Raw genomic sequence first — 57671 nt, forward strand, 5'->3', positions numbered from 1 at the left:
CATAACCAAATCAAACATCGCTGTCAAACTCAATCTGCCAACTCAAGGGACGAACCAGTCTGCCGCTAGCAGCGTCGCCGCCCTCGTTGTGGCGCCATATAGACCCCACTCAACAAAACTGTCAACGCATAATCCGCAAAAAGGATAACTTTTCTTTCCACAGGCAAAACAACCCATTTTTACCAAACACAAACAATTTAAAACATCCCAACTCTATACCAAATCAATATTGCACTTAACGCGACGGTGCGAGCAGCCAACCCATACGCTCAGCAACGCAGTCCGCCAATGCACGCACCCGCCCACCCATCGTCTCAAGAATCTCCGGCCGCGCCTCTGCGGCCATCATAGAAAGAGCAATCCCGGCCACAGGATGATTTGGACGATCACAGATCGCGGCACCGATACAAAACATACCTTCACGCAACTGACCGTCATCGAGCGAATAGCCCTTCTTCTTCACCACAGCCATTTCTGCTTCGAACGCCCTCAAGGATTGAACGCTTGAAGGTGTAATGGGCTTGGGCCATTCAGAAGGAAGATGACGCGTCAACTCCTGTGGGGACATCGAAGACAGCATCGCCTTTCCGGTCGCGGTAAACACAGCTGGCACACGCATCCCAATGCGGAACGTAATGCCAAGCGGCGCAGACGAGTCACGGCAAGAGAGATAAATGACTTCCGGACCTTCAAGGTGCGAAAGCGTCAATGTATAAGGATCAAGCCCTTCTGCTTCTGCCACGGCCTCATGAAACGCATCCACAATATCACTTCCGGCAAGGAAGCTATTCGCCCAGCGAACGGAATGCGGCCCCGTGGTAAAACTGCCATCACGATTAAGCTTCAGCAATTTAAGATGAACCATTGTCTGGCACAGGCCATGCACACTGCTTTTGGGCAATCCGGTCTGGCGCGCAATATCCGAGAGCTTCAGCCCTTCTCTGCCGGATTGATTTGCCTGCGCAATCTGATCCAGAATTTGCGAAGCCCGAACCACAGCCGGAACCAGCTTCAGGGAACTCTCGTCGTCGCTCACCGTTTTATCCATATGCTTAGCCGCTAACCTGACTGACCGATTGACTTTATCCGTCACGGTCTGTTTAATTCAATATATCGTAAGCCGTTCAATATACTGAACAGCTTAGTTCTTCAAGACTGGGATGGAATATCAGATATGCTCGCTTTAAAAGACCCCTCACTGCTTAAATCGCAATGTCTTGTGGATGGAAACTGGATAGACGCAGCAGACGGCAAAACTATTGACGTCACCAATCCGGTCGATGGCTCCGTCATTGGCACCGTTCCCTCCCTCTCTGTCGACACTATTAAAGAGACAATCAACGCTTCGAACAAGGCGCTGCCGGGTTGGGCTGCAAAGACCGCCAAAGAGCGCGCTGGAATCTTACGCAAATGGTTTGACCTGATCATTGCCAATGCAGATGACATTGCCCTTATCATGACATCGGAACAGGGCAAACCGCTCGCTGAGGCGCGTGGTGAAGTTCTTTATGCGGCCTCTTTCATTGAATGGTTCGCAGAAGAAGCCAAGCGCGTCTATGGCGACACCATTCCGGCCACACAGCCCGGCCAGCGCCTGACCGTGATCCGTCAGCCGGTCGGTGTGACGGCGGCAATCACGCCATGGAACTTCCCGGCGGCCATGATTACGCGAAAGGCAGCGCCCGCACTGGCAGCTGGCTGCACGATGATCGTCCGGCCTGCCGATCTCACCCCGCTGACCGCGCTTGCGCTTGGTGTTCTGGCGGAAAAGGCTGGCATCCCGGCAGGCGTTCTGCAGATCGTGACCGGCAAGGCCCGCGACATCGGCGCCGAACTCACCAGCAATGACATTGTCCGCAAGCTTTCCTTCACCGGCTCGACCGAAGTTGGTCGCCTGCTGATGGCGCAATGCGCACCGACCATCAAGCGCATCTCACTTGAGCTTGGCGGCAACGCACCTTTCATCGTGTTCGACGATGCCGACATCGATGCGGCTGTGGACGGCGCGATGCTTTCCAAATACCGCAATGCCGGGCAGACCTGTGTTTGCGCCAACCGCATCTATGTGCAGCGCGGCGTTTACGACACGTTTGCTGAAAAGCTGGCGCTTAAAGTGAAAGAATTAAAAGTCGGCAATGGCACCGAGCCGGGCGTCGTCATCGGCCCGATGATCGAAGAAAAGGCCATCACCAAAGTGAAGGCGCATATTGAAGATGCGGTTTCAAAAGGTGCAAAGCTTATTGCAGGCGGCAAGGAACTGGGTGGCCTGTTCTTTGAACCGGGCATTCTGACCGGCGTGACCTCGGATATGCTTGTTGCCAAGGAAGAAACCTTTGGCCCGCTTGCACCGCTGTTTGCCTTCGACACGGAAGAAGAAGTGATCGCGGCTGCCAACGATACGATCTTCGGTCTGGCCGCTTACTTCTATACGGAGAACTTCAGCCGCGCGATCCGCGTCAGCGAAGGCCTGGAGTATGGCATGGTTGGACACAACACCGGCCTTATCTCCAACGAAGTCGCACCATTTGGTGGTGTAAAACAGTCGGGGCTCGGTCGCGAAGGCTCGAAATATGGCATCGAGGAATATCTCGAAACCAAATATATTTGCAGCGCTTACAAACGATAAAAATCAGCAAACACGACTTTAAAAGGGTGGCGCGCATTGTTCGCGCCGCCTTTTTTTATTATAGACGGTGCAAATAATCCCTGGGTGTTTGCCCCCTTAAAAAATCCGGAAATTTTCATGCTGCGCCGACTCTATGACTGGACGATCTCGCTTGCTGCCCGAAAGTCGGCCGAATACTGGCTCGCCTTCATCGCCTTTATAGAAAGCTCGGTATTTCTGGTGCCCGCCGATGTGCTCTTTCTTCCGATGGCGCTTGCGCGCCCGGAACGGGCCTATCGTTACGCGCTCGTCGCAACCATCTTTTCCGTTCTTGGCGGCATAGCAGGCTGGTATTTGGGCTATCATGCCTATGAGCAGGTCGCAAAGCCTGTGCTTGAAATGTATGGCAAGCTCGACACCTTCGAGCAAATGCGCGGAACGACCAGCGCCGACATGATTCTGCTGATGCTCATCACATCAGGCCTCGCGCATCTGCCGCCGATCAAGGTTGTCACCATCCTCTCCGGCGCGGCAGGCATCAATATCTGGTTGTTCATTGCATCCGCGATCATTGCGCGCGGCGCACGATTCTTCTTCCTCGCATGGCTGTTGAAGCGTTATGGTGAACCGATCCGCGAATTTATCGAAAAGCGTCTCGGCCTGCTGGCTGGTCTCGTTGCTGTTTTGCTGATCGTGCTCTTCGTCGGGATTAAATATCTGAACGCCTGATTTTGCCTCAAGCCGGTCAAATTTAATTGCTTGGAGACAAAGCAGTATTTTAGGCTAAAGAAATAAGGCCAGCATGGCGCAGGAAATTTCATATGGCATTTGCACTTAACAAACCGGTTGGCAAAATTCAGTCTTGGACCGCAGGCATCATGGCAGTCGGAATGGCTGCAACAGTCGGAACGGCTTTGGGCTTCGAGCATCTGGCTGGTTTCATGCCCTGCAAACTCTGCCTTGAAGAACGCACGCCTTATTATATCGGCGTTCCGGTTCTGGCCGCAGCCTGGGTTTCTTATAGATTGAAATGGCCTCCGGTTCTCACGCGCGGTCTGATCCTGATTGGTGCACTGCTGATGACCTTTGGCCTTGCGCTTGCCATCTATCACACCGGTGTCGAACTCAAATACTGGCCGGGTCCGGCTGATTGCAGCGCAGCCACCATGAAGCTCACGCTGGATGCCGGCAATCTGCTCGGCGATCTCAACGCGACCCGCCCGCCTGCATGTGACAGCGCACCGGGCTTCTTTCTCGGCCTGTCATTTGCAGGATGGAACGTGGTCGCAAGCCTGCTTTTTGCAGCGATTGGCTACTACGGCGCTTTTGCAAAAGGTGGAAAGTAAGAGGGAATTCTGAGGAAGTTGTTCTTTCTGGGATCCGAATCAAAAAGCGGCAGGCCATGGCGAAAATGGTGGTTCTCGAATGCCGAAGCGAAATATAATTTTGGGTGCATGAGCATCGGAACGTAGACAAATTGCCATTTGCAGACCGGCATGGCGACTTTTGGAGCAGACACTAAGGCTCCAGTTCGACATCCCAATACAGAAAATCGAGCCAGCTTTCATGAAGATGGTTGGGTGGGAAAAGACGGCCATTTTTGTGCAGATCCTGCACGCTCGGCATGACCGGCTTCTGACGCGGCCACATATGTGCTTGAGCTGGCATCAACCCGCCTTTGCGCAGATTGCAAGGGGAGCACGCGGCGACCACATTTTCCCACGTCGTCTCGCCGCCATGGCAACGCGGGGTAACGTGATCAAAGGTCAGATCATGCGGAGAGCCGCAATACTGACATTCAAAACGATCACGCAGAAACAGATTGAAGCGCGTAAACGCCGGATGACGCGGCGGCTTTACATATTCTTTCAGGCAAATCACGCTCGGCAAACGCATGGAAAACGATGGCGAAGATACGACCTGATCATATTCCGCCACGATATGCACGCGTTCAAGAAAGACTGCCTTGATCGCATCCTGCCAGGACCAGAGCGACAAAGGGTAATAGCTGAGCGGCCGATAGTCCGCATTGAGAACCAGAGCAGGCAAACCACTGCTCGAAACGGTTCGGGGAGAGACGGCTACATTCAAGGGCACACCTCCTTCAGAGCAACTCCGAAAGGAAAAGTGCGAATGGCTTTCCATGCGGAACTGCGCTCTTCACCGAAGCGCCCCGCACCCGTTATGGGCGCAACCTACAACGCTCCAGCTTTGTGAAAGCGGCAGCGCGATAGGCAGGAGATCAAGTTTCTGCGAATCGAAATACCGTCATTCACCTGATGCGAATAATGTAATCCCGACGTGACAGGATTGTGAAGCGGAAACGCGTTTATCACCCCGGAAACACGCAAGATTTACAGAAGAGGGGCAGCTTCGCGTCCCTTGATTGCGGCGTAATATGCCCAGAACAAACGCGCTGCCACGCCGCGCCATGGCGCCCAGTCTTCAGCCAATACACGAAGAGCCGCCGCATCAGGCCTCGTTTCATGCGCGAAAGCGTGACCGACAGCCGTTTGCAGCGCCACATCGCCCGCCGGAAACACATCAGGATGACCAGCAGCAAACAGCAGATAGACTTCAGCCGTCCAGGGGCCGATGCCCTTAATAGCGGTCAACGCCTTGATCGCTTCTTCGGCAGGCAGATCACACAGCCCATACAGGTCGATTGCCCCTTCTGCCAAGGCTTCACTCAAGGCAAAAAGCGTTCTCTGTTTTGGTCTAGAGAGCCCAGCAAAACGCCATGCCTCTTCCCCGCCTGCGATATAAGCTTCCGGTGTCATCGGATCGATCACCTGCTTGAATCGCGCCCATATGGCACTCGCACTGGCTGTTGAAACCTGTTGTGCAACGATGATCGAGGCGAGGCTTTCAAAGCCCGGCTGAGACCTGCGCAGCGGCACGGCATGAGAACGGCCTCGGATATCGATTAGCCGTGCGTCGGCTAACACCAGCGCTTCAAGCCCGGCTTCAATATCGTCCAATGTATCGATCCGCCGCATTGTCAGGCCTTTCTTTTCACACGCGCGCAAAGTACCAATACCGTCAAATGACAATCAACTGACATCAACATGACAAAACCTGTTTTTCGCTTCGCTCCCAGCCCCAATGGTCAGTTGCACCTTGGCCACGCCTATTCTGCACTTCTCAATGCACAAATGGCACGGACAAGCGAAGGACGCTTTCTGCTTCGCATGGAAGACATCGACACCGCCCGCTGCACGCCAGTGCTCGAACAGGGCATCTATGATGATCTCCACTGGCTTGGACTTGAATGGGAACAGCCGGTACGCCGCCAGTCGGAGCATTTTAGCGAATATCGCAATGCGCTGACCAAGCTTGCAGATAAGGGCCTCGTCTACCCCGCCTTTCTGAGTCGCACCGAGGTGCGCGCGATTATCGGCGAAGCGCATGCCAAGGGCCAGGACTGGCCGTCCGATCCGGACGGCACACCGCTTTATCCGCAAGGCGAACGGGAGATGAGCGACAAGGAACAGATGCAGCGCATCGTTTCCGGTGCGCCCTATGCGTGGCGGCTCAATATGGAGAAAGCGCTCGACATGGCTGGCGAAGCGCTGTTCTGGAATGAAAGCGGCCAAGGCCCGGACGGTGAGACCGGCCACCTTATCGCCGATCCTGCACAATGGGGCGACGTGGTGATTGCCCGTAAAGACACACCTACGAGCTATCATCTTTCCGTCGTGGTGGATGATGCGTTGCAAGGCATCACGCATATTGTCCGCGGGCGCGACCTGTTTCATGCAACATCTGTGCACAGGCTTCTGCAGAAGCTTCTGGGCTTGCCGGAACCGCTTTATCATCATCACGATCTTGTGCTGGGCGATGATGGTCTGAAACTATCCAAAAGCCGCAAGGATACGGCACTCAGCAGCCTGCGCGAACAGGGCTGGACTCCTGATCAGATTAAACGCACCCTGAACTTGTAATTCATTTTCGCCGCAGCGTCACAGATGATGTGCCCGCACGCTGATTGACGAAAGCGCGCTAAAGCGGTTCAAAGACATCTTAATGGCTGGTGTTGAAAGATACTGGCAGTGTTTTTTTATTTGAAGGAGGCAGAGCCATGGTTTCTCAGAAAGCCGGTCATTACGTTGAGATAGAAGGCTTGCGCGTTGCCCCTGAACTGGTGGAGTTTCTGGAAAGCGAAGCCGCACCCGGCGCGGGCGTTGAACCAGACGCCTTCTGGAAGGGCTTCGCCGCCATCATCCGCGATCTCGCACCGAAGAATAGCGCCCTCCTCAAAAAGCGCGACGACATGCAGGCCAAGATTGATGCCTGGTACAAGAACAATCGCGACAAAGGCTATTCGCAGGCGGATTATCAGCAATTCCTGAAAGATATCGGCTACCTCCTGCCGGAAGGCGGAGAATTCAAGGTTTCGACTGCCAATGTCGACCCGGAAATCATGCATATTGCAGGGCCGCAGCTTGTCGTTCCGGTCATGAATGCACGCTATGCGCTCAACGCCGCCAATGCACGCTGGGGTTCGCTCTATGACGCGCTTTACGGCACCGATGCGATCTCCGAAGAGGACGGCGCGGAAAAAGGCAAAGGCTACAACCCGAAGCGCGGCGAAAAAGTCATTGCATGGGCCAAGAATTTTCTCGATGAAAGCGCACCGCTCAATGCGGGCAAATGGGCCGACGTCACCGGCCTTTCCGTCAAGGACGGCAAACTCGCTGTAACGCTTGCCGATGGCTCAGCCACCGCCTTGAAGGACGGCAGTCAGTTCAAAGGCTATAATGGCGATGAAAGCGCACCCACCAATGTGCTCTTGGCCAAGAACAACATGCATGTCGATATCGTCATCAATGCGGACAGCCCGATCGGCAAGACCGACCCGGCGCATATCGCAGACATGGTTCTGGAGTCGGCTATCAGCACGATTCAGGATTGCGAAGATTCGATTGCGGCCGTCGATGCGGAAGACAAGGTTGCGGTTTATCGCAACTGGCTCGGCCTGATGAATGGCAAGCTTGAAGACACGTTCGAGAAGAACGGCAAGCAGATGACGCGCCGCCTCAATGGAGACCGCAGCTATAAAACGCCTGATGGTTCCGACCTTACCCTCAAGGGCCGTTCGCTGATGCTGGTGCGCAATGTCGGCCACCTGATGACCAATCCGGCGATCATTGATGCCGACGGCCATGAAGTGCCGGAAGGCATTATGGATGCCGCTTTCACGAGCCTGATTGCACTGCATGATATTGGCCCGAACGGTCGCCACCTGAATTCGCGCGAAGGCTCGGTCTATATCGTCAAGCCAAAGATGCACGGACCGGAGGAAGTGGCATTTGCCAATGAAATCTTCACCCGCACCGAAGAGCTGCTTGGCATGAAGCCGAACACACTGAAAATCGGCATCATGGATGAAGAGCGCCGCACCACGGTTAACCTCAAGGAAGCAATCCGCGCCGCGAAAGAACGCGTCGTCTTCATCAATACCGGCTTCCTTGATCGCACCGGCGACGAAATCCACACCTCGATGGAAGCTGGCCCGATGATCCGCAAAGGCGACATGAAGCAGGCCGCCTGGATCGGCGCTTATGAACAGTGGAATGTCGATATCGGTCTTGAATGCGGCCTTTCCGGCCATGCGCAGATCGGCAAGGGCATGTGGGCCATGCCGGACTTGATGGCCGCCATGCTCGAACAGAAAATCGCCCATCCGAAGGCTGGAGCGAACACCGCATGGGTGCCATCGCCGACCGCAGCAACCCTGCACGCAACCCATTATCATCAGGTTGATGTGGCAGCAGTTCAGGAGAAACTGAAAAGTCGCCCACGTGCCAAGCTCGACGACATTCTGTCCGTGCCGGTCGCAAGCCGTCCAAACTGGACACCGGAAGACATCCAGCACGAGATCGACAACAATGCGCAAGGCATTCTCGGTTATGTCGTGCGCTGGGTTGATCAGGGCGTAGGCTGCTCGAAAGTGCCGGACATTAACAATGTTGGCCTGATGGAAGACCGTGCCACGCTGCGTATTTCGGCACAGCATATCGCCAACTGGCTCTATCATGGCGTGGTTTCAGAAGCGCAAGTCATGGAAACCCTAAAACGCATGGCAGCTGTCGTGGACAAGCAGAATGAAGGCGATCCGCTTTATCGTCCGATGGCCGTAGACTTCGATAAGTCGATTGCTTTCCAGGCAGCTTGTGATCTCGTTTTCAAGGGCCGCGAACAGCCGAATGGCTACACCGAGCCAGTCCTGCATCGCCGCCGTTTGGAGTTAAAAGCGCAAGGCTGATTTTTATCCACTTGAAAGTGATCGAAAATGGCGGGAAAAATCCCGCCGTTTTCTTATTCATTAAGGCCTCTGAAATGACCCTCACCATCCGCTTTGCCAACGAAGCTGACCTCCCTGCTCTGCTTGCAATCTATAATGATGCGGTCGAGAACACGCTTGCCATCTGGAACGAAACGCTCGTCGATCTGGAAAACCGCCGCGAATGGCTTGAAAATCGCAACCGGGACGGCTTTCCGGTTCTGGTGGCTGAACGGGAGGGACAGGTCGTTGGCTATGCAAGTTATGGCCCATTCCGTCCGTTTGAAGGTTTCCGCCACTCATCCGAACTCTCTGTTTATGTGGCAAGCGATGCACGCGGTGGCGGTATTGGACGCACACTTCTGGCAGAGCTTGTAGAAGAAGCACGCGAACGCAAAGTCCATGTCCTTGTAGCAGGCATCGAATCTGGCAATGCAGCATCAATCGCGCTGCACAAATCGCAAGGCTTTGAAGATAGTGGTACGCTGAAACAGGTGGGCCAGAAATTCGGACGCTGGCTAGACCTGACCTTCATGCAAAAGATACTCTAATCAGCACCGCTCAACAGAAAGCGCAGCGGGCCATTGCCCTGCTGCGCTTTTTTTGTTTATACAAGCGTATTCGCAAGGACCCGGTGAAAGCCCGGGTGGCTCTTCTGGCCGCCTATCCGCCAGACAACGCAACAACATCCCCATTTTTACAATCGGCCATGTTGATTCGGGCATCCCTGTCCGTTTTCTATTTGCGGAAAATTCAATGACACGTCTTGCTGCCTACCGCCGCGAGTGGTTCTCCAATATTCGCGGCGATATTCTTTCCGGTATCGTCGTAGCACTCGCTCTTATCCCGGAAGCTATCGGCTTTTCTGTTATCGCCGGCGTCGATCCCAAAGTCGGCCTTTTCGCTTCTTTCGCCATTGCCTGTGTTTCCGCATTCACCGGCGGACGCCCCGGCATGATCTCTGCTGCGACCGCTGCAACGGCTGTGGTGATGGTCTCACTCGTCAAAGAACATGGGTTGCAATATCTTTTTGCAGCCACGATCCTGATGGGCTTTTTTCAAATCATCGCAGGCTTTCTCAAAGTCGGGCGGCTGATGCGTTTCGTTTCGCGATCCGTCATCACCGGCTTCGTCAATGCCTTGGCAATCCTCATTTTCATGGCACAATTGCCCGAACTCATCCATGTCCCCGTCGAGACATATTGGATGATCGCAGGTGGCCTCGCCATCATCTATCTGTTTCCGCGCATAACCAGAGTGATCCCATCGCCACTGGTGGCAATCGCGGTTTTGACCACGCTTGCGTGGACAACCGGCATGGATCTGCGCACCGTGGGTGATCTTGGCGAATTGCCATCGGCTTTGCCGATCTTCGCGCTTCCACAAGTGCCGCTGACCCTCGAAACACTGCAAATCATCCTGCCTTATTCGATCACGCTTGCAGCCGTTGGCCTGCTCGAATCGCTGTTGACCGCCCAGATTGTCGATGACATGACGGATACAACCAGCAACAAAAGCCAGGAATGCATTGGTCAGGGCACCAGCAATATCGCATCCGCGATGATTGGTGGCATGGGTGGTTGCGCCATGATCGGACAGTCGGTGATCAATGTCACATCCGGCGGTCGCGGCAGGCTTTCAACCTTTGTTGCTGGTTCTTTCCTGCTGTTTCTTATTCTCGTTCTCGACGATCTGGTGCGGATCATTCCGATGGCAGCCCTCGTGGCGGTGATGATCATGGTGTCAATTGGCACCTTCTCATGGCGTTCGATCCTTGATCTACGCCGCAACCCGCCATCCTCCTCCATTGTCATGCTTGCAACCGTCATAACGGTGGTTTCCACCCATGATCTTGCCAAGGGCGTTCTGGTTGGCGTGCTGCTTTCCGGTGTATTTTTCGCAGGCAAGGTCGCAAAGATGTTCCGTGTAAGCGAAACCATCAATGAGGATGAAAACGAGCGCACCTACACCGTTCAGGGCCAAATCTTCTTTGCCTCCGCGCAAAGCTTCATTGCGGCTTTCGATTTTTCCACGCCTGCAAAGAAAGTGACGATTGATGTCAGTCATGCCCATCTGTGGGATATCACATCAGTCGACGCTCTTGATAAAGTTGTTTTGAAATACCGTGCCAGCGGTACGGATGTTTCGGTGATCGGCTTTAATGAAGCAAGTAGTGACATGATCGACCGCTTCGCCGTCCACGATAAGGAAATTGGCACCGCGAAACTGGCGGTACACTAAACAAAGAAAAGGGCCGCTTTCGCGGCCCTTTTTATCAGTTCACCTGTGGAACGGCAGGCAGATCATCAAGCCCGATAGCCCCTTCAACCTGATCGCTGCGGGCAATCAGGTAGAGGCCAAGCACAGAGGTCAGAGCGGCGATGAACACCAGATACCAGGCATGCGCCATCGGATTGACCGCCAGAAGCGAGGTTACGATCACCGGCGTCAGACCACCGAAAACCGCATAGGAAACATTGTAGGAAAACGACAGGCCCGAGAAGCGCACCGGCGCCGGAAATGCCCGCACCATCACATAAGGGGCCGCGCCAACCATGCCCACCGAAAGGCCCATCACTGCATAAAGCGCAAACAGAACAGGCAGAGAAACTGCCGCATAGGTGTAGAACACGAAAGTCGCAATACCGAAGAAAATACCAGCGACCGCAAAGAATCGGCCGCTGCCAATGCGATCAACGATCGCGCCGGCACTCACTGTTCCAAACATCAGAAACAACGTGCCGAAGCTCGTGGCGGCAAGCGACTGCAAAGGCGTGTAGCCATAAAGTTTTTGCAAGAAAGTTGCCGTCATCAGCGTGGTGACGACAATGCCAGCCGACAGAATCCAGGTCAGCAGCACAGAAATGATAACCCCATGCATGTGGTTGCGCAGAACGGTGCCAAGCGGCAGCTTGTCCTTGAGGAGATGACTGTTCTTCATCTCGGTGAAAATCGGGGTTTCAGCCAACCAGCGGCGCAGATAAACGGCGAATAGGCCAAAAATACCACCGATGAAGAATGGTATGCGCCAGGCGTAAGCAGCAAGTTCTTCCGGCGTGAAAATCCAGTTGATGGCGGTGGCGATCAGCGAGCCGATCATGATACCGAGTGTCAGGCCCGAGCAGAGGAAGCCGCACGCCATGCCAACACGATTGGCGGGGACATGCTCCGCCACAAAGGTCCATGCGCCGGGCACTTCGCCACCGATGGCAGCGCCCTGCAACATGCGGAAGATGATCAGCAGAATGGGCGCGCCAACGCCAAGCGTTGCATAGGTTGGCAGGCAGGCCATCGCCAAGGTCGAGATCGACATCAGAAATACCGAGAATGCAAACACGCGCTTGCGGCCAAATTTATCACCGAAATGCGCCAGCACGATGCCACCAATCGGACGCACCAGATAACCAGCAGCGAAGATGCCAAAAGTCTGGATCAGCACCAGCCAGTCAGGCATATCGGGCGGGAAAAACAAATGACCAATGACGCTCGCAAAAAACACGAAGATGATAAAATCATAAAACTCCAGCGCACCGCCCAATGCAGAAAGGCCAAGGGTGCGGAAATCCTGCCGGTTTAGCGGGCGGGGATTGGGGCTTGTATGGGAGTTTGTCGATGCCATCAATTCGTTCTCTTCTGACGGGTTTGCTGATGTGAAGCCCTCTTTATTGGGCCGGGGTTTAATGCGCCAATTGTGCCTTCGCTGCAAGGCTTGACTTTCAGCCCAAAAATCCCTTACTTAGAACTATTCTAAACTATGGATTTGAGAAATGATTAGTCGATTTTTCAGCAATGGCCGCCGCCCTTTTGAATCACTCTCCGAACAGGAGATCCTCGCCCTCGCCATTTCATCGGAGGAAGATGACGCACGCATCTATCTGGCCTACGCTGACGGCCTGCGTGATGAATTTCCGCAGTCGGCGAAAATCTTTGAACAAATGGCTGATGAAGAGCATCAGCATCGTGATGCGCTCATTGCGCGACACCGCGCCCGTTTTGGGGACAATATTCCGCTCATTCGCCGTGAACATGTCAGCGGATATTATGAGCGCAAACCCGACTGGCTTGTCCGCCCCCTGGGGATCGACAAGGTGCGTGACGCCGCAGCGCAAATGGAAGAGCAAGCCTACCGCTTTTATGTTGAAGCTGCCAAACGTGTCACCGACGCGCAGACACGCCAACTGCTGGGCGACCTTGCACTGCAGGAAAAAAAGCACGAAGCAAAAGCTGAATCGCTTGAGAATGAACTCACACCGCACACCGTGCAGGACGAAGAACGCGCACTTGAGCGGAAACAGTTCATCCTGACCTATGTGCAGCCGGGTCTGGCTGGGTTGATGGATGGCTCGGTCTCCACTCTCGCGCCGATTTTTGCGGCAGCTTTCGCCACGCAGGATACATGGCAGACATTTCTCGTCGGCCTTTCGGCCTCGGTGGGTGCGGGTATTTCGATGGGCTTTACGGAAGCCGTGCATGATGATGGCAAGCTGTCAGGCCGTGGGTCACCGATCAAGCGCGGCATTTCCTGCGGCGTGATGACGACACTCGGCGGCCTTGGCCACACCCTGCCCTATCTCATCAAAGACTTCTGGACCGCGACAAGCATCGCAGCAATTCTTGTGTTCTTCGAACTCTGGGCCATCGCTTTCATCCAGAACCGCTATATGGAAACGCCATTCTTCCGCGCAGCCCTTCAGGTGGTGTTCGGTGGCGCGCTTGTGCTGGCTGCCGGCATATTGATTGGCAGTGCCTAGACCTCGGCCTTCTCACAAGAACGCGAAGCGGGTTCCAAAAACGCATCAATCGCAATACGCCCCTGCCGGGAAACAGTAACAAAACTGTTTGCCGGCACGGCCATCCAGTTTGCAGCATCCCCATCAAGTGGCTCCGATACAACGCATATACCAGACGCGCTGCCCAGCGTGGCCGTATAAAGCGTCGGCGCAAAGGCATCGGTGGCATAACGGATTGCATAAAGCTGATTGCCATCGGAGAAAGCCGCCGTCAGCCGCAGGAATGGCGGCACACCCGCGCGCACGGCGTCTTCAACAATTGTTGAAACCATGCGCTTCATGGCCAGAACAGGATCTCGATCAAGGCCAAACTCCAGCATCAGAAGAAAGATCAGCTCCGAATCAGTCGCGCCGTGTTTTTGCGCATAGACCTCGTCGCTCAGATGGCCTTCCAGCCTGCGCCGCAAACGGTCGAAATTGCCGATCTGTCCATTATGCATAAAGCTCCAGCGATCTGAAACGAAGGGGTGACAGTTGGAGCGGCTTGTCAATCCACCGGTTGATGCGCGGACATGGGCAAGAAAAAGGCGCGACCGGATCTGCCGCGCAAGACTGTGTAAGTTCTGATCGGACCAAGCGGGCAGAATATCCCGATAAAGCCCCGGCTCACTGCGCTCGCCATACCAGGCAACACCAAAACCGTCGCCATTGGTTCGTGTTTTTGCTTCATGCGCGTCGTGGCTCTGCGCCACGAGCGAATGACAGGGAGACGATATAATGTCTTCCAGATAGGTTTCAGGTCCAAGATAAGCGGCCCAACGACACATTTTCGATCCGGCGATTACCGGCCCCGGTTATGAGTTCGCTCATACAACTGGCGAACAATTGTGCTCGCAGTCTTCTCGAACAAAAATGGCAAAATTGCATGAATGAGGGCAGCAAAAGCTGCACAAAAAAGCTTGAACGAAAAACGACCCGCAAAGGCCATATGCTCAAAATAGGTTTCATCTACGGATTCAGGATGCTCCGTAAAAAGCCGTGTAATACGTGTTGTCATTGAAAATACTCCCGTCAACGAGCAATTTGTTCCCATTTATGCGGCGCAGAAGCGCCTTTCCGGAAAATCATTTTAGCAAAAGCAAACGAGATGAAATCTCAATTTATCCTTGATAATTTACATTTTATGAGACAATCATCCCAATATGAAGCTCACACTGGATGAAATTGATCGAAAAATCTTGAATGAGTTGCAAATTGACGGAACCCTATCCGTTGATTCTCTCTCAGAGCGCGTGCATCTTTCCCGCAATGCCTGCTGGCGGCGGGTCAAACGCATGGAAGATGAAGGCGTCATCAAGGCGCGTGTCGCTTTGGTCGATGCCGAAATGGCAGGTTGCGGCCTTTCCGTCTTCATTCTGGTTCGCACATCAAGCCACGACCCCGAGTGGCTGGGGAAATTTCGCAGCGCCACGGCCCGTTTTCCGGAAATCGTTGGCGTCTATCGCATGACCGGCGATCTCGACTATGTGCTCAAAGCGCGCGTTTCAGACGTCAAGGCTTATGACCGGCTCTATCAGCGGCTGATCGCAAGCGTTCCTTTGTCGGATGTGTCGGCTTCTTTCGTCATGGAAGAGATCAAGGAAACCACGGCTGTGCCGCTTGAACGGGATTAATTCTCCCGTGAAAGGCAGCTCATGGTGTAAAAGCATGATCCTGTGCCGCACTATCATTGCAAAACTAAAAATAGGCGGTACACCTTTGATGTGTTTTCACGTATGAGCGTCGCCAATTTAACTTCACGTAGGAAAGGCCCCCTCATGACAGCACCAACGCTCGGCATCATTCGCCTTGAACATGCGGAAAGCCTTGATCTCCCCGCTTATGAGACCTCCGGCTCGGCTGGCATGGATCTCCGCGCCGCTGTAGCAGAAGATCGCCAGATCGTGCTTCTGCCGGGACGCCGCACCCTGGTACCAACCGGCCTCATCTTTGAAATCCCGGAAGGCTATGAAGTGCAGATCCGCCCTCGCTCTGGCCTCGCCTTCAAGCATGGCATCACCTGCCTCAACACGCCGGGGACCATTGATTCCGACTATCGCGGCGAAGTGAAGGTGCTTCTTGTTAATCTCGGTGACGAAGACTTCCGCATCGAACGCGGTATGCGCATTGCACAGGCTGTGTTCGCGCCGGTCGTTCAGCCAAAAATTGAAGAGCGCTCACAGGTCAGCGAAACAGCTCGCGGTGCTGGCGGTTTCGGTTCAACCGGCACAGCCTGATAAATCGGGCATATAAAGTGAGAATAAGCCGGGGATCCCCGGCTTTTCTTTTATTGTTCACCCTTGGGTTAAATGATGATTCAAGCCACCCATTTTTGGGGCTATTAGGCGCATGACAAATAATTAAGATGAATTCCTGAATATGTAGACATAGATAACCAGCAAAGACTGGTTTGATATTGATTTTCAGAGGTTACCGGGTGCTCAAATCCAACGATTCACTTTCCACAGGTTCAAAGCAAAAGCGCGTAAAGCGCAATCGAAGCCGCTTCTGGCTTCTGCTGCCGATTGCTTTGATCGTACTGGGTGGTGGCTGGTATGTGCTGAGTGGGCGGGAATCCGGCAGCCAGCAAAGCGCTTATCTGGCTGAAACCGTGCAACGTGGAAATATCGAAGATTCGATAACAGCAGTTGGCAAACTCAACGCTTTGCGCAGCATCAATGTCGGCGCGCAGGTTTCGGGGCAGTTAAAAAGCGTGAAGGTTGAAGTTGGCGATGAAGTCAAACAAGGTGACTTGATTGCCGAAATCGACCCCTCCCCTTTTGAGAAAAAAGTAGAGATTTCCAGCGCCCAGCTCGATAATCTGAAAGCGCAGCTGTTAAGCAAACAGGCACAGCTTACGCTCAAGAAAGCCAATGCTGCCCGCCAGCGCTCGCTGCTCGCCACCCGCAACGCATCACAGTCGACGATTGATCAGGCTGATGCCGACCTGTCCATGGCCGAAGCCGATGTCAAAGCCCTGAGTGCGCAAATCCGCCAGCAGGAGGCACAGCTTGCAAGCGACAAGGTCGATCTTGGCTATACAAAAATTTACAGCCCTATGACCGGCACCGTCGTTGATCAGACCACCAAAGAGGGCGAAACGCTGAATGCCGTGCAGAGTGCACCGACCGTGGTAACGGTCGCAGACCTCAAAGTCATGACCGTGGAAGCCCAGGTTTCCGAAGCTGACATCAGCAGGCTGAAGCCCGGAATGCCAGTCTATTTCACACTTCTCGGCCAGCCGGACAAGCGTTTTACCGGCACGTTACGCCAGATCAAACCAACGCCTCAGACTGACAATAATGTCGTTCTTTATTATGCGCTGTTTGACGTTCCCAATCCAACCGGCGAACTCATGATCAATATGAGTGCACAGGTCTATTTCGTGCTCAATCACGCAGACAACGTGCTCATTGTTCCCACCGCAGCGCTTCACGCCAAGCCTGATGGTGCAGGCAAACCGCAGACGAGTGTTCAGGTCGTCGATCAAAATGGTTCGGTGGCCGAACGCACCGTTGAAGTCGGCGTTCGCAACCGCGTGCAGGCTGAAATTAAGAACGGTCTTGAAGAAGGCGACAAGGTCATCGTCACCTCAGCATCTGCAACCGCAGGCTCCAATGCACGTGGCCGCAGGTCCGGCGGTATGTTCTTCTAGAGCATTTCCAGCAAAAGTGCGAAGCGGTTTTGCGTGAGACAATGCTTAAAAACAAAGAGATAGAGCGGATCCTACGAGACCGTTAAAACAGGAGCGGCTCTAATGGAATCAGCGATGAATGACATGCCCCTCATCAGATTGCAGGATATTCGCAAAACTTATCACAATGGCGACCTTGCCGTTGAAGTGCTGCATGGCATCACGCTTGATATTCGTGCCGGTGAATTCGTGGCCATCAAGGGCGCTTCCGGTTCAGGCAAGTCGACGCTGATGAACATTCTGGGCTGTCTCGACAGCCCGAGCGGTGGTGAATATTGGCTTGAAGGTGAGGATGTCTCGACGCTTGATGCGGATGAGTTGGCCGCGCTGCGCCGCCGCACATTCGGCTTCGTGTTCCAAAGCTATAATCTCATTGCCACATCAACGGCTCAGGAAAATGTCGAGGTTCCGGCCATTTATGCCGGTATGCCGGCAGCAGAGCGTCATGCGCGTGCAGCCGAACTTTTGAATTCGCTCAAGCTTGGCGACCGACTGGACCATCGCCCCAATCAGCTCTCTGGCGGTCAGCAGCAGCGTGTTTCGATTGCGCGCGCACTGATGAATGGCGGACGCATCATTCTTGCCGATGAACCGACAGGTGCGCTCGACAGCCAGAGCGGCGAAGATGTGATGGCGCTGCTGCGCGCAATGCATGAACAGGGTCATACGATCATCGTGATCACCCATGCCCGCGAAGTGGCGGAGCGCGCAGACCGGCTGATCGAGATTCGTGATGGACAAATCCTGTCCGATACGCTCATGCGTGAAATGCCTGACAGTGATGCACCGCAGAACCTGCAGCAAATAGCGGCAAACAGTGCCGCAGGCATGGCCGATATTTCAGAAGCGGTCAAAATGGCGATGCGGGCCTTGCGCGCCAACATCTTCCGCACGGTGCTCACATTGCTTGGCATCATCATTGGGGTGAGTTCGGTTGTCACAATGCTTGCAATCGGCACAGGCGCACAAAATTCTATCCTGGATCGCATCAATGCGATGGGGACCGATCTGGTGCTTATCCGGCCATCCATGCCGGGGTTTCGCGGCTCCGGCTCGGTCGCAACGCTTGTTCCCGAAGACGCTGACGCCATCCTGCAATTGCCCAATGTGAAAACGGCCGTACCGGAAGTGACCGGCAGTGTGACATTGAGACGTGGAAATATTGATTATCAGTCACAGGCCAACGGCACTGTTCCGGCTTTCTCGACCGCAAAGTCATGGAAAATCGAAAGCGGCGACTTCATCACTGAACATGACATGGAGAGTTATGCGCCGGTTGCTGTGATTGGAAAGACTGTCGAGAAAACGCTGTTCCCAGATGGTTCAAACCCGATTGGCCAGTATATTCTGATCCAGAAAATACCGTTTCAGGTCATTGGCACGCTGGAATCAAAAGGCGCAGGCTTTGGGGGATCAGATCAGGACGACGTCGTGGTCGTACCGCTGACAACGGGCAATCTACGGCTTTTCGGCCAGAAATATGTGCGCACCATCACGGTTCAGGTGAAAGATTCTGACCTCATCAACACCACACAGGACCAGATTCAGGAATTGCTGGACCAGCGCCACAAACAGCGCGATACCATGATCACCAATATGTCCTCTATTCGTGATGATGCAGCGGCGATGGGGTCGACGCTGACCATATTTCTCGGATCTGTTGCAGCAATCTCACTGCTGGTTGGCGGCATTGGCGTGATGAACATCATGCTGGTCAGCGTGACCGAACGAACGCGCGAAATTGGTGTGCGCATGGCAACGGGCGCGCGCCGCCGCGATATTCTTTTGCAATTCATCACCGAAGCTCTGACCGTCTCGGCTATCGGAGGCGCTATCGGCGTCCTTGTGGGCCTGGGCGCCGCAACGCTTGCAGGTCTGGCCGGGCTGACGATCGGCTATAGCGCAGGTCCGGTTCTGCTGGCTTTTGCCTGTGCCTTTGCCACCGGCCTCGTGTTTGGCTTTCTGCCCGCCCGCAAAGCTTCACGATTGTTGCCTGCCGTTGCGCTTTCATCTGAATAAAACATTTCCAGCAAAAGTGCGTGAGCTTTTTGCGCGGGATAATACGCAAGAAAAATGGTTAAGAAATAAGGTTAAGTTGTATTTAACTTTTCATCTTTAGTCTCGCTCTTGAAATTCAGTTGCGACGCGTTTGCGGCGTAACAGCTTGATGGGACGCATAGATGAACGGCTTTATTAAAATTTTCTGCGCAAGCCTTGCTGTGTCGTTGTCCATAATGGCCTTCGCTCCGGCAGCTGTTGCGGCAGATTTTACTGAAGAGGTTCCAGAAGTAATCGTTACCCCGCCTGCGGTTGGTGGCTGGTATCTGCGCGGCGATATCGGGTATTCGTGGAACCGCTTTAAGCACGCCGATTACGCCACGTCCCCTTGCACCAGCAATTGTGGCAGTTCCGTATTTGAGAACAACACCATTTCGGGCGACCTCAAAGGCTCGTTCCTTATTGGTGGCGGTGTTGGCTATCAGGTGACGGATTATTTCCGCACGGATCTAACCCTCGACTATATGGCACGCTCTAAGTTTGCTGGCGAGCGTGACGAAAGCCACATGTCCGGCTTGTCGCTTCTGGCAAATGCCTATGTTGATCTGGGAAATTTTGCAGGCGTGACCCCTTATCTGGGCGCTGGCATCGGCGGCACGCGCGTGAAATGGGCGGATGTGGTCGATACGCAGAACAATGATGTCTATTCTGGTGATGCGAACTGGCGTTTCACCTATGCGCTGATGGCCGGCGCTTCGGTTGATCTCACACACAATCTCAAGCTTGATGCCGGATATCGATATCGTCATATCAACGGCGGAAAGATGTTTGAGGGCAACCCGACTATCGGCAACGGCTACGACAAGGGCATGAATGTGCACGATATACGCGTTGGCCTTCGCTATATGTTTGGCGGCTGATCATACAGAGCGCATTGATTGAACCAAAGACTCGGCAAGCCGGGTCTTTTTCTTTTTATGTCCTAAATTCCCATCCAAACCATACATAAGTTAGCAACTTAGCTATTTTTCGTTTTTAAAATTTCAAATTGCGCATAAAAGGCCGCATGAAATTCATGTTGTCTCAAAAATAAAAATTAGACTGTGCGCAGTCTGAAGGGAGAGAAATGAAAGCCCTCGTCGCTTTGTCAGATTTCGTCGGACGCTCCTTTGCTGTCTGGATACTCGTCTTTGCCGTGCTTGGCTTCCTGCTGCCATCGACGTTCAGCGTGTTTGCGCCATGGATCGTTGTGTTGCTTGGCATCATCATGTTTGGCATGGGTCTTACAATTTCGACCAAGGATTTTGCGGAAGTTGCAAAGCGGCCGTTTGAAGTGCTCATTGGTGTTGGGGCTCAATTCCTGATTATGCCGCTCCTTGCGGTTTTGTTGACCCGGATTATTCCGATGGGACCTGAGGTTGCTGCCGGTGTCATTCTTGTCGGCTGCTGTCCGGGTGGCACAGCCAGCAATGTTATGACCTATCTCAGCAAAGGAGATGTTGCGCTCAGTGTTGCCTGCACCAGTGTTACGACTTTGCTTGCTCCCCTCGTTACACCGTTTCTCGTGTGGTTCTTTGCCAGTCAGTATCTTCCGGTCGATGCGATGAGTATGTTTATCAGCATCCTCAAGGTTATTCTCGTACCGCTCGCGCTGGGCTTCATTCTGCAAAAGCTGATGCCTGGTCTTGTGAAGGCTGCGGTGCCGATGCTGCCACTGGTGTCGGTTATCGGTATCGTTTTGATTGTTGCAGCTGTGGTTGCCGTCAACAAAGCCGCGATCGCCCAGTCAGGTGCAATGATTTTCGCAGTTGTCGTGCTGCATAATGGTTTCGGTTTGCTGCTGGGATATTTCGCGGCCCGCGCAGCCGGTCTTTCGCTTGCCAAACGCAAGGCCATCAGTATTGAGGTTGGTATGCAGAACAGCGGTCTGGGTGCGGCGCTTGCGAATGCGCATTTCTCGCCTTTGGCGGCCGTTCCGAGTGCTGTTTTCAGTGTGTGGCACAATGTTTCCGGTGCGCTCGTTGCAAGTATTTATAGGCGCATGCAAGATAAGCCATCCAGCAAATAACTTTTGAACAGTTGAACCCGCCGCGGCTGCCGTGGCGGGTTTTGTAAAAATATCTGCCACAGCATATTGTGAAAATCTTGCTTTCCGGTATTTTCATCAGCGGGCCACGCCTCCCCAACGAGGCGCGTGCTATCTGAGAGGATAGGAAACAAAATGACGACGATTGCGAAGCCGGCAGTTCGCCCGGCTAACCCTAATTTTTCTTCAGGTCCCTGTGCAAAACGTCCCGGCTGGTCGCTTCAAGCGCTTGCCGATGCGCCGCTTGGCCGCTCGCACCGCGCGAAAATCGGCAAGAACAAGCTCAAAGAAGCCATCGACCTTACCCGTGAAATTCTTGGCGTTCCAGCTGATTACCGCATAGGCATTGTTCCTGCATCGGATACAGGTGCGATGGAAATGGTGCTGTGGTCGATGCTTGGTGAGCGAGGCGTTGATATGGTCGCATGGGAAAGCTTCGGCGCCGGCTGGGTTACAGACGTGATCAAGCAGCTCAAGCTTGAAGACACCCGCACCTTTGTTGCACCCTATGGTGAGATTGTCGATTTTGCTGAAGTTGATTTCGACCGCGACGTGGTTTTCACATGGAATGGCACCACTTCGGGTGTGCGTGTGCCGAATGCCGATTTCATTCCGGCCAACCGCAAGGGTCTGAGCATTTGCGATGCGACCTCGGCTGCTTTTGCGCAGCGCCTTGATTTTGCAAAGCTTGATGTGGTGACATTCTCCTGGCAGAAAGTGCTGGGCGGTGAAGGCGCGCATGGTATGCTCATTCTTTCCCCACGCGCTGTTGAGCGTCTGGAGAGCTATAAGCCAGCATGGCCGTTGCCAAAGATCTTCCGCATGACGTCCGGCGGTAAGCTGATCGAAGGCATTTTCGTTGGCGAAACCATCAACACCCCTTCGATGCTCTGCGTTGAAGATTATCTTGATGCACTGAGCTGGGCGCGGTCCATCGGTGGCCTTGATGGTGTTGTCGAACGTGCGGATGCAAATTTTGCCGTGCTCAATGCCTTCGTTGAGAGAACGCCGTGGATTGCCAATCTGGCCAAAAAGCCAGAAACGCGCTCCAACACATCGATATGTCTGACAATTGTTGATCCGGAAGTAAGCGCACTTTCGGCGGATGCACAGGCAGCTTTTGCCAAGGGCATCGTCTCGTCTCTCGAAAAGGAAGGCGTTGCTTTCGATATCGGTTCTTATCGCGATGCGCCTTCTGGCCTTCGCATCTGGACGGGTGCGACGGTCGAGGCTTCTGATCTGGAAGCGCTGACGGCCTGGCTTGATTGGGCTTTTGCCACGCAGAAAGCTGCATTGAAAGCCGCTGCATAATCGCAAGCGATGCAGAGAGCTGTGGCCGGAGTTGGGACGGCCATAGCCCGCATCTTATTATCGTGCACATCCGAAATCCGAAGGAGGCCCTTATGGCACCTCGCGTACTCGTATCCGATAAATTGTCGCCGACTGCCGTTCAGATTTTCAAGGATCGCGGCGTTGAAGTTGATTACCTGCCAGAGCTTGGCAAAGACAAAGAAAAGCTGCTTGAAGTTATTGGTCAGTATGACGGCCTTGCCATTCGCTCTGCCACCAAGGCAACCGAAAAGCTGATTGCAGCAGCAAGCAAGCTCAAGGTCATTGGTCGCGCCGGTATTGGCGTGGACAATGTTGATATTCCAGCGGCCTCGCGCCGCGGTATTATTGTGATGAACACGCCTTTTGGCAATTCCATCACCACCGCCGAACATGCCATTGCATTGATGTTTGCAGTTGCGCGGCAGTTGCCAGAGGCAGACGTTTCCACCCGCGCTGGCAAGTGGGAAAAGAACCGCTTCATGGGCGTGGAAATTACCGGCAAAACGCTTGGTGTTGTGGGTTGCGGCAATATTGGCGCGGTTGTTGCTGCGCGCGCTATTGGTCTCAAGATGCATGTCGTTGCGTTCGATCCGTTTCTGTCGGAAGCACGGGCGCAGGAGCTTGGCGTCGAAAAGCTTGAGCTGGATGAACTTTTGGCACGCGCTGATTTCATCACGCTGCACACACCACTGACCGATAAAACGCGCGGCATCATCAATGCTGAGGCACTTGCGAAGACAAAGCCGGGCGTGCGCATTGTCAATTGTGCACGCGGCGGTCTGATCGTTGAAAAAGACTTAGTCGCAGCGCTGAAATCCGGTCATGTTGCCGGTGCCGGGATTGATGTCTTCGAAACCGAACCCGCCACAGAGAACGAATTGTTCAATCTGCCCAATGTGGTCTGCACACCGCATCTTGGTGCTTCCACGTCCGAAGCGCAGGAAAATGTGGCGATCCAGGTGGCCGAGCAGATGTCGGACTATCTGGTTAAAGGGGCAGTTTCCAACGCGATCAACATGCCTTCGATCACCGCAGAAGAAGCGCCGCGTCTTAGACCATTCATCAAGCTTGCAGAAGTTCTGGGGGCTTTTGTCGGTCAGGTGACGGACGAGCCTATTCAGGAAGTGGAAGTGCTTTTTGATGGCGCGACAGCCGCCATGAACACCCGTGCTCTGGTCAGTGCTGCTCTTGCTGGTCTGATCCGTCCGCAAGTGGCCGATGTGAATATGGTTTCGGCACCGATCATGGTGAAGGAACGCGGAATCATCGTTTCCGAGATCAAGCGCGACAAGTCCGGTATTTTTGACGGCTATATCAAGCTGACCGTGAAAACCACGGAACGTGAACGCTCGATTGCCGGCACCTGCTTTTCGGATGGCAAGGCCCGTTTCATCCAGATCAAGGGAATCAACCTTGATGCGGAAGTCGGTCCGCACATGCTTTATGTCACCAATGTCGACATTCCAGGCATGATCGGTCTGCTTGGAACGATCTGCGGCAAGCATAAAATCAACATCGCAAACTTCGCGCTCGGACGTGATCATCCAGGCGGCGATGCCATTGCGATGCTCTATGTCGATGACAAGATTCCACAGGCAGCACTTGACGAACTGATCGCTCAAGAGGCAATCAAGGCGGCAAGACCTTTGGAATTCAACATCGAGGAAGCTTGAGCGATATGGCAGACGGGATTGAACAGGCAGAATGGCGACGGATGCAGGCGCTGGATATTGCGGGTGTTACGTCTGTCGCCAACATTGTTCATCCCGATTTTTTCGAGGACGAGGCGGTCTTCCGGGACCGCTTCAAAATCTATCCGGCGGGTTGCTTTGTGCTGGTGCGTGGCGCTGAAATCCTCGGTTATGGCATCAGCCATCCATGGCAACTCGATTCGGTGCCTGCGCTGAATTCTGTTCTGGGCGAACTGCCCAAGGAAACCAGCACCTATTATATTCACGACATCGCCCTTTTGCCGGAGGTTCGCTCTGGTGGGCAGGCATCGCGTGTGGTCGACCTGATGGCCGCTCAGGCAGAGCGCGATGGTTTTGTCACCATGGCCTTAGTTGCAGTGAATGGTTCGCAGGGGTTCTGGGAGAAAAAAGGCTTTGTTACCCGCGACGTGCCAGCACTCGAAGAAAAGCTGAAAGGCTATTCGGATGAAGCGCTGTATATGGTCCGTGCAGGTTAGAGATCACAAATATACCCGCTCGGCTGGGTTGAGGACGCCTTTCGCACCAATATTTTCAATTTTTCCTTAGTTTCTTGCATGAAAGAGTCGCGCAAGCGGTATTCAGTCTGTATAGAGACGAGGGATCAGCACCTCGCGTTGCATATGTGAGGCTGCTTGCGATCCTTGGGTTTTTTTAAACGGCTGTATGCCGGACCGAGGAGTTTTCTCAATGGCGAATGTAGTTGTCGTCGGGTCGCAATGGGGCGACGAGGGCAAGGGAAAGATCGTGGACTGGTTGTCCGAACGCGCCGATGTCATCGTGCGCTATCAGGGCGGTCATAACGCGGGTCATACACTTGTTATCGATGGCGTCAGCTACAAGCTTTCGCTTCTTCCATCCGGCCTTGTGCGTGGCAAACTGAGCGTGATCGGTAATGGTGTTGTGGTTGACCCGCATCATTTCGTCATGGAAGTTGAAAAGCTGCGTGCGCAGGGGATCGAAATCACCCCTGACGTTCTGCGTATTGCAGAAAATGCACCGCTGATTCTGTCGGTTCACCGCGAACTCGACGCGATGCGCGAAGGGGCAACCGAAGGCCTTAAGATCGGCACCACCAAGCGTGGCATCGGCCCTGCATATGAAGACAAGGTTGGCCGTCGCGCGATCCGCGTAATCGATCTGACCGAGCCGGACACGTTAGAGCCAAAGGTTGAGCGCCTGCTTGCGCATCACAATCTGCTGCGCCGCGGCATGGGCCTTGAAGAAATTCCTGTTGCGACCATTCTTGAAGAGCTGACCTCGGTTGCGGACAAGATCCTTCCCTATATTGATCAGGTCTGGCGTGTTCTCGACGAACGCCGCAAGGCTGGCGACCGCATCCTTTTTGAAGGTGCGCAGGGCGCGCTGCTTGATAACGACCACGGCACCTATCCGTTCGTGACCTCTTCGAACACCGTTGCCGGTCAGGCCGCTGCTGGTTCGGGCCTTGGTCCAACAGCAATCGGTTATGTACTTGGCATCACCAAAGCTTACACGACCCGCGTTGGTGAAGGCCCGTTTCCGACCGAACTCAACGATGAAATCGGCGAATTCCTTGGCACCAAGGGCCATGAATTCGGCGTGGTGACGGGTCGTAAGCGTCGTTGCGGCTGGTTCGATGCGGTGATCGTTCGTCAGACGGTTCGCACTTCGGGCATTACCGGCATTGCACTGACCAAGCTCGACGTTCTCGACGGTCTTGAAGAAATCAAGATTTGCGTGGCTTACGAGCTTGATGGCAAGCGCATCGACTATCTGCCATCCTCGATGGGTGCGCAGGCGCGCGTCAAGCCGATCTATGAAACGCTGCCGGGCTGGTCGGAAACGACGGCAGGCGCACGTTCGTGGAACGATCTTCCGGCGCAGGCAGTCAAATATGTTCGTCACATTGAAGAACTGATCGGTGCTCCGGTTGCAATGCTTTCGACAAGCCCAGAACGCGAAGATACTATTCTTGTCACGGACCCGTTTCAGGACTAACTTATTTTCGTAGCAACATTATTCTGAAAAAATCCCCGGTTTGTCATCATGGCTGACCGGGGAATTTTTTAAGGTTTTTTTGCGATCATTTTGCAAGGCCTTGCTTAATCGTGCCGTAGACCTTTGCTTTCTATCGATTATTGTGATTATTGAGATATTTATTGCATTTCGTACTCGCGGAAACTGGGTAAGACGGCATGGCTGATTTTGTAGCGGTTCTGAAAAAGACAATCGATGCGCAGGCGGACAAATCGCCGGAGCTGCGCCAGCGCGTCTATGCAAAGGCACGTGCAACGATTGAACAGAAGCTTGTGACGGCTAATGCCTCGCAGTCCGTGGCTGTTCGCCAACGCAAAATTCTTGAAGATGCGATTGAAGAAGTCGAAGCTTTCTACGCGCCGCCTGCTTCGGTGCCTGCGCCCGAAGAGCCGCAGAGTGATGCACTCGAAGAGTTTCTGCACGAATCAACCCTTTCAGCCGCAACCTCTTCCTATGATGATGAGGTTCCGTTTTCGGCAGATCGCCGTGCCTCCGATAGTAATGGCGATGATGACGGTGATGCAGCGCCCGTATATGCGCGCCGTCCGGATGAATGGATTGTGGAACGTGATCGGGATGGTGAGGATGAGCCAGCCTCTTCGCGCCGCAGAGAATATGCCGATTCTGATGGTTCCGGGACAAAGCGTTCCTACACTGGTTTAATGATTGGGCTTGTCGCCCTTGTGGTGGTTGGTGCAGGCGGTTATGCGCTCTGGAGCAACAAGGACACGTTGCAGGAAATGGCCTCCAGCCTTGGCCGCAGCGATGCGCCTGCAAGCAGCGATACGACGACAGCGCCGTCAGATGCGAACACATCTCCGGCAGCCACCGAGCCGCAGCAGAATGCACAACAACCATCGTCTGAAAACCAGAAGATGACGCAGCGTCTGATGCCCGATGGCAGTGAAGTGGATAATGGCCCTTCGGGTGGTGATGCTGGCATTGGTGAGGGCAAGTCCACCGCCGCTTCAACGCCTGGTAATGAGCAGACAAACACGCAGAATCAGCCGCAGTCTCAGCAAGCCGTCGCTGTTGGCCAGCAGGCGCTTCTTTACGAAGAGCGCGGCGGAACAGAAACCGGCTCGGTCGAACGCGGAAATGTGGTCTGGTCTGAGATTGAAGAAAGCCCAAGCGAAGGCGAACCGGCAGCGCCTGCCATTCGCGCAACGGTGACGATGCCTGAAAGCAACGTCGAGCTGAAAATGACGATTCGCAAGAACACCGATCAATCCATTCCAGCCAGTCATCTGATTGAGATGGTGTTCACAGTGCCCGAGAATTTTGTTGGCGGAGCGATTGATAATGTTCAACGCATTACTTTTAAGGATACCGAGCAGGCCGCCGGCAATCCCCTGATCGCCGTACCGTCGAAGATTGCCGATAACTTCTTCATTATCTGGCTCAACGATGCAAAGACCGCGCAGGATACCAACCTTTCGCTGATGCGCCGTCTGCAATGGATCGACATTCCGATTTCTTATCGCAATGGTCGCCGCGCCTTGATCAGCCTGGAAAAAGGCGTTCCGGGCGAGAAGGTCTTCAATGACGTTCTGGGTGCCGGCTAAGACTTAAACCGGAATCAGAAAAGGCCGCTTGAAGCGGCCTTTTCTTTTACCCGATATTTCGTCCGGTTACTTCTTTTCAGAAAAAGCCTTAATCGCCTGAGCGACTTCGTTTGCAGCGGTTTCAGCATTGTCAAAACCGTTCAACTCAACGAGCTTTCGGCCTTCTGGCAGCTGCTTATAAACGCGGAAGAAGGCTTCAAGGCGCTGCTGCTCAATCTTAGGAAGGTCTGAAATTTCTTTGATGGTGTCATAGGTCGGGTCGATTTTTGAGGTCGGGACGGCCACAATCTTGTCGTCCTTTTCGCCGCCATCAATCATCTTGAGAACGCCAATTGGGCGAACCTTGATGATGGCGCCCGGAACGATCGGCTCACGGGTATAGATAAGGGCGTCGAGTGGATCGCCGTCGCCTGCCAGCGTGCTGGTGATCGAACCGTAATTGGCTGGGTAGACGACTGGCATCGACTGATAGCGATCAACCACGATGTGGCCGGTCTTGTCATCGATCTCGTATTTGGTGAAGCTACCCTGAGGGATTTCAATGGCAGTGTAGAATTCTTTTCCGTCCTGCTCTTTCTGAGGATAATCAAGATAAGAGACATATTCAGAAGCAGATACAGCGGTGGCAGCGCTCAGAGCAAACGTTGCAGCAAGCAGGAGCTTTTTCATTGGGAGACCTTCAGGCTTCGGTGAAATATGTACCGTTGCCTAAAGACATTCCATTACAGTTATTTGACAGATTTTTATTGATTGGATGACAGAAACGAAACTGCCGCAAAATGGAAAGATCCATTTGCGGCAGTAACAATCCGAATTTGTCAGGTTCAGGCGTGTGCATCCTCAACATGATTGAGTGCCTTTTGCTGTTTGAAAGCTGCAGCCTTGACTGCAGCCTGGACTTTTTCAAAAGCGCGCACTTCGATCTGACGCACGCGTTCGCGGCTGATTCCGAACTGGCCGGAAAGATCTTCCAGCGTCATTGGATCTTCCGAAAGGCGGCGTGCCTTAAAAATAAGCCGTTCGCGTTCGTTCAGTGTATCCATTGCCTGTTCAAGCAGCGAGCGGCGGCTGTCCAGCTCGTCCTGTTCGATCAGAACCTGCTCCTGGCTGCTGCTATCATCGACAAGCCAGTCCTGCCATTCACCCGATTCACCTTCGGCTGCGCGCAAAGGAGCGTTGAGCGAAGCATCGCCCGACAGACGGCGGTTCATCGAGACCACTTCGTCTTCACTGACCTGCAGTTTGGTTGCGATCTGTTTGACCTGATCCGGGTTGAGATCACCATCATCGAGCGCCTGAATCTTACTCTTCATCTTGCGCAGATTGAAAAACAGGCGCTTCTGATTGGCCGTCGTGCCCATCTTCACAAGACTCCACGAGCGCAGGATATATTCCTGGATCGAAGCCTTGATCCACCACATTGCATACGTGGCAAGACGGAAACCCCGTTCGGGTTCAAAACGCTTGACTGCCTGCATCAGGCCGACATTGCCTTCGGAAATAACTTCGCCGATTGGCAGGCCATAGCCGCGATAGCCCATGGCGATTTTTGCCACAAGACGCAGATGGCTTGTCACAAGCTTATGCGCAGCCTTGGGGTCAGCATGTTCATGATAACGCTTCGCCAGCATGTATTCTTCCTGTGGCTGAAGCATGGGAAAGCGGCGAATTTCTTCCAGATAACGGGTAAGCCCGCCGTCACCGGATGTAATACTTGGAAGACTAACCTGGGCCATAAAGCACCCTCCTTTATAATTTCAGGTTCCCGTCTGGCGAACCTGTCACGCTGGCTGCCTCCTGCACTTCCTGCGTGAACTTACATATATAGGTATGATTTTGGCGAAAACACGATCTTTAAACCCATGAAACAATGTGTCACTAGAATGTGAACGCCAGCCGAAATTCGCATGACGGCCGGCTGTTTCCGAGCCGGAATGATTGACAGGGCCCTATATAGAGTGCTGGCGGAAATTTTCCAGAAGCTGCTGCATATCTTCGGGCATGTCCGCTTCAAAACGCATCAGTTCTTCTGTTGTGGGGTGGGTGAAGGCAAGAAGCCTTGCGTGCAATGCCTGGCGTTGGAAGCCATTTACGGCATTTTTAAGCGGCTCTGGCAGCTTGTTGGCCTTGGTTTTGTAGGCGCCGCCATAATCCATATCGCCAACCAGTGGATGACCAATATGGGCCATGTGCACGCGGATCTGGTGTGTTCGGCCTGTTTCAAGACGGCATTCCACCAGCGAGGCAAGTGAGGTTGCATCCTCTTGCGGCGCAAATTTTTCAATTGTCGCATAATGGGTGACGGCATGACGGGCATCTTCACGCTCTTCATTGACGACAGCCTGCTTGGTGCGATCGCGATGCGAGCGTCCAAGATAGGCGTCGATATAGCCCTGGGGGCGCTCGGTCATGCCCCAGACAAGCGCGAGATACGCGCGTTCCAGATCGCCATTGCGGCCATGGTCGGCAAATTGCTCACTTAAATGCCGGTGGGCGTGATCGTTCTTGGCAACGACCATCACGCCGCTGGTGTCCTTATCCAGACGATGCACAATGCCCGGGCGGCGAACACCGCCGATGCCGGACAAGCTATCGCCACAATGGTATATCAAGGCATTGACCATTGTTCCCGTCCAGTTGCCATTGCCTGGGTGCACGACAAGCCCCGCGGGCTTATTGATGACAATAAGATCATCGTCCTCAAAGAGAATATCAAGTGGGATGTTCTCGCCTTGCGGATCGGCCGGTTCAGGCTCGGGCAGCACGACGGTAATCTTCATACCTTCGCGCAGCTTCTGCTTTGCGCTGCTGGCAGGAACACCATCGAGGGTCACATGGCCCTCAGCAATCAGGGACTGGACGCGACTGCGGGAGAGTTCCGGCCCCAATGCTGCGGCCAACCACTGGTCTAATCTCTTGCCCGTAGCATCCGTGTCGGCAATTAGTTCTTTCAATTGTCTCTTCCCTTCGTTATCACGCGCCACGCGGGTGCATGAACCGGAGTCATTTAATGCAGGATCCACACTATCCCAGATATCAGAATCAGCAGGATTCAGGATATCAGGACTATCAGCAGGGCTATTATCCGGACCAACAGCAACCGGAACCCCCGCTTGATCCGGCGATGGAGAAGGTCCGTCGCAAGATGATCCGTCTGCTTGCGGTTTCCATAGGTGTTATGTTGATTGGTCTTATGGCTGTGCTTGTCGCAGTTGTCTACAAGATCAATCGCGCACCGGAAACTCCGCCTGCGGCCGAGGCGCGTTCTGACATCCCTGGACAGGTTGCGGAACCTCTTAAGCCGGAGCCTCCAAAGCTGATTGAATCGCAGATTGAGCTTGCGCCGGGCACACGCTTGCTGTCGCAAAGCCTTTCCGGCGAGATGCTTTCCCTGGAAACGCTTCTGCCGGATGGCGGTACTGAACTCATTATTTATGACTATCGCGAATCACGAATTGTGGGGCGCGTTAAGCTTGGTAATGTAGAGTGAACGGGATTTCCGGGCGGCGGTTTTGCCGCCCATATCATTTCTAGATGCTGGTCTAGATACTGGCATTGCGCTTTTTCGCGGTCGAGGCTATATCAGCAACGACGATCCAAACTCCGCGCCCATCGTCTAGCGGTTAGGACGGCGCCCTCTCACGGCGCAAACAGGGGTTCGATTCCCCTTGGGCGTACCAGTCATCCCAAGTAATTGGCAGACACCAAAGCTGTTTGGAATATAAGCACGCAGGCGTTCAACAACGGGCATACGATATGCCAAAAGCAGAAAATGCCAGATAACCGGGCTAATACAATCTCGCTGCCCTTTAACGGTCGCTGCAATGCCAGCCACCCGTGGGGTCTGGGCAGCATTTAATCTGCTGCCCATCCCAATAATAATATTTACATTGTTCATCAGATGGTAAGTCAACTCCGGTCTCTGCCAAGCTGATGTTACCTGCAATTATTAGAATGGAGAAGGCCAGTAAGAATGAAGCATAATTTCCCATGACAGACCCATTTATAAATTAATTTTTATATAAACTATATTATGGAATTTATTTATTTTAATAAATATTAAACTAAGTAAACTTATTAAAAGCATATATTCCATATGGCGAAAACTGCAGTGCAATATACGGCACAATTCAAGGCATCGCGGCCATTCGCTATGCATAGCGCACTATTTTCAGGTTTTAATTGAGATAATGATTCAGCTTCCGCATATTCGGCTGATGTAATACAGATGCACCCAATTAATGCTGAAAGTATAACAAATTTACGCATTATAATTTCCTCCCATTTATTATTATTGTGCATCCATTTTCTTATTATAAATATATTATTTCAACGGCAATTTTTCATGAACAAAATATTGGGGTTGGGATAGCGGGATTATATGTCCAAGCGCAGATGCAAAGTGATTTGCTCTTGGTTCGATGTGAGATCAAACTTTATCATCGAAAAATGAGGATAGCTGGAGCAGAGCCATGAACGGACCGAAAAGGATTATCTCAGCAGTTTCGTTTGTCTTCATGGCGGCATTGCTGGCGGGTTGCATGGGCAGCCCGTACAATGATGGCTACCGGAATTACGAGCCGTCTTATGGCGGTTATTATGGTGGGTCTACAGTGGTTTATCGGTCTGGACCGAGATACAATTCAAGATATTATCGGGATGACCGGTACTATAAAGGGCGCCATTATCGTCGCGGCGACAATTATAACAGACCGCCGCAGCGTCCAGATGATAAACCGGATGAACGCCCTGTTGCGAGACCGGCGCCGCCACAAAGCGAAACGAACGTACCGCAGGAAGCTTTGCGCAGGCTTATGCGGTCGAAACAGGAATAAGTTTCGGCATTCTGGGCGTCGTCTTGCGAGGCTAAAGCATGTTGCGGAAAAGTGGGAACCACCTTCGCGTGAAAATCAGTCCACCGGACTGATTTCTATTCCCGCTAGGATTTGAGAACGCCGTGCATCTAAACAAGAAGATAGAGCGAGCGTATTGGGTGCGGTTATGCGCGACGCGCTCCAATCGCTTGCCAGTCCTGAAAATTTTGCTTTAGGTTGCAAGCTGCCATGCAGAGCGTTGACCTGATCCGTCGAATTGTTACACGCCCAGCTTCATTGGTGGTATGCTTAAAAAAGAGCACAATGACCTGAACGGATAACTGTGCAGGTCTGGAACATTCCGCTCTTAAGCAAGAAAGCTTCCATCATGGCAAAAGGCCAAGTACGCAGCAATCGTGAAGTGCGCAAACCGAAGAAAGACAAATCAGCTTCTGCTGAAAAGGCATCTGGCCCCGCAATCGGGCGCTTCGCAACCCAGATCAAGGAAGCTGAAAAGCAGAAGAAGTAGTTGACAGAGACTGCTTGCCACATCTGTCTTTCCTAGAGCATGTCGCGGAAAAATGAGAACCGCCTTTGCGGGAAAATCAGTCCGCCGGGCTGATTTCTATTCCCGCTACGATCCGAGAACGACATGCGTGAAAACAAGGTAGGCGTGGATGTGCCTGCCTATTTGTATAATCCCCATAACGGAGTTTGGTATGATTGCAGCCTATATCGGATCTGCTGCGGTGAGTGCCGGTGTGTATCTTTTGTTGAAACGCAAGGCGCGAAAGACGCGGCTTATCATCTCCTGGAGCGTGTTTCTGGTTCTGTGCGCACTGTTCACCATCTGGTTCATCAACACCGGAGGGGAGTACGGAATTATGGGTAAAAACGGTATTAATCCCGATTGGGCGAGACAATAACACGCCAGTTTATTTGCTTGGAACCAGCCGGTTCGAATTGACCCTAATCAATGCATTTCTTCAGCAGATAATCGATTATAGCAGCATCGACAGGCAATTTTCTTGAGACGTTTTTACGAGGATGGACAAAAGTCGATAGTGCGTATCTATTTGTTGAAACTATACTGGAGGGGATTATGGGGACACGGCTTCAATTGGCATCGATCATAAGTTCGATTGCGTTTATCGTTTTGATCGGCATCGGCTTTATCGTAATCCTGACAGTGCCGGAGCTTTCACAGAATCCGGCCTATCCTATGATCTGGGCAGTGGTTATCAGTGCCATCATCACGCCCATCGTTGGCTGGATAATCGCGATTAAAATACTCAAGACGCGATAAGATCAATCTGCGTGGCGCTTTCCGATCCGCGTGAAATGCTGCGTCGGCAAACAGGGTTCACATCTGCACCATAACGTCTGGAACGTTGTAAAAATGGGCAGGGAACACAGTTTGTCGATTGATCAAACATGCGGATTACAAAATGGCTTGGGGAGATATTCTCTCTTCCAGTTGCAAAAATTTGCAACTGGCGCCTTGCGGGTGCATAATCAGGCCATGAGTGAATCGCACAAAAAACCCGATTATGAGCAGGAGCTGAGGCAGGCTGGTATCCGCATTACGCGGCCACGCCGCATCATCCTCAACATATTGACTGAAACGGAAGATCATCCGGATGCGCTGGAAATTTTCAGGCGCGCTGTTGAGGTTGATAATAGTATTTCATTATCAACCGTTTACAGAACTATGAAGCTGCTGGAGGAACTTGGGGCTATCCATCGCCATGCCTTCGCTGGCGGTCCATCGCGGTTTGAGCAGGCGAATGGGGCACATCATGACCACATCATCGATATGGATTCGGGGGAAGTGGTTGAGTTCAGCTCTGAAAAAATAGAAAAATTGCAGGAAGAAATCGCCCGGGCGCTCGGATATGAAATTGTGCATCACCGGCTCGAACTTTATTGTAAAAAAATCGAATCCTGACGGAACCAAACTTTTGGATATCCGTTCATGTTTTCGAGGACCACGATAAGCCCCGCAAGCGGTCCTCATTGGCCAACAACAATGTCCCCGTTTGAAGTTGGCTGTGAGAATGTCGCGCAGACGCCCCCCGTTATGTCGCCGACGTTCCGCATCTTTAAGGAAAGCCGTTGTGGTTCAAACCATGACGGCTTTTCTTTTATGAGTGGGGAAATGTGGGAAGGTCTTTCAGGCGTCGAATTGCTCTGCCGGAACGTGCAGGGAATAGACTGCACCTGAGCCATCAACGCGGTATTCTGCATGTCCGTTCACCGCTTGCGGCACAATGCGCTGCAGGACCGCACTGCCAAAGCGCGGGTCGTGCTGAAACACGTCCGGCATGGCCGGATTGGTTTCTTTCCAATAAAAGAGCAGTTCGTCTTCGCCTGCATCGGTCTGGAGAATTTTTGCAGAAATGATGACGCGGCCATAAGGAATCGATAATCCGCCAAAGGATGTTGCATTGACGATCAGCTCGTGCAGAGCAAGGCCGATATGCAGCGCTGCACCCGGAAACAAATAAGGGTTGTCGCCTTCAATGCTCAGCCGTTCATCATTGATATCGATATATTTTTCGATTTGGGACTGCACAAGATCGACAAATAAGGCACCGTGCCAGTTGGAATCGGTCACCAGATCCTGCGAATAGGACAGAGACTGAATGCGTCCGCGAAACTTGAGAAGAAAGTCATCGACAGAATCAGTGAAGCGCGCCGTTTGGCTGGCAATGCTCTGCACAATGGCGAGCAGATTTTTCGAGCGATGGCTCACTTCGCGCAACAGGGTTTTTAAAACTTGTTCGCGGCGTTTTAGTTCACTGATTTCCAGCGCCGTTGTAACAAGGCCAACAACGTTGCCATTTGCATCAAGATCACAATCAATGTGAAAGTCGATCCAGCGAAGCTTGTCGCCATCATTAATGGCCAGCTCAATATTTTGTGCCGTTCCGGTTTCGATTGCTGTGCGCTTTGCTTGTTCGAGCCTCGACATTGACGTCGAGAAAATAAAATCACAATCCCGTCCACCCGCTTTCCATTTCTCCTGCCAATAGCTGGGAATGTTCTCCCCCCAGGCATAAAGCATATCGGGCGTCTGGTAGAGCACGCAGATATTGCTGTTTCGCACAGCGCCCAGCAATGCGCGCAATCGTGACGCATCAGACTTTGTTTCGTTGAGGGGGGATGGGGTTAACGCGGCCATGAATGCCTCAATTACCATGCGTTGTAGAGTGAAAAGGAATGGGTGAATAACAAAAGCTTGGTTGATAAAAACAAGAAGCAACAGGCAATAATTTCAATAATTTTGGATCAACACTGTGATGAATAACCGCGCCGTTGACGAAGGTCGTGCAACGGCGCAATTTTTGCTGGCTGCCTTGCAAGGCGGTGAGCCGCCTTGCAAGAGCCGACAGGATTAAGCCTTGCGGATAGCCGAGGCGATCAAAGATATGACCAGCAGGGCGAGGAATACGAAGAAAAGAATCTGCGCTATACCCGCTGATGCGCCGGCAATACCGCCAAAGCCCAAAGCGCCTGCGACCAGCGCGACGACGAGAAAGACAAGAGCATAATAAAGCATTGTGGGTCTCCTTTTCATTGATTGAAAGGGAAACGTCTGATCGTTGCTTTTGGTTCCTCGAAATAGACAATTTGAAGGTCCAGACTGCAAATAAATCGCGCTTTTTAGCACATAGTTGTCAGTTTAACGCTGACACCCCCGCAAGAAGTCATTCTTTGCAGGGGTGTCACTTTGCGTCACATTTCCAGTTCAGGCTGCAACCTGAGCGGCTTCTTCAAAGAACAAAGCCTGGCTGATAAGCGCCTTGACCATGTCTGGATTAAACGGCTTGGTCACAAGGAAGGTCGGTTCAGGGCGCTCGCCGGTCAAGAGCCGCTCAGGGAACGCGGTGATGAAGATCACGGGGATTGTGCCATCCTGCAAAATCTCATTCACAGCATCAATGCCGGAACTGCCATCAGCCAATTGAATATCCGCAAGCACCATTCTCGGCTTTTCGCGGCTATAGAGCGCAAGCGCTTCATCCTTGGTGCGTGCAATGCCGACGACTTCATGGCCAAGACTCTCGACCATCTGTTCGATGTCCATCGCAATAAGCGGTTCATCTTCGATAATCATAATTCGCGTTGCCACCTGTTTCGAAATTTCTGTCGAAGCAGATGTCAAAATACGGCCGAATTCACGCTCATCGATTTCAAGAATTTCAGCGGCTTCCCGATCATTGAACCCTTCAACAGCGACGAGCAAAAAGGCCTGTCTCGGCAAAGGGGAAATATAAGAAAGATTTCGCGCTGCCTGCTTTTCCCATGCAAATTCAGAGGCAGGCTCCGGAATTTCGACAGAGGCCGTTTTATACAGATTGCAGAACAACCGATAAAGCGCGATCCGGTCTGCTGATGCAGGCGGGAAGATGCTGATGTCTGCGATCAATGCTTCCAATGTCGCAGCAACATAGGCGTCGCCTGATGCCTGCGAGCCTGTCAGAGCACGCGAAAAACGGCGGAGATAGGGAAGATGCGGCGCAATACGCGTCGATAACGTCATGGTTTTTGGACTCCTCATTGCCGCACTTCTTGCTTTTTACACTCACCGACAGGACGCGAAAGCTCTTCGGCAATGTTATAGAGCACGGCATAATGCTACACAAACGTTGCAGTTTGAGAAAAGTTCCTCGAGATTTTAAAAAAGTGAGGGAACTTTTTCAGAGTGGGCGCATTTAGCCTCCAGAGTAATGCATTTGTGATCGTGGAACAGGGCGAGATGCCTGGAATGAATAAGTGATGACAGAAAAGAAAAACCTTCAAGCGAACGGGGCCGGGATCCGGCTCAACGGGCGCGTCCGGAAGGACATTTTAGGACCTAACTGCGAAGTCGGTCTCAAACTCAAAGCGCTTTATACCTCAATACAGGAAGAGACAATTCCGGATCGTTTCCTCGACCTTTTGGAAAAACTCGATCAGGCTGAACAGGAGAGTACGCGTGGGCAAAGCACTGGTTCCGTCGGCTGAAGAGTTGGCGCAATTCAAGCGCGAACTCCTGGCCTCGCTGCCAAGTTTGCGTGCGTTTGCGGTATCATTGATCGGCCAGCATGATCGTGCTGACGATCTGGTTCAGGACACAATTATGAAAGCCTGGGCCAAGCAAGAATCCTTTGAGTTGGGAACCAACATCAAGGCATGGCTGTTTACGATCCTGCGCAACGAGTTTTACAGCCAGATGCGTAAGCGTGGTCGTGAGGTGCAGGATACGGACGGTGTTTTCAGCGAACAACTGGCTGTGCATCCATCGCAATATGGCACGCTTGATTTGCAGGATTTCAAGGTAGCGCTCGATCAGCTGCCTGATGACCAGCGTGAGGCCATCATTCTGATTGGAGCGTCTGGCTTTGCCTATGAAGAGGCTGCTGAAATCTGTGGCTGTGCTGTTGGCACGATCAAAAGCCGTGTCAGCCGTGCGCGCACGCGCCTTCAGGAGATACTGCAAATTGAAGGCGATGCAGACTACGGGCCGGATGCCAATTCATCCCGCGCCACGCTGAGAAGCTTCGCCTGACGCCTGTGCTGATGCATGCAAATGCCGGAAACAGACCGGGAAAGCATTTCCTGTTTTGATTGAATTATTGGAAATGCTCTGCCGGTTTGTTTTCACGCAATAGGCTACGAATTTCGGTTTCGGCATACCAGGCCGTGTGGACAATTATATTCTGGTTCGTGGTATGGAGATACACGCCACGGCGGCCTTTTCTGCTGTTCAGAAACAAAACCTTCTCATGCCACGACTGAAAAATAATTGTCCACACGGCCTAGGCACTTGAAGAGTTCGCTTTACTAATATTTGCTTGTCAAACCATTATGGAAGATCCGTGCGGTCCTCCGCACTGGTTTGTAACTTTGAATTCTTGTGGATTTGCCGTTGTCATCAGCCTTTTCAAACCGCCTGTTCAAACCTTCGATGCGCCCGATTGCCTTTATCGTGTCGCTTAGTCTGGTTTTGTTATCGGCGTTGATAACCCTGTTTCTTTCCTATGGTGTGAACAAACAGGTTGTCGATATTTCAAGGAACTTTGAACTGCGCGAGCAGGTCAACAGGGTGACACGCATTGCCTATAATATTGAGATGAGCCGTCGCGGATATCTTCTGACGCTGGATGAAGATTATCTTGATCGCTACGAGCGTTCGATTGCCAATATTGACCAGACGCTGGATGATCTTGCCGTCATGACAGAAAATAATCCGCCGCAGCATGCGCGGGTTATAGAGATCAAGTCGCTGGTTAAGCAGGGTCAAAAAGATGTTCGTGAGACGATCATTCTTGCCAGGCAAGGCAAGATTGGCGAGGCCACTCAACAACTTCGCAGTAACGAGGGCAAAAATCTGCGCGATCAGCTTGCGCAAACAGTGTCGCAATTTGTCGCCACGGAGGGACAGGAACTTGCACAGCGCAATGCCTATATAGACAGGATGCGCTCCTTGCTGACGGCGACTTCGATCGTCGCGCTTACCTCAGCAGCCGTGCTGGGTTTTTTGCTTTTGTCACGTGTTCAGCGCGCGGCACGTCTGCTCTTTGAAGGGCAGTCGGCTTTGCTGTCTGAGAAAGAGCTTCTTGAGGAACGCGTGAAAGAGCGAACAGCGGAGCTCGAACGGGAGCGTGCTGTTGCTGAGCATGAGCGCAAACGGGTTGAAATCCTTTTGCAGGATTCAAACCACCGCATCGGCAATTCACTGGCCACTGTTTCTTCGTTGCTTGGCCTGCAATTGCGACAAACGCGCAGTGAAGAAGCCCGCGCGGCCCTCGTTGCGGCGCGCGATCGGGTGCAGACGGTTTCGACCGCGCATCGCAGGCTCCGGCTGGGCGAGGATATGGAATCGACGCGAATTGATGAGTTTCTGGAAACAGTTATCGAAGATATCCGCGAGGGAATTGCGGATGATCGCCAAATCACTTTCACAACGGATTTTGCGCCACTTGATCTCAAAGCGCGGGATGTTACGACAATCGGTATCATTCTGGGCGAGCTTATCACCAATGCGATCAAGCATGCTTTCAAGGGGCGGCAAGGCGGTCGAATTTCAGTTAGCTTCAAAAATGACGTTGAGAGTGGAAAGCCTGCTTTGATGGTCGAAGATGACGGTATCGGCTGGCAGGGTGGCGATACGGATAATGCGCGCGAACAGAATGGCCTTGGCACGCTGGTGGTCGAGCAACTTTGCATGCAGTTTGGCGAAAAGCCGGTTTATTCGACGTCCGAAGATGGTACGGGAACACGCGTGATCGTCCGGTTGTCCTCCCTTGTTCACGCGCGGCCAGATCAGGAGCACGAAGCTTCGTCATAAAAACGGCCCCCAACGAAACATCGCGGGGAGCCGGTCTCATCTGTTTTGCTTATCGTAAAATCAGCGCTTCGTCTTATTTGAAAGCAAGCTCACCAGCGCTATGCCTGCCAATGGCAGTGCGACAGCGAGAATTGGACGTTTCAGAATTGACGGCACGGTTGCAATTGCAGCCGTTGCCACGAGTGCTGATTTGTCTGCGGCGATACGCTCTTTGCGTTTCTTTTCTTCTGCCGCAGCCTGAACTTTGAGCACTGCAATGATAAGCAGAGCAATGATAATCGATAGCCCTGCGAGAATGAGTGCAGCAATCGGCCCGCCGTAATTTTGAGCCAGTGCAAGAAAAGCGGCGACGCAAAGAAACACAACCGCGATCAGTCCGAAGACAGCAATTGCCGCTCCAAAAATTGCAGCACGTTTAGCACGTCCGGTGAGAAGCTTTAGCTCATCACCGGCAAGCGTTGCCACGACTGGTGCCAGAAGCTTCAGCATGGCGCGGATCAGCGGCGCGAGAGAAGGGCGAGCAGATAACCGATACCAACAGCCGTCGCCAGCGATGCAATCGGTTTGGCCCGCACTGTTTCGGTCAACTGCGCTTCGACATCCTGCGCTTTGCTTTTCAGGTCATCGACAACGTCTTCACCCTGCACATATGCGCTTTTATACGTTTGCTTGGCGGTGCGTTTCGCATCGCGCACAGTCTGGGAACCAAGATTCGCCAGGGTTGCGGCGATGGCAGCAATATCTTCCTTCAGCTGCTCGACCTGAGACTGAAGGTCTTCAGTTGTCGAATCGGTCAGTGCCTCTTCGAGATTTTCCTCAATCTTACGCGTGTTGGTTGTTCCGCGCGCCATGTCAGGCCTCCTGTTTAATCACTGTTTGCAACATATGTTGTTCGACGAGTGGTCTAATTTCTAAAATTGCATCCCACGGTAACAGACGTCGAGCCAATTTAGGCATCAAGAAGACGACAAGCAACCGTATCAATTCACCACAATAACGTTGTTACGGCGCAATGGTTGCATGTTCAGGCATAAGTCAGCAACTCAAACCATGACGATCTGCAAGTCATGGTAAATATCGCTGGAATCGTTTGCGCTGACGCGTCCTGTCTTACGCAAAAAACAGATAGGCTGCGCAAGCGACAGTGATGAAAGCCAGACCGCCGTAATAGGATGGCTTTAATGATCGCGCGCGAACAGGCAATGGATCATCGTTGCCTGCCATCGCCATACGAGCAGCGTTTTCAAGTGCCTGAATGTCTTTAAGCATCATGAGCCTCTCCTCCCGAATTCCGTTCAGTCCCAGGCAATGATTGGAAATGCCCAAACTATCCCCAAACTGTCCATTGCAGCATATCACGCCTGATTTGAAGCTTTTATGCAAGTGCTATCCCGATAAGGGGATCAGCGTTCTTGGGGGCAGCAGGTTTGAGAAATTTATGTGTTCAATCCTAAAAATAGCAGCATTTTCAAAACATGACTTGCATCATCATATTAATGGGAGTTAAGAAAAGGCCTCAAGTGGCATGACAGGCGGCGGGGCAGTCTGCATGATTGATCTGTCATGTACGCTCGGACCTGAACAATCAAAAGGCGATGAAAATGACTGGTTTCTGGCGAAAAAGCTTCATGGCTGCGGCGATGGGCATGGGGCTGCTGGCATTTGCGGGTTCTGCACTTGCACAGGAGGCACAGCAGCCTGCCAACGATAGCCCCGCTGCGACCAGCCCAGCCCCCGTTCAAGCACCGGCAGCCCAGCCCGCCATTATACCATCCGCAACCCCAGCAAGTGAACCCAATGCAGCAGAGCCACTGACCGCAACCGAGGCGCCCCCTGCTTTTGTCCTGCCGCATGACCTTTCGCCATGGGGTATGTTCATGGCCGCCGACTGGGTTGTGAAAGGGGTGATGATCGGTCTTGCGGTTGCATCACTTTTAACCTGGACGATCTTGATCGCGAAATCGCTTGAACTGGCCGGTGCTCGCAGCCGCGCCAAACACGCATTGAAGATCATTGGTCATTCGGCGACACTTTCCGAAGCTGTTCGTACACTTGAAGGCGCGAAGGGACCGGCTTCCATTCTGGTCCGCGCTGCCGAAGATGAAGTTCGTCTTTCTGGCCCGGCATTGGCGCGTGCCGGAGGGGAAGGCCTTAAGGAGCGCGTTACCTCGCGCCTGTCGCGCATCGAAGCAAAAGCCGGACGCCGTCTTTCCAAGGGTACGGGCATTCTGGCAACCATCGGTTCGGTCGCGCCCTTTGTCGGTCTTTTTGGAACTGTGTGGGGCATCATGAATTCGTTTATCGGCATCAGTCAGGCACAGACGACCAATCTTGCTGTTGTTGCTCCGGGCATTGCAGAAGCGTTGCTCGCCACGGCCATCGGCCTTGTTGCGGCCATTCCTGCCGTTGTTATCTATAACGTTTTCGCCCGTTCAATCACTGGTTACCGCGCGCTGCTTGCCGATGCTTCAGCGGGCGTTGAGCGTCTGGTAAGCCGGGATCTTGACTTCAGAACAGCTGGCGTGCGTGAAGGCGCGCTGCACGCAGCGGAGTAGTATCATGGCTGGCAAAGTTCGAGAAGGCGATGGCGACGATCTGGAACTGAACCACGAAATCAACGTGACACCGTTCATCGATGTTATGCTGGTTCTCCTGATCATCTTCATGGTTGCGGCCCCTCTTGCGACTGTGGACATCAACGTGGATCTGCCTGCGTCGACTGCAACACCTGCACCTCGCCCTGACAAGCCGATCTATGTGACGCTCAAGGAAGATTTATCCATCAGCGTTGGCAACGACACGGTTGCTCGCGAAGGACTGGGGCAAAAGCTTGACGGTGTGTCTGAGCGAAACAAGGATGCGCGGGTCTTTTTGCGGGCTGACAAAATGGTTGGTTACGGTGAATTGATGCGTGTGATGAACCTGCTGCGAGAAGCTGGCTATCTCAAGATTGCGCTGGTCGGCCTTGAAACTGTGGGGGCTGCCTCTGATGGTTCAGCACCAGCCTCTGCGCCGGTTGGTCAGGGAGCACAGTAAATGGACAGATTGCCGCCCGAACATCCCCCCCTTAAAAATGTGGCATCGACGGATAGCCATCATTATTCCTTTTGGCATGATGCAGGGCGTTGGATTGGTGCGGGGATTATCGTCTTAAGTGTACATGCTGCCGGCGCCTATGCGATCAGCATGAATCAGGATGAGGATCAGCCGGATGGCGCGCAGGTTGCTGCCATGGTGGTTGAGTTTGCACCTGAGCCGGAAGCTCCGATGGAAGAAGTGGTGTCCGAAGCACCTCAACAGGAAACGGCTGTAGAGCCTGTCGAAGAGGTTCAACCGGAGCCCGTCGTTGAGGAGATCAAGGAGCCGGAACCAGAGCCGGAGCCTGAAGTGATCAATGAACCGGAAGAGGTAATTCCGGATATTGTTGAGGCCCCTAAGCCGGAAGTGGCTGTACCGGCTCCGGTCGAAAAGCCGAAGCCAAAGATTGAAAAGCCGAAGGAAGAGAAGCCAAAGGCCGAAAAGCCAAAGCCGGTCAAGAAAATCGAAAAGCCGAAGCCAAAGCAGGCGGAGAAGGCCAAGGAAACGCGCCAGGCAAGTGCGCCGCGCATGGACGTGGATTCGGGTGCCAAACCCGTTGCCAATCGCCGTGGCGACAACAACGCATCAGCTGGTGTCAGTTCCAATAAGTGGCAGTCGAAACTTTATTCGCACTTGTTGCGCCGCACGCGTTCATTGCAGCGTCAAGCTGGCAGAGGTGTGAAAGGGACGGCACAGGTTGCGTTTGTCGTTGATCCGTCTGGTAATATTCTCTCTGTGAAACTGGCGCGCTCATCGGGCAATCCAACTGTTGATGAACTGGCTGTTCAGGCCACGCGCAACTCATCGCCCGTGCCTGCGCCACCCGCCGCAATTGCAAAGCCGCGGATGCCAATCACGGTGCCAATTCAGTTCAAATAGGCAGCGAAGCGATGTCTTAGAGCAACTCCGGCAAAAGCGGAAACCGGTTTGTTAAACTCTACATCGAGCATCACCAGCCCGCTTCCGCCAATAAAAAAGCGCGGAATGTCCGCGCTTTCTGATGCTTTATCTCGCATGCCGATCAGGCAGCGGCACTTTCCGAAGAAATGACGCTGATAATATCATTGACGACCTTCTCAACGAGAACACGATCATCGCCTTCCGCCATAACACGGATAAGCGGCTCGGTTCCCGAAGGGCGAATAACCAGACGGCCTTGCGTACCAAGACGGTCCTGCGCCTCATTAATCGCGCTCTTGACCTTCTTGTTCTCAAGTGGCTTTCCGCCAGCGGTACGCACATTCTTGAGAAGCTGTGGAACCGGCTCAAACTTGCGGCACAATTCGCTCAGCGGCTTATTCTCTTCCTGTGCAACGGCAAGGATCTGCAATGCAGAAACCAAGCCATCACCCGTGGTCGCAAAATCTGACAGAACAATATGCCCTGACTGTTCGCCACCCACATTAAAGCCATGCTCACGCATATGCTCAACCACGTAACGATCACCGACCTTGGTGCGGGCGAGCGTCATGTTATGATCATGCAAAAAGCGTTCGAGGCCGAGATTCGACATAATTGTCGCAACGATACCGCCGCCTTGCAAACGGTCAGACCGAGCCCATGATTCGGCAATCACAGCCAAAAGCTGATCGCCATCAATCACCGTGCCGTTTTCATCGACAAGCAGAACACGATCAGCGTCGCCATCCAGTGCAATACCAACATCGGCGCGCACTTCATGCACTTTCTTCATCAACCCAATCGGATGGGTCGAGCCACAATCCTCATTGATGTTGATGCCGTTTGGCTCGTCATTGATGGTAATGACCTCCGCGCCAAGCTCCCATAGCGCTGCAGGTGCAACCTTATAGCCCGCGCCATTGGCACAATCGACCACAACCCGCAGACCATTGAGCGAAATATTGCGTGGCAGCGTGCGTTTCGCAAATTCGATATAGCGATAGATATCACCATCAACGCGCTTGGCCTTGCCCACTTCACCATGGGTCGCAAGATGCGCGGACAAATCACTGTCGATCAGGCTTTCGATCTTCAGCTCGATTTCATCGGACAGCTTGAATCCATCAGGACCGAAAAGCTTGATGCCATTATCATAGAAAGGATTATGCGAAGCCGAAATCATCACACCAATATCAGCACGCAAAGAACGGCAAAGCATAGCAACGGCCGGCGTTGGAATTGGACCAAGCAGGAAAACATCCATGCCGGCAGCGGTGAAGCCCGCAACCAGTGCGTTTTCCAGCATATAGCCGGAACGCCGCGTATCCTTGCCGATCACAACGCGTGAGGCCTGTCCCTTGCGACGGAAGATATGACCGACAGCCATACCAACTTTCATGGCAATATCAGGCGTCATCGGAAAGCTGTTGGCCTTGCCGCGAATGCCGTCGGTTCCAAAATACTTGCGTGTCATATTCTTAGCCTTGCGTTGCGCCATAGAGCTGTCTCGAAGCAAACAAATATCAGTCGCTGTTAATTCCTAAGGCAGCAATGGCATCCGAACTTCCTGAGCCCGGCAATCGATTGTCTGCGTTATTAGCGCAAAACCACCCGTCATTGCAATTTCACCTTTCGGGGAAACAGACCACTTTAAAGCATCAATTTCCAAATCTGTCCTATGATGCGCCGAAATCCTTAACCGAGCCTTTCCGACAAAACTCGCTGTGAAAGCAGAAAAGCCGGGCAGACTGCCCGGCTATTCATAATCATTACAGATGCTTATTGCGGCTGCGGGTTCGGTTCCATGCCAGGCTCACTGCCCGGTTCATCACCCTTGCGCTTACGCTTGCTTCCCGCTTTCGGAACACCTGAACCGCGCGACGGCGTATCATTGCCCTGATCACGCGATGGCTTGTTGCCTGCGATCAGTTCCCTGATTTCATCGCCGCTGAGCGTTTCATATTCCAGAAGACCTTCCGCCAGTGCAATCCAGTCCGCACGCTTTTCCGTCAGGATGCGGGTGGCATCGGCATAGGCCTCATCAATCAGGCGGCGCACTTCGGCGTCGATGATCTGCGCGGTTTCTTCCGAAATATTCTGCGTGCGCGAAACCGAATGCCCGAGGAAAACCTCTTCCTGATTGTCACCATAAGCCACACGGCCAAGCTTGTCGGAATAACCCCACTGCGTGACCATCGAACGAGCAAGTTTCGTCGCCTGCTGAATATCGGAAGAAGCACCAGACGTAATGTTTTCCTTGCCGAATTTCAGCTCTTCCGCCACACGGCCACCCATCATGATCGCCAGACGCGAGATCATCCATGTATAGGTCGCTGAATAACGATCACCTTCAGGAAGCTGCATCACCATACCCAGCGCACGCCCGCGCGGAATAATGGTTGCCTTGTGAACAGGATCCGAACTCGGAACATTGAGCGCAACGATCGCGTGCCCTGCTTCATGATAGGCCGTATTGGCCTTTTCTTCCTGCGTCATGGCGGAGCGGCGTTCCGCACCCATCATGATCTTGTCCTTGGCGTCTTCGAATTCCTGCATGGTCACAAGGCGCTTGTTGCGGCGTGCGGCCATCAGGGCAGATTCGTTGACGAGATTGGCAAGATCCGCACCGGAAAAGCCCGGCGTACCGCGTGCGATAACCTTGAGATCAACATTGGGTGCAAGCGGAACATTGCGCACATGCACTTTGAGAATCTGCTCGCGGCCCACAATATCAGGGTTCGGAACGACGACCTGACGGTCAAAACGGCCCGGACGCAACAATGCAGGATCAAGAACGTCAGGACGGTTGGTTGCAGCAATCAAAATGATCGATTCATTGGCTTCAAAACCATCCATCTCAACCAGAAGCTGGTTAAGTGTCTGTTCGCGTTCGTCGTTACCGCCACCAAGACCGGCGCCACGATGACGACCGACAGCATCGATTTCGTCGATGAAGATAATGCAAGGCGCATTCTTCTTGGCCTGTTCGAACATGTCACGGACGCGGCTTGCACCAACACCGACGAACATTTCAACGAAGTCAGAACCCGAAATCGTGAAGAACGGCACATTGGCTTCGCCTGCAACAGAGCGCGCGAGCAAAGTCTTACCGGTTCCGGGAGGACCAACGAGCAGAACACCACGTGGAATCTTACCACCCAGACGCTGAAATTTCTGCGGATCGCGCAGGAATTCAACAATTTCTTCCAGATCCTGCTTGGCTTCTTCAACGCCCGCAACGTCCTGAAACGTCACGCGACCATGCGCTTCGGTCAAAAGCTTGGCCTTGGACTTGCCAAAGCCCATCGCACCGCGCGAACCACCCTGCATCTGACGCATGAAGAAAATCCACACGCCAAGAATAAGAATCATCGGCAACCAGGAAAGCAGAATGCCTAAAAGCGAGCTGGATCCATCGCTTTCAGGGCGAGCAGTAATCGTCACGCCTTTATCTTCAAGGCGCGAAACCAGCCCAGTATCGCCGGGTGAATAGGTCTGAAAGGTCGAGCCATTATCAGCAAACGTACCGCTAATCCGCTCACCAGTGATCGTAACCGACTTCACGCGCCCATTGGAAACGTCATCGATAAACTGGGAATAGGAAACTTCACGGGAATTCGTGCGCTGGCCAGGACTCTGGAACAGGTTGAACAGCGCGATCAAGAGCAGGGCAATGATCGCCCAAAGGGCGAAGTTGCGATAGTTCGGATTCATAACGGGTCCAATCGATACCACGGCCACCCCGCGAGAACGGGATGATGTTTCGTTCTAACATAGGATCGAAGGAAGGCCTTGCCAAGGCGCGAGAGCCGCACAGTCTTCGATTCTTATCAAACTGGTTTATAAAAATTAGGACATTGTCGTCCAAAACGCTGCTCAAAGGCTTTTGCCAGCGCAAAATCATAGCCAGGAAGAACGTGATCAAAGAGCGCGAAGTGCTTTTCGATGCTGATTCCCGCAGGCAATTTCTGCCCGTCGAGTATTGGAAGCTGCGAAAGTTTGCCGTCTTCATAAATCGCAGGCAAAACAAGCAAAGCTTCGCGCAGCGCAGAATCAACTTCCAGTCCCGCACCTTTAACGAAATCGCCAAACTCCTGCCGATCCGGTGCCGCCACCTTCAAGGAAGCTGTTCCATCATTGTGGAAACGGAACCGACCATCCCAGATGATCTGCTGCCCCGGATCAAGACGCATAACGGGAAGATTGCGCCGCTCACGTCGAAAGCAGTGCGGCTGGCCGTTTTTGCCAAGTTCGATAAGCGCGCCAAAAATTGTCAAGCGGTCCACTTTCTCATGACCTGACAGAAGCTTTTCAATGCGCGAGCGCTCGGCATCACCGGGCAAAAAGCGGCGCCCTCCGGCAAGCGAAGCAAGCAGCCCCGATAAAAGCCGCCGGATATTTTCTGGCAATGCAGCATAGACATCCGCATCGACCCCAATCGTGCCAAACGGGTCCATTTGAAGACAATGCGCATTTGCCAGAGCAGCAATCAGAATTGCGTTGTCACGCTGACGCGCAGCGCGCGCCACAGCGATTTTTTCGAGAACCATGGCGGGGTCAGCCAATGCTGCTGTGGTTGCGCGCACCCGCGGACGTTCATAACGCGTATTGACATTGCTTGGATCATCAATCCACACAACACCCCGCTGACAAAGCATATCGCGTAAGACAGCACGCGACAGATGAAGCAATGGCCGGATAAGCTCAACCGAATTTTCGAGCCTCGAACGCGATGCCATGGCCGCAAGTCCACGCGCTTCTGAATGCGAGCTGCGCTCTTTGCGCATCAGAAATGTTTCGATCTGATCGTCGCTTGTGTGGCCAGTGGCAATAACATCTGCACCAGCCTCATGTGCTGCCTGAACCAGCAGGCGATATCGGGCAGAACGTGCGGCTGCGGCAATGCCTGTCTTCGGCTTGGCGTCGTCCCATGTCAGCGTGCGATGAGAAAGCCCATGCGCTTTGCAAAGCTTCCCGACATCAGCCGCTTCTTTGGCCGATTCGGCCCGCAAACCATGATCAATGGTGACAACGGTGATCGACGGCGGGGACTTGAGCGTCGCGAGATAGTCTTTCAGCAAAAACAGCAATGCCAGTGAATCACTGCCACCTGAAACAGCAGCGACAATTCCTTTTGCATGCTCTAATTCGAAAGGTTTTAAAATATCGACCGGGGAAAGCCCCACGAATGATCTCCAAAATCAGCATTTAATCCGTTTACGTTCATCCGTAACCCGCTTCAAAATGGCGGGTGCGGCGCTCGGATAACGCTCGGGAATTTGCTTGAATGTCGCGCAGGCGACATCGTTATTGTCCATCTTTTCAAGCGTCATACCAAGCTTGAACATGTTTTCCGGGGCACGTTTGGACTCTGGATAATCGCGTTGCGTATCGATGAAAACAGTCGCAGCTTCAGGATAACGTGATTGGCCGTAAAGCGATTCACCCAACCAGTAACGCGCTTCGGCAGTGGCCGGATCGGCTGGATAGCGTTTAATATGTTCGCGAAAACCTGCTTCAGCCGCTTTGTAATCGCCCGACATAAGATATTGATAGGCAGCCTGATAAAGCGAATTCGGATTATCATCCGTCGGCAGAGACGCCACCGCATCGCCTCCCGGCACGGCTGCACCCTGTTCCGCCGGACGCGGCTGAACATTGATCGTTTCGCCGATTACATTGCCATTGTTATCAAACTCGATGGAGCCAAGCGTTTTTGGCGGCTCCCCACGTTGCGGCCCGCCTTGTGAGGCAGCGCCTGAACCAATAGCCATGGAATCGGCGCCCGATGCATTATTGGCCGCCGTCTGTGAAGAAGAACCGAGATTCCCGTCCTGCATTGTGGTTCCCGAACCCCCGTTATCAGGGGTTCCGGTGGCTGTTGCGTCGGCAAGTGACGTTTCACCTGCCTCCTTGCCTGCATCAGCGCGCCCACCTTCGAGCTTCTGGAACCGGCGTTCATTTTCTTCCTGCATTTTCTGCATCTGGTCCTGAAATTCCAGAACCTGAAAATTCATGGCTTCCGCGCGGTTACCAAGCTTATCCGCAATATCAACCGGATTACCCATGCCCTGCGAACAAAGATCCCCACCCGGAGGTGGTGCTGCCAATGGTGCACTCTGACCAGCACTTGACTGGGTGGAAGCTGTGCCACCGTTTTTCTTTTCCAACTCTTCAAATCGGAAGAGATTGTCGTCCTGCGTTTTTTGCAGCAATTCGTCGGTAAAACGAATCTGCGCATCCACATCCTCAACCTTGCCGGTCAGGTTGCGAATGAGTTCCTGCTGCAAGCCGGGGCTCTGGTAGCCACCCTGCCCGCCTGTGCCACCGCTATCACGCATGGCGTCATCGAGAATGGCTGTCGAACCAATGACAACATGATTCTGTGCGCCGCCCTTGCCTTTTTCAAGTGCCCGGAAACGGGTTTCATTATCACGCTGAACCTGAAGCATCTTATCGCGAAGTTGCAGGATGCGGGCGTATGACTGCGCATTCTGATGCGCAAGATTGCATATCTGCTGCGAAAACTGGCCACCCCCGAGATCGCCCGCCTGCGCAATCTGGATGGTTCCCTGCTCAGAAGAAACAGATGCAGCCAGAACCGGAGCACCCGCCAAAAGCGGCAGCATGGCAAATGCCAGTGTCACTTTTCTCATTGGTTTCCTCATTCCCTTTCGCCCCTATTGCTCATGTACCCTAAAACCTTTCGACCGCGGTCATCATGTTCATGCTCATCGTGATATTTGATGCCTGAATATCAACTGAACACCCAACTTCGCGCGGCCCTCTTTCGCTTTTAGAGAAAATCCATAAAAAGCAAAGATGCTTTCCCTATCACACAGGTGAGTTCGGCCAAAATTTGTCGAAGATGCCAATAAGTCGGTCCCTGAAACAAAAAAAGCAGCCCAAAGGCCGCTTTTTCTGGATTAGGTTCAGGCGATTTTCTGAAACTTAGCTACCGGCACCGTTGAGAACGGTAACCGCACGGCGGTTCTGCGACCAGCAAGAGTTGTTGTCGCAAACAGCCACTGGACGTTCGTTGCCGTAGGAAACGGTACGCATACGGCTGGTTGGAACGCCACGAGCCGCAAGGAAATCACGGGTTGCAGCAGCACGGCGCTGGCCGAGTGCAAGATTGTATTCGCGTGTGCCGCGCTCGTCCGCATGGCCTTCAATCGTGACCGAATACTGCGGATAACGCTGCAACCACTGAGCCTGCTTCGACAGAGTCTGCTGTGCGTCTGCACGGATCAGCGACGAGTCGAGGTCAAAAAGAATGCGGTCACCGACGTTCACAGTGAAATCCTGAGAAGAGCCAGGCGCTGCTGCACCACCAGCAAGACCAAGATCTCCGGCATTGTTCGGAAGGTTCTTCTTGGACGCACAACCGACAACGGCGAGCGACATGAAAAGGGCAATAGCGATAGGGCTACGTGCGATCGACTGGAAACGGCGCATGGGCCGGAGCTCCTTAAGATTTGATGTTCCTGCGTGACCAACCAATAATCATATTTAGGTTAAGGCAGGCTCAAGAAGTATGGTTAACAATTCCTTATGGCCAAATGCAGAACGGCTTTTCAGTTGCAATTCTCCTTTTAGGCCATGATGGCTAAATGCGGCAGAAACACGACCCAACGGCCTGAATTATGGCATTTTACCGAAAAAAGCATGAAACAAACAGATAGAGCATTTCCAATGTTTCAATCAAAACTGGAAATGCTCAACGTTTCACACCCTTAGGCTCACCATGAAGGTAATTACTCAAGCAATGGCGACCAGGCTGGATCTGAACCGAAGTTCGGAGTCTGGATCTGACGCTCATTACGGCCTGTCAGATCAATCGTGAAAAGCTTGGGACCACCAGCACCAGCGGCCTTGCGGAAGAACATCAGCACGCGGCCATTGGGAGCCCAGGTCGGGCCCTCATTATGGAAGCCGGAAGTCAGAAGGCGCTCACCCGTACCGTCGGTTTTCATGACACCAATGGAGAACTGACCCTGCGACTGCTTCGTGAAAGCGATCAGATCACCGCGCGGAGACCAGACAGGCGTCGAATAGCTGCCATCCCCTGCCGAAATGCGGCGTGGATTGGAACCGTCAGCACCCATGACATAGAGCTGCGGACGACCGCCACGGTCCGACGAAAACACGATCTGCGAACCATCGGGCGAATAAGAAGCACTCGTATCAATTGCCTGACTGCTGGTCAGACGTGTCGTCGTGCGGTTACGCAGATCCATCGTATAAATATTGGCGCTGCCATCGTCCTGCAAAAGGCTCATGACAACCTTCTGTCCGTCCGGCGAAAAGCGTGGTGCAATCGACATGCCGGGGAAGTTGCCAACCAGTTCGCGCTGACCGGTTTCCAGCTGCAACAGATAAACGCGCGGCTGACCACCGGCAAACGACATATATGTCACTTCCTGACGGTTCGGCGAGAAGCGTGGCGTCAGCGCCATGTCACGACCGTCAGAGAGATAGCGCACATTCGCGCCGTCCTGATCCATAATCGCCAGACGCTTCACACGCTTCTGCGCAGGGCCCGATTCATCCACAAAAACAATGCGTGTATCAAAATAACCCTTTTCACCCGTCAGGCGCTCATAAATCGCATCTGCAATAATATGCGCAACACGACGCCAGTTATCGGGCGTTGTGAAGAACTGCTGACCGATCAGCTGCTGGCCGCCAAACGTATCCCAAAGGCGGAATTCAGCCTTGAGCCGTCCATCGGGCTGCTTGGTAATACGACCTGTCACCAGTGCCTGCGCATTGATCACTTTCCAGTCTTCAAAACGCGGCGATGCATCAGGGTTGGATATCTTTTCAATGAAAGCCCCCTTGTTGATCGGCGCAAAAAGGCCCGAACGTTCAAGATCGGCTGCAATGACCGACGTGATATTCGCACCCAGCTGATCACCCGAAAGAAAATCGGTGACCGCAATTGGCAATGGCTCAACCACACCCTTGTTGATGTTGATTTCCACCACCGCACGCGCAGGCATGGTGGCCACCAGGCTCGCAGCAATCATACAGGCGAAAGCCGAAAAAACGATCCGGATCTTTTTGTTCATGATGCCGATTTTCATGTCTTTAGGGACCTCTTTTGTCCTTTGGCCTCGTTAAGGCAATCGATAGGAGTGACCAGCAAGGCTGATCAGAACATTTCACTCGGGTCGAAGTTGACGATCACTTCCGACCATGAATCATATTTGTCTGCTGGCAGGTTATAAGGTGCACAACGGGCCACAGCGCGTTTCGCACTTTCCGCTGCTGCACGACCAACACCGTCAGTGCCACCACCAGATGTCACTTCAGGAACACCCTGAATAGAACCATCCTGATTGAGATGCATCTTCACCGTGACAATCAGTCCTGGCGCGTCTGCCACACCGGCAGGCACATTCCAGCACTTGGAAATGGCACCACGAAGCGCATCCATTTCATTCTGGCTCAATTTTGAGCCACCCGTATTCTTCTTGCCGCCAAGCGATGCCTGATCGGTCGAACGCTTTGCACCGCCGCCTGATGTCTTCTGCTTGTTGAGAAGCGCTGCCACTTCATCAGCAATCGCATCATTTTTCGATTGCGACGTCTGCGAGGCCGACTGCGTCGGCTTCTTTTCTTCCACAGGCTTGCGATCCGGCGTTTTTGCCGTCTGCGCCTGCGGCGGTTTTGGCTTTGCCTGTGGCGCCGGCACATTATCCGGCAATTTCGGTGCCGTCTGGTCAGGAGCTTCCGCCTGTTTTTCGATCGCTTCTGCGACCGGATCAGGCTTCACGTCCTGTTTTGCTTCAGGCTTGGTTTGCACTTCCGTCGCAGGAACCGGTGTCGGCTTTTCCTGCGGCGTTGGTTCGGGCTTGGGATCAGGCTTCGGCTCCGGCTTTTTCACCGGCTCCGGCTGTGCCTTTGGTTCCTCAGCCGCTTCAATTGGCTTGGCCTTGTTGTCTGGTTTCGGCGGCGTCTGAAGATCGACTTCATTGTCACCGACATTCTGGGCATCCGGTACGGTGTTCGGCTTTTTGGTCGGAACGGGCGCCGACTTTTCCTTCATGGGCGCAGTTTTATCGCCCTGCTGGATTTGCGTGATCGATTCGATCGGCACGATGTCGACCGGAAATGATTCCGAATCCTGCACGTCGAAAGGCTTCGGCGAGGAAAACGAAACCACAACCAGCGCAAGCGCAACGGCATGGAGTGCAACAGAAGATATCAGGCCAGCCTTCATGATGCCGTCAGCTATCCTGCTCCTGGAGTGTCACAAGGCCGATATTCTTGAAACCGGCGGCGGAGATACGAGCCATAACCTTCATGACAGTGCCATAATCGGCAGCCTTGTCACCGCGCACAAAAATGCGCTCTTCATACCCGGTTTTGGCAATCGCCTGAAGCTTGGGAACCACTTCATCAATCGGAATTTCAGTTTCCTGAATAAAGATCCGACCTTCGTTGTTGACCGAAACAGTGATTGGCTGCGTATCGGCATTCATGGCCTTGGCCTGCGTATCGGGCAGATCAATCGGCACACCAACCGTCAGAAGCGGTGCGGAAACCATGAAAATGATAAGCAGCACCAGCATCACGTCCACGAATGGCGTAACGTTGATCTCGCTCATTAATGCCTTCTTGCGGCCACGCCTGCGGCGACCACCCGATTGCATTCCCTGATTTCCAACTGACATGCCCATTTCAATATTCCCGAAGGCTCGATTTAGCTTTGATGCTGGAACACGCTTAGTTGCGTGGCGTCAGCTTCTCATCAATTTGGCGCGACAGTATGGCGGAGAACTCGTCTGCAAAACCTTCAAGGCGTCCGTTGATTTTGCCTGCATCACCCGAGAGCTTGTTATAGGCAATAACCGCAGGGATAGCTGCGAGCAAACCAATGGCCGTTGCAAGCAGCGCTTCCGCAATACCGGGAGCAACAACCGCGAGGCTGGTATTTTTCGAGGCCGCAATCGCCTGAAACGACGTCATAATACCGACAACAGTACCAAACAGCCCCACAAACGGCGCGGCTGAACCGGTCGTAGCCAGAAAGCCGAGACGCGATTCAAGTTTTTCACCTTCGCGGGCAAGCGCCACATCCATTGCCTTGTCGATACGCATTTGAAGCGCTATCGGCGAGCGCGCGCCTTTTTCGAACGATTTCTTCCATTCGCGCATGGCAGCAATAAAGATCGACGCCATTCCCGTGGTGCGGCGCTCATTAAGAGTGCGATAAAGCTCCTCAAGCGATTGCCCCGACCAGAAAGCCTGTTCAAAGCGATCGATGGCGCGACGTGCGCGGCCATAGGACACGATCTTGTCCACGATGATCGCCCACGTCCAGACCGAAGCGAGAATGAGACCAAGCATAACCAGCTTGACCACCCAGCCCGCATGCATAAACAGGCCCCAGAGGGTAATATCGGCGGCTGGGGCCGCAAGCGCAATATTTTCCATCGATCTACCGTCCTCGAATCCAAACGCCCGGCGTCAGAACCGGGCGGCATCACAAATTCTTCTTAAAACGCCCGCTACCGAACGCCCCAACCACCATAAACGGACTTCAAATTAAAATCCTCACAGCGCTTGTCATGGTTAATTTTGGTGAAAGGAAGGCGTTACACACGATCCAACCTCTCAACCGATTCCGTCATCATGATTAATCGGCCATTATGGTTAAAGATCAGTTAGCATTTAATAAGAGGCGATATAGGCCCGTTAATTATTGCAGATCGGCTGAAAATATCAGCCCGCTTTTGTGAAAGCCTCACGCCATTCATCCGGTATGCGACGCGGATGACCCTGCTTGGTAATCATCACTGCTTCAACTTTTGCTTCCGAAAGCAGACGGTCGCCACAGGTAATCTTCTGCGCCATGATCACACGCGCGCCGCGGATTTCATGCACACGGGTTTCAATCAGAATGAGATCATCCATCTTTGCAGGCGATTTGTAATCGATCTCCATGCGACGAACGACCCAGACCATTTCTTCACCCAAGGCGCCTTCAGCAAGTTCGATGTGATGCACATCCTGAAGACGCAGAAAATCAGTGCGGCCGCGCTCATAAAATTCAAGATAGCGGCCATGATACACAAAGCCGGAAAAATCCGTATCCGCATAATAGATACGCGCATAGAGATGATGCACCCCATCCTTTAATGCGCCTGAAACTGATTGTGCTGCTGCCTGATCGATTGTGTGCGTCATTCGTCTTCCATGAAAAGGCCAAACTGCGACTGCTGTGCCACTTCCGCAGGGGCAGCAAGTCCCATATGCTGCCAGGCAAGCGCCGTGAGAACACGCCCGCGCGGCGTGCGCTGCAAAAAGCCCTGCTGAATCATATAGGGTTCGATAATATCTTCAATGGCATCGCGCGGTTCGGATAGTCCGGCCGCAATGGTTTCGATCCCGACTGGTCCGCCGCCAAAATTTCGCGCGATCATATCAAGATAGCGCCGATCCAGCTGATCAAACCCGCGATTATCGACCTCAAGCCGCGAAAGCGCTTCATCGGCGATCTTGCGATCAATGACATCGGCACCGGCAACCAGCGCGAAATCACGAACACGCCGCAACAAACGGCCCGCAATACGCGGTGTGCCGCGCGAACGGCGTGCCACTTCCAGCGCGCCATCGGGCGAAATACCCATCTGCATGATGCGCGCACCGCGCCGCACAATATATTCGAGTTCTTCAACCGTATAGAAATTCAGCCTGACAGGAATACCAAAGCGATCGCGCAAAGGCGTCGTCAAAAGCCCCAGACGCGTTGTCGCTGCAACCAGCGTGAATTTCGCAAGATCGATCTTCACCGAACGCGCTGCCGGACCTTCACCAATAATGAGATCAAGCTGAAAATCTTCCATTGCCGGATAGAGAATTTCTTCAACAGCCGGGCTGAGACGGTGAATTTCGTCGATAAACAGCACATCACGATCTTCGAGATTGGTCAGAAGCGCTGCAAGATCACCAGCCTTGGCAATCACCGGACCAGAGGTCGAGCGGAAATTGACGCCCAGTTCTTTGGCCATAATCTGCGCGAGCGTGGTTTTTCCCAGTCCCGGAGGACCGACGAAAAGCACGTGATCGAGTGCTTCGCCGCGCACTTTGGCGGCTTCAATAAAGACTTTGAGATTGGCGCGCGCTTGCGCCTGCCCCACAAAATCATCCAGCGTTTGCGGGCGCAAAGTTGTATCGGCATCTTCGCCGCGCAGATCAGCATCGATAAGGGGATTGCGGTCGCTCATGCCATCCCTCTCGCATGAACATTCAGCGCACACAAGTAGCTCACCGCGACAACTCCTTCAGACCGAGGCGAATAAGTTTGGCCGAATCGGCATCCTGACCGGCTTCTTTTAGCGCCGCAGCCACAGCATTGGCCGCCTGATCACGGGAATAACCGAGATTGGATAGCGCCGAGACAGCATCGCTGACCGGCGCCGAGGCAACACCTGAGCCAAGTTCCTGTTTGAGACCGATTGTTCCGCTG

At 53.1% G+C, this 57671-nt stretch carries 58 protein-coding genes, 1 tRNA gene and 1 other annotated feature (1 of these 60 running past the window's edge); of the genes, 32 read left to right on the top strand and 27 right to left on the bottom strand.

Annotated elements, in window-relative coordinates:
- Positions 1-235: 235 nt before the first annotated feature.
- Positions 236-1048 carry an IclR family transcriptional regulator gene (locus tag OPR82_RS10580; protein ID WP_265984753.1) on the bottom strand — a complete coding sequence of 271 codons (813 nt, stop codon included), beginning with the start codon at positions 1046-1048 and terminating at the stop codon, positions 236-238.
- Positions 1049-1174: 126 nt separating this feature from the next.
- Here OPR82_RS10580 and OPR82_RS10585 point away from each other — a divergent pair, with 126 nt between their 5' ends.
- The 3 genes from OPR82_RS10585 to OPR82_RS10595 all read left to right on the top strand — a co-directional run bounded on the left by OPR82_RS10585 (position 1175) and on the right by OPR82_RS10595 (position 3951).
- Complete coding sequence (locus tag OPR82_RS10585; RefSeq protein ID WP_265984754.1) at positions 1175-2626, top strand: NAD-dependent succinate-semialdehyde dehydrogenase; 1452 nt, start codon at positions 1175-1177, stop codon at positions 2624-2626.
- A 117-nt stretch (positions 2627-2743) separates the two neighbouring features.
- Positions 2744-3334, top strand: coding sequence for a YqaA family protein (locus tag OPR82_RS10590; RefSeq protein ID WP_019186284.1), 591 nt, complete (start codon positions 2744-2746; stop codon positions 3332-3334).
- 92 nt (positions 3335-3426) lie between these two features.
- Entirely contained in the window at positions 3427-3951 is a 525-nt protein-coding gene (locus OPR82_RS10595) for a disulfide bond formation protein B (RefSeq protein ID WP_265984755.1), read from the top strand.
- A gap of 172 nt (positions 3952-4123) precedes the next feature.
- Here the strand turns inward: OPR82_RS10595 and OPR82_RS10600 are convergent, their stop codons facing one another.
- Both OPR82_RS10600 and OPR82_RS10605 read right to left on the bottom strand, forming a co-directional pair.
- The gene (locus tag OPR82_RS10600; protein ID WP_026070265.1) at positions 4124-4696 is read right to left on the bottom strand and encodes an HNH endonuclease; all 573 of its coding nucleotides are present in this window, start codon (positions 4694-4696) and stop codon (positions 4124-4126) included.
- Positions 4697-4959: 263 nt separating this feature from the next.
- Positions 4960-5604, bottom strand: a complete 645-nt coding sequence (locus OPR82_RS10605; protein ID WP_265984952.1) for a DNA-3-methyladenine glycosylase family protein — start codon at positions 5602-5604, stop codon at positions 4960-4962.
- A 69-nt stretch (positions 5605-5673) separates the two neighbouring features.
- Between OPR82_RS10605 and gluQRS the strand changes: the two genes are divergently transcribed.
- From gluQRS to OPR82_RS10625, 4 genes are all read left to right on the top strand, one after another.
- Positions 5674-6549 (top strand): tRNA glutamyl-Q(34) synthetase GluQRS, encoded by an 876-nt coding sequence (gluQRS, locus tag OPR82_RS10610; protein WP_265984756.1) that lies wholly within the window; start codon positions 5674-5676, stop codon positions 6547-6549.
- A gap of 137 nt (positions 6550-6686) precedes the next feature.
- Positions 6687-8873 (top strand): malate synthase G, encoded by a 2187-nt coding sequence (locus tag OPR82_RS10615; RefSeq protein WP_265984757.1) that lies wholly within the window; start codon positions 6687-6689, stop codon positions 8871-8873.
- A 74-nt stretch (positions 8874-8947) separates the two neighbouring features.
- Complete coding sequence (locus tag OPR82_RS10620) at positions 8948-9442, top strand: GNAT family N-acetyltransferase (RefSeq protein ID WP_265984758.1); 495 nt, start codon at positions 8948-8950, stop codon at positions 9440-9442.
- Positions 9443-9515: 73 nt separating this feature from the next.
- Positions 9516-9571, top strand: a sequence feature (sul1 is cis-regulatory element that is thought to sense ions involved in sulfur or methionine metabolism; They are found in Alphaproteobacteria).
- A 76-nt stretch (positions 9572-9647) separates the two neighbouring features.
- Positions 9648-11132 (top strand): SulP family inorganic anion transporter, encoded by a 1485-nt coding sequence (locus tag OPR82_RS10625; protein WP_265984759.1) that lies wholly within the window; start codon positions 9648-9650, stop codon positions 11130-11132.
- A 34-nt stretch (positions 11133-11166) separates the two neighbouring features.
- Here the strand turns inward: OPR82_RS10625 and OPR82_RS10630 are convergent, their stop codons facing one another.
- A complete protein-coding gene (locus OPR82_RS10630) occupies positions 11167-12510 on the bottom strand; it encodes an MFS transporter (RefSeq protein WP_265984760.1) in 1344 nt (447 codons plus the stop codon).
- Between the two features lie 148 nt (positions 12511-12658).
- On the opposite strand from OPR82_RS10630, the gene mbfA reads away from it, so the two are divergent.
- Positions 12659-13642: an iron exporter MbfA gene (mbfA, locus tag OPR82_RS10635; protein ID WP_265984761.1), complete on the top strand. Its 984-nt coding sequence runs from the start codon at positions 12659-12661 to the stop codon at positions 13640-13642.
- On the opposite strand, the gene OPR82_RS10640 is transcribed toward mbfA, so the two are convergent.
- Positions 13639-14448 carry a class II glutamine amidotransferase gene (locus OPR82_RS10640; protein WP_265984762.1) on the bottom strand — a complete coding sequence of 270 codons (810 nt, stop codon included), beginning with the start codon at positions 14446-14448 and terminating at the stop codon, positions 13639-13641. The genes mbfA and OPR82_RS10640 overlap by 4 nt on opposite strands.
- A gap of 14 nt (positions 14449-14462) precedes the next feature.
- A complete protein-coding gene (locus OPR82_RS10645) occupies positions 14463-14678 on the bottom strand; it encodes a DUF6356 family protein (RefSeq protein ID WP_140021890.1) in 216 nt (71 codons plus the stop codon).
- A 145-nt stretch (positions 14679-14823) separates the two neighbouring features.
- Between OPR82_RS10645 and OPR82_RS10650 the strand changes: the two genes are divergently transcribed.
- From OPR82_RS10650 to OPR82_RS10700, 11 genes are all read left to right on the top strand, one after another.
- Positions 14824-15294, top strand: a complete 471-nt coding sequence (locus tag OPR82_RS10650; protein WP_265984763.1) for an Lrp/AsnC family transcriptional regulator — start codon at positions 14824-14826, stop codon at positions 15292-15294.
- 144 nt (positions 15295-15438) lie between these two features.
- Positions 15439-15897, top strand: a complete 459-nt coding sequence (gene dut / locus OPR82_RS10655; RefSeq protein ID WP_265984764.1) for a dUTP diphosphatase — start codon at positions 15439-15441, stop codon at positions 15895-15897.
- A 200-nt stretch (positions 15898-16097) separates the two neighbouring features.
- Entirely contained in the window at positions 16098-17315 is a 1218-nt protein-coding gene (locus tag OPR82_RS10660; RefSeq protein ID WP_265984765.1) for an efflux RND transporter periplasmic adaptor subunit, read from the top strand.
- Positions 17316-17429: 114 nt separating this feature from the next.
- The gene (locus OPR82_RS10665) at positions 17430-19373 is read left to right on the top strand and encodes a MacB family efflux pump subunit (protein ID WP_323054545.1); all 1944 of its coding nucleotides are present in this window, start codon (positions 17430-17432) and stop codon (positions 19371-19373) included.
- A 161-nt stretch (positions 19374-19534) separates the two neighbouring features.
- Positions 19535-20272, top strand: a complete 738-nt coding sequence (locus OPR82_RS10670; protein ID WP_265984767.1) for an outer membrane protein — start codon at positions 19535-19537, stop codon at positions 20270-20272.
- 206 nt (positions 20273-20478) lie between these two features.
- The gene (locus OPR82_RS10675) at positions 20479-21420 is read left to right on the top strand and encodes a bile acid:sodium symporter family protein (protein WP_265984768.1); all 942 of its coding nucleotides are present in this window, start codon (positions 20479-20481) and stop codon (positions 21418-21420) included.
- Positions 21421-21573: 153 nt separating this feature from the next.
- Entirely contained in the window at positions 21574-22749 is a 1176-nt protein-coding gene (locus tag OPR82_RS10680; RefSeq protein ID WP_265984769.1) for a phosphoserine transaminase, read from the top strand.
- A 92-nt stretch (positions 22750-22841) separates the two neighbouring features.
- Entirely contained in the window at positions 22842-24443 is a 1602-nt protein-coding gene (gene serA / locus OPR82_RS10685) for a phosphoglycerate dehydrogenase (RefSeq protein WP_265984770.1), read from the top strand.
- Positions 24444-24448: 5 nt separating this feature from the next.
- The gene (locus OPR82_RS10690) at positions 24449-24958 is read left to right on the top strand and encodes a GNAT family N-acetyltransferase (RefSeq protein ID WP_265984771.1); all 510 of its coding nucleotides are present in this window, start codon (positions 24449-24451) and stop codon (positions 24956-24958) included.
- Positions 24959-25169: 211 nt separating this feature from the next.
- Positions 25170-26459 carry an adenylosuccinate synthase gene (locus OPR82_RS10695; protein ID WP_265984772.1) on the top strand — a complete coding sequence of 430 codons (1290 nt, stop codon included), beginning with the start codon at positions 25170-25172 and terminating at the stop codon, positions 26457-26459.
- A 197-nt stretch (positions 26460-26656) separates the two neighbouring features.
- Complete coding sequence (locus OPR82_RS10700; protein ID WP_265984773.1) at positions 26657-28063, top strand: transcriptional regulator; 1407 nt, start codon at positions 26657-26659, stop codon at positions 28061-28063.
- Positions 28064-28129: 66 nt separating this feature from the next.
- On the opposite strand, the gene OPR82_RS10705 is transcribed toward OPR82_RS10700, so the two are convergent.
- The 3 genes from OPR82_RS10705 to OPR82_RS10715 form a co-directional block, all read right to left on the bottom strand.
- Entirely contained in the window at positions 28130-28732 is a 603-nt protein-coding gene (locus OPR82_RS10705; protein WP_265984774.1) for an inorganic diphosphatase, read from the bottom strand.
- 155 nt (positions 28733-28887) lie between these two features.
- Positions 28888-29799 (bottom strand): RNA polymerase sigma factor RpoH, encoded by a 912-nt coding sequence (gene rpoH, locus OPR82_RS10710; RefSeq protein WP_265984775.1) that lies wholly within the window; start codon positions 29797-29799, stop codon positions 28888-28890.
- 213 nt (positions 29800-30012) lie between these two features.
- Positions 30013-31047 carry an RluA family pseudouridine synthase gene (locus tag OPR82_RS10715; RefSeq protein WP_396998120.1) on the bottom strand — a complete coding sequence of 345 codons (1035 nt, stop codon included), beginning with the start codon at positions 31045-31047 and terminating at the stop codon, positions 30013-30015.
- 26 nt (positions 31048-31073) lie between these two features.
- Between OPR82_RS10715 and OPR82_RS10720 the strand changes: the two genes are divergently transcribed.
- The 7 genes from OPR82_RS10720 to OPR82_RS10750 all read left to right on the top strand — a co-directional run bounded on the left by OPR82_RS10720 (position 31074) and on the right by OPR82_RS10750 (position 34825).
- Positions 31074-31553: a hypothetical protein gene (locus tag OPR82_RS10720; RefSeq protein ID WP_265984777.1), complete on the top strand. Its 480-nt coding sequence runs from the start codon at positions 31074-31076 to the stop codon at positions 31551-31553.
- Between the two features lie 115 nt (positions 31554-31668).
- Positions 31669-31743, top strand: a tRNA-Glu gene (locus OPR82_RS10725).
- Between the two features lie 792 nt (positions 31744-32535).
- Positions 32536-32898, top strand: coding sequence for a hypothetical protein (locus OPR82_RS10730; protein ID WP_265984778.1), 363 nt, complete (start codon positions 32536-32538; stop codon positions 32896-32898).
- A 367-nt stretch (positions 32899-33265) separates the two neighbouring features.
- Positions 33266-33406: a hypothetical protein gene (locus OPR82_RS10735; RefSeq protein WP_265984779.1), complete on the top strand. Its 141-nt coding sequence runs from the start codon at positions 33266-33268 to the stop codon at positions 33404-33406.
- A gap of 190 nt (positions 33407-33596) precedes the next feature.
- Positions 33597-33803 carry a hypothetical protein gene (locus OPR82_RS10740; protein WP_265984780.1) on the top strand — a complete coding sequence of 69 codons (207 nt, stop codon included), beginning with the start codon at positions 33597-33599 and terminating at the stop codon, positions 33801-33803.
- A gap of 176 nt (positions 33804-33979) precedes the next feature.
- On the top strand, positions 33980-34183 hold the full coding sequence (locus OPR82_RS10745) for a hypothetical protein (RefSeq protein WP_265984781.1): 204 nt from the start codon (positions 33980-33982) through the stop codon (positions 34181-34183).
- 216 nt (positions 34184-34399) lie between these two features.
- Positions 34400-34825, top strand: a complete 426-nt coding sequence (locus OPR82_RS10750) for a transcriptional repressor (RefSeq protein WP_265984953.1) — start codon at positions 34400-34402, stop codon at positions 34823-34825.
- A gap of 225 nt (positions 34826-35050) precedes the next feature.
- Here the strand turns inward: OPR82_RS10750 and OPR82_RS10755 are convergent, their stop codons facing one another.
- The 3 genes from OPR82_RS10755 to OPR82_RS10765 form a co-directional block, all read right to left on the bottom strand.
- Positions 35051-36061: a sensor histidine kinase gene (locus OPR82_RS10755; RefSeq protein WP_265984782.1), complete on the bottom strand. Its 1011-nt coding sequence runs from the start codon at positions 36059-36061 to the stop codon at positions 35051-35053.
- Between the two features lie 213 nt (positions 36062-36274).
- Entirely contained in the window at positions 36275-36439 is a 165-nt protein-coding gene (locus OPR82_RS10760) for a DUF1328 domain-containing protein (protein ID WP_006473348.1), read from the bottom strand.
- 189 nt (positions 36440-36628) lie between these two features.
- Positions 36629-37423 (bottom strand): response regulator, encoded by a 795-nt coding sequence (locus OPR82_RS10765; protein ID WP_265984783.1) that lies wholly within the window; start codon positions 37421-37423, stop codon positions 36629-36631.
- A 236-nt stretch (positions 37424-37659) separates the two neighbouring features.
- On the opposite strand from OPR82_RS10765, the gene OPR82_RS10770 reads away from it, so the two are divergent.
- The 3 genes from OPR82_RS10770 (at position 37660) to OPR82_RS10780 (ending at position 40213) form a co-directional block, all read left to right on the top strand.
- Positions 37660-37887, top strand: a complete 228-nt coding sequence (locus OPR82_RS10770) for a NepR family anti-sigma factor (RefSeq protein WP_265984784.1) — start codon at positions 37660-37662, stop codon at positions 37885-37887.
- Entirely contained in the window at positions 37859-38431 is a 573-nt protein-coding gene (locus OPR82_RS10775) for an RNA polymerase sigma factor (RefSeq protein WP_265984785.1), read from the top strand. The genes OPR82_RS10770 and OPR82_RS10775 overlap by 29 nt, the downstream gene beginning before the upstream one ends.
- 360 nt (positions 38432-38791) lie before the next feature.
- Positions 38792-40213: a sensor histidine kinase gene (locus tag OPR82_RS10780; protein WP_265984786.1), complete on the top strand. Its 1422-nt coding sequence runs from the start codon at positions 38792-38794 to the stop codon at positions 40211-40213.
- A gap of 60 nt (positions 40214-40273) precedes the next feature.
- Here the strand turns inward: OPR82_RS10780 and OPR82_RS10785 are convergent, their stop codons facing one another.
- From OPR82_RS10785 to OPR82_RS10795, 3 genes are all read right to left on the bottom strand, one after another.
- On the bottom strand, positions 40274-40702 hold the full coding sequence (locus OPR82_RS10785; RefSeq protein ID WP_265984787.1) for a phage holin family protein: 429 nt from the start codon (positions 40700-40702) through the stop codon (positions 40274-40276).
- Positions 40703-40710: 8 nt separating this feature from the next.
- Positions 40711-41064 carry a DNA gyrase subunit B gene (locus tag OPR82_RS10790; protein WP_265984788.1) on the bottom strand — a complete coding sequence of 118 codons (354 nt, stop codon included), beginning with the start codon at positions 41062-41064 and terminating at the stop codon, positions 40711-40713.
- A gap of 259 nt (positions 41065-41323) precedes the next feature.
- Positions 41324-41485 (bottom strand): hypothetical protein, encoded by a 162-nt coding sequence (locus OPR82_RS10795; protein ID WP_265984789.1) that lies wholly within the window; start codon positions 41483-41485, stop codon positions 41324-41326.
- A gap of 329 nt (positions 41486-41814) precedes the next feature.
- On the opposite strand from OPR82_RS10795, the gene exbB reads away from it, so the two are divergent.
- Genes exbB through OPR82_RS10810 form a run of 3 tightly spaced genes read left to right on the top strand, consistent with a single transcriptional unit; the run spans position 41815 to position 44170 of the window.
- On the top strand, positions 41815-42768 hold the full coding sequence (exbB, locus tag OPR82_RS10800; RefSeq protein ID WP_265984790.1) for a tonB-system energizer ExbB: 954 nt from the start codon (positions 41815-41817) through the stop codon (positions 42766-42768).
- A gap of 4 nt (positions 42769-42772) precedes the next feature.
- A complete protein-coding gene (gene exbD, locus OPR82_RS10805) occupies positions 42773-43249 on the top strand; it encodes a TonB system transport protein ExbD (protein ID WP_265984791.1) in 477 nt (158 codons plus the stop codon).
- Entirely contained in the window at positions 43250-44170 is a 921-nt protein-coding gene (locus OPR82_RS10810) for an energy transducer TonB family protein (protein ID WP_265984792.1), read from the top strand.
- A gap of 142 nt (positions 44171-44312) precedes the next feature.
- Here OPR82_RS10810 and glmM read toward each other — a convergent pair whose 3' ends face one another.
- The 12 genes from glmM to ruvA all read right to left on the bottom strand — a co-directional run.
- Complete coding sequence (gene glmM / locus OPR82_RS10815; RefSeq protein WP_265984793.1) at positions 44313-45665, bottom strand: phosphoglucosamine mutase; 1353 nt, start codon at positions 45663-45665, stop codon at positions 44313-44315.
- A gap of 305 nt (positions 45666-45970) precedes the next feature.
- Entirely contained in the window at positions 45971-47905 is a 1935-nt protein-coding gene (gene ftsH, locus OPR82_RS10820; protein ID WP_265984794.1) for an ATP-dependent zinc metalloprotease FtsH, read from the bottom strand.
- Positions 47906-48021: 116 nt separating this feature from the next.
- Positions 48022-49377, bottom strand: coding sequence for a tRNA lysidine(34) synthetase TilS (gene tilS, locus OPR82_RS10825; protein WP_265984795.1), 1356 nt, complete (start codon positions 49375-49377; stop codon positions 48022-48024).
- 15 nt (positions 49378-49392) lie between these two features.
- Positions 49393-50859: a tol-pal system protein YbgF gene (ybgF, locus tag OPR82_RS10830; RefSeq protein WP_265984796.1), complete on the bottom strand. Its 1467-nt coding sequence runs from the start codon at positions 50857-50859 to the stop codon at positions 49393-49395.
- Between the two features lie 283 nt (positions 50860-51142).
- The gene (gene pal, locus OPR82_RS10835) at positions 51143-51649 is read right to left on the bottom strand and encodes a peptidoglycan-associated lipoprotein Pal (RefSeq protein WP_265984797.1); all 507 of its coding nucleotides are present in this window, start codon (positions 51647-51649) and stop codon (positions 51143-51145) included.
- A 299-nt stretch (positions 51650-51948) separates the two neighbouring features.
- A complete protein-coding gene (gene tolB / locus OPR82_RS10840) occupies positions 51949-53280 on the bottom strand; it encodes a Tol-Pal system beta propeller repeat protein TolB (RefSeq protein ID WP_265984798.1) in 1332 nt (443 codons plus the stop codon).
- 68 nt (positions 53281-53348) lie between these two features.
- Positions 53349-54419, bottom strand: coding sequence for a cell envelope integrity protein TolA (locus tag OPR82_RS10845; protein WP_265984799.1), 1071 nt, complete (start codon positions 54417-54419; stop codon positions 53349-53351).
- A gap of 7 nt (positions 54420-54426) precedes the next feature.
- On the bottom strand, positions 54427-54879 hold the full coding sequence (tolR, locus tag OPR82_RS10850; protein WP_187544039.1) for a protein TolR: 453 nt from the start codon (positions 54877-54879) through the stop codon (positions 54427-54429).
- A gap of 46 nt (positions 54880-54925) precedes the next feature.
- A complete protein-coding gene (tolQ, locus tag OPR82_RS10855; RefSeq protein ID WP_265984800.1) occupies positions 54926-55636 on the bottom strand; it encodes a protein TolQ in 711 nt (236 codons plus the stop codon).
- 288 nt (positions 55637-55924) lie between these two features.
- Positions 55925-56389, bottom strand: coding sequence for a tol-pal system-associated acyl-CoA thioesterase (gene ybgC / locus OPR82_RS10860; protein WP_265984801.1), 465 nt, complete (start codon positions 56387-56389; stop codon positions 55925-55927).
- On the bottom strand, positions 56386-57429 hold the full coding sequence (gene ruvB / locus OPR82_RS10865; protein WP_265984802.1) for a Holliday junction branch migration DNA helicase RuvB: 1044 nt from the start codon (positions 57427-57429) through the stop codon (positions 56386-56388). The genes ybgC and ruvB overlap by 4 nt, the downstream gene beginning before the upstream one ends.
- 40 nt (positions 57430-57469) lie before the next feature.
- Positions 57470-57671 carry the 3' portion of a Holliday junction branch migration protein RuvA gene (gene ruvA, locus OPR82_RS10870; RefSeq protein WP_265984803.1) on the bottom strand. 416 nt of this gene lie beyond the right edge of the window, so the window shows 202 of its 618 coding nt (coding positions 417-618); its start codon lies beyond the right edge, outside the window — the gene reads right to left on this strand; it ends in the stop codon at positions 57470-57472.

The sequence above is a fragment of the Ochrobactrum chromiisoli genome (assembly GCF_026241335.1).
Classification (GTDB): Bacteria; Pseudomonadota; Alphaproteobacteria; order Rhizobiales; family Rhizobiaceae; genus Brucella; species Brucella chromiisoli.

Coding starts and splice junctions, on each gene's coding strand:
- OPR82_RS10595 (WP_265984755.1), top strand. CDS start 3,427: ATGGCATTTGCACTTAACAAACCGGTTGGCAAAATTCAGTCTTGGACC.
- OPR82_RS10665 (WP_323054545.1), top strand. CDS start 17,430: ATGAATGACATGCCCCTCATCAGATTGCAGGATATTCGCAAAACTTAT.
- OPR82_RS10605 (WP_265984952.1), bottom strand. CDS start 5,604: ATGCGGCGGATCGATACATTGGACGATATTGAAGCCGGGCTTGAAGCG.
- OPR82_RS10810 (WP_265984792.1), top strand. CDS start 43,250: ATGGACAGATTGCCGCCCGAACATCCCCCCCTTAAAAATGTGGCATCG.
- OPR82_RS10755 (WP_265984782.1), bottom strand. CDS start 36,061: ATGGCCGCGTTAACCCCATCCCCCCTCAACGAAACAAAGTCTGATGCG.
- serA (WP_265984770.1), top strand. CDS start 22,842: ATGGCACCTCGCGTACTCGTATCCGATAAATTGTCGCCGACTGCCGTT.
- OPR82_RS10730 (WP_265984778.1), top strand. CDS start 32,536: ATGAACGGACCGAAAAGGATTATCTCAGCAGTTTCGTTTGTCTTCATG.
- tolR (WP_187544039.1), bottom strand. CDS start 54,879: ATGGGCATGTCAGTTGGAAATCAGGGAATGCAATCGGGTGGTCGCCGC.
- rpoH (WP_265984775.1), bottom strand. CDS start 29,799: ATGGCCCAGGTTAGTCTTCCAAGTATTACATCCGGTGACGGCGGGCTT.
- exbB (WP_265984790.1), top strand. CDS start 41,815: ATGACTGGTTTCTGGCGAAAAAGCTTCATGGCTGCGGCGATGGGCATG.
- OPR82_RS10625 (WP_265984759.1), top strand. CDS start 9,648: ATGACACGTCTTGCTGCCTACCGCCGCGAGTGGTTCTCCAATATTCGC.
- OPR82_RS10760 (WP_006473348.1), bottom strand. CDS start 36,439: ATGCTTTATTATGCTCTTGTCTTTCTCGTCGTCGCGCTGGTCGCAGGC.
- ybgC (WP_265984801.1), bottom strand. CDS start 56,389: ATGACGCACACAATCGATCAGGCAGCAGCACAATCAGTTTCAGGCGCA.
- OPR82_RS10705 (WP_265984774.1), bottom strand. CDS start 28,732: ATGAAAAAGCTCCTGCTTGCTGCAACGTTTGCTCTGAGCGCTGCCACC.
- OPR82_RS10700 (WP_265984773.1), top strand. CDS start 26,657: ATGGCTGATTTTGTAGCGGTTCTGAAAAAGACAATCGATGCGCAGGCG.
- OPR82_RS10745 (WP_265984781.1), top strand. CDS start 33,980: ATGGGGACACGGCTTCAATTGGCATCGATCATAAGTTCGATTGCGTTT.
- tolB (WP_265984798.1), bottom strand. CDS start 53,280: ATGAAAATCGGCATCATGAACAAAAAGATCCGGATCGTTTTTTCGGCT.
- OPR82_RS10620 (WP_265984758.1), top strand. CDS start 8,948: ATGACCCTCACCATCCGCTTTGCCAACGAAGCTGACCTCCCTGCTCTG.
- OPR82_RS10770 (WP_265984784.1), top strand. CDS start 37,660: ATGACAGAAAAGAAAAACCTTCAAGCGAACGGGGCCGGGATCCGGCTC.
- OPR82_RS10615 (WP_265984757.1), top strand. CDS start 6,687: ATGGTTTCTCAGAAAGCCGGTCATTACGTTGAGATAGAAGGCTTGCGC.
- OPR82_RS10740 (WP_265984780.1), top strand. CDS start 33,597: ATGATTGCAGCCTATATCGGATCTGCTGCGGTGAGTGCCGGTGTGTAT.
- OPR82_RS10675 (WP_265984768.1), top strand. CDS start 20,479: ATGAAAGCCCTCGTCGCTTTGTCAGATTTCGTCGGACGCTCCTTTGCT.
- OPR82_RS10790 (WP_265984788.1), bottom strand. CDS start 41,064: ATGGCGCGCGGAACAACCAACACGCGTAAGATTGAGGAAAATCTCGAA.
- OPR82_RS10845 (WP_265984799.1), bottom strand. CDS start 54,419: ATGAAGGCTGGCCTGATATCTTCTGTTGCACTCCATGCCGTTGCGCTT.
- glmM (WP_265984793.1), bottom strand. CDS start 45,665: ATGACACGCAAGTATTTTGGAACCGACGGCATTCGCGGCAAGGCCAAC.
- OPR82_RS10670 (WP_265984767.1), top strand. CDS start 19,535: ATGAACGGCTTTATTAAAATTTTCTGCGCAAGCCTTGCTGTGTCGTTG.
- OPR82_RS10690 (WP_265984771.1), top strand. CDS start 24,449: ATGGCAGACGGGATTGAACAGGCAGAATGGCGACGGATGCAGGCGCTG.
- OPR82_RS10680 (WP_265984769.1), top strand. CDS start 21,574: ATGACGACGATTGCGAAGCCGGCAGTTCGCCCGGCTAACCCTAATTTT.
- mbfA (WP_265984761.1), top strand. CDS start 12,659: ATGATTAGTCGATTTTTCAGCAATGGCCGCCGCCCTTTTGAATCACTC.
- dut (WP_265984764.1), top strand. CDS start 15,439: ATGACAGCACCAACGCTCGGCATCATTCGCCTTGAACATGCGGAAAGC.
- OPR82_RS10765 (WP_265984783.1), bottom strand. CDS start 37,423: ATGACGTTATCGACGCGTATTGCGCCGCATCTTCCCTATCTCCGCCGT.
- OPR82_RS10640 (WP_265984762.1), bottom strand. CDS start 14,448: ATGTGTCGTTGGGCCGCTTATCTTGGACCTGAAACCTATCTGGAAGAC.
- OPR82_RS10630 (WP_265984760.1), bottom strand. CDS start 12,510: ATGGCATCGACAAACTCCCATACAAGCCCCAATCCCCGCCCGCTAAAC.
- OPR82_RS10695 (WP_265984772.1), top strand. CDS start 25,170: ATGGCGAATGTAGTTGTCGTCGGGTCGCAATGGGGCGACGAGGGCAAG.
- OPR82_RS10645 (WP_140021890.1), bottom strand. CDS start 14,678: ATGACAACACGTATTACACGGCTTTTTACGGAGCATCCTGAATCCGTA.
- ybgF (WP_265984796.1), bottom strand. CDS start 50,859: ATGAGGAAACCAATGAGAAAAGTGACACTGGCATTTGCCATGCTGCCG.
- gluQRS (WP_265984756.1), top strand. CDS start 5,674: ATGACAAAACCTGTTTTTCGCTTCGCTCCCAGCCCCAATGGTCAGTTG.
- tolQ (WP_265984800.1), bottom strand. CDS start 55,636: ATGGAAAATATTGCGCTTGCGGCCCCAGCCGCCGATATTACCCTCTGG.
- OPR82_RS10585 (WP_265984754.1), top strand. CDS start 1,175: ATGCTCGCTTTAAAAGACCCCTCACTGCTTAAATCGCAATGTCTTGTG.
- OPR82_RS10590 (WP_019186284.1), top strand. CDS start 2,744: ATGCTGCGCCGACTCTATGACTGGACGATCTCGCTTGCTGCCCGAAAG.
- pal (WP_265984797.1), bottom strand. CDS start 51,649: ATGCGCCGTTTCCAGTCGATCGCACGTAGCCCTATCGCTATTGCCCTT.
- OPR82_RS10580 (WP_265984753.1), bottom strand. CDS start 1,048: ATGGATAAAACGGTGAGCGACGACGAGAGTTCCCTGAAGCTGGTTCCG.
- OPR82_RS10735 (WP_265984779.1), top strand. CDS start 33,266: ATGGCAAAAGGCCAAGTACGCAGCAATCGTGAAGTGCGCAAACCGAAG.
- OPR82_RS10785 (WP_265984787.1), bottom strand. CDS start 40,702: ATGCTGAAGCTTCTGGCACCAGTCGTGGCAACGCTTGCCGGTGATGAG.
- OPR82_RS10650 (WP_265984763.1), top strand. CDS start 14,824: ATGAAGCTCACACTGGATGAAATTGATCGAAAAATCTTGAATGAGTTG.
- OPR82_RS10795 (WP_265984789.1), bottom strand. CDS start 41,485: ATGATGCTTAAAGACATTCAGGCACTTGAAAACGCTGCTCGTATGGCG.
- ruvB (WP_265984802.1), bottom strand. CDS start 57,429: ATGAGCGACCGCAATCCCCTTATCGATGCTGATCTGCGCGGCGAAGAT.
- OPR82_RS10750 (WP_265984953.1), top strand. CDS start 34,400: ATGAGTGAATCGCACAAAAAACCCGATTATGAGCAGGAGCTGAGGCAG.
- exbD (WP_265984791.1), top strand. CDS start 42,773: ATGGCTGGCAAAGTTCGAGAAGGCGATGGCGACGATCTGGAACTGAAC.
- OPR82_RS10720 (WP_265984777.1), top strand. CDS start 31,074: ATGCAGGATCCACACTATCCCAGATATCAGAATCAGCAGGATTCAGGA.
- ftsH (WP_265984794.1), bottom strand. CDS start 47,905: ATGAATCCGAACTATCGCAACTTCGCCCTTTGGGCGATCATTGCCCTG.